The sequence below is a fragment of the Nocardia sp. NPDC047654 genome (assembly GCF_043205035.1).
Lineage (GTDB): Bacteria > Actinomycetota > Actinomycetes > Mycobacteriales > Mycobacteriaceae > Nocardia.
This window is the reverse complement of sequence record NZ_JBIDDF010000003.1, coordinates 1-56636: the sequence shown is the minus strand read 5'-3', so window position 1 is coordinate 56636 and position 56636 is coordinate 1. Positions and strand designations below refer to the sequence as shown.

Annotated in this window: 52 protein-coding genes and 4 tRNA genes (1 of these 56 running past the window's edge); 24 read left to right on the top strand and 32 right to left on the bottom strand. The window is 69.4% G+C overall.

From position 1 onward, the window contains the following. On the bottom strand, positions 1-813 hold the 5' portion of the coding sequence (locus ACGF7Y_RS13840; RefSeq protein WP_393233290.1) for an MFS transporter. It extends 468 nt beyond the left edge of the window; the window shows 813 of its 1281 coding nt (coding positions 1-813); it begins with the start codon at positions 811-813; the stop codon falls past the left edge of the window. 68 nt (positions 814-881) lie between these two features. After that, positions 882-1574 (bottom strand): pyridoxamine 5'-phosphate oxidase, encoded by a 693-nt coding sequence (gene pdxH, locus ACGF7Y_RS13835; RefSeq protein ID WP_393233287.1) that lies wholly within the window; start codon positions 1572-1574, stop codon positions 882-884. A 121-nt stretch (positions 1575-1695) separates the two neighbouring features. On the opposite strand from pdxH, the gene ACGF7Y_RS13830 reads away from it, so the two are divergent. Both ACGF7Y_RS13830 and ACGF7Y_RS13825 read left to right on the top strand, forming a co-directional pair. After that, entirely contained in the window at positions 1696-2844 is a 1149-nt protein-coding gene (locus ACGF7Y_RS13830) for a citrate synthase 2 (RefSeq protein WP_040870221.1), read from the top strand. 106 nt (positions 2845-2950) lie between these two features. Then, positions 2951-3250: a hypothetical protein gene (locus ACGF7Y_RS13825; protein ID WP_393233284.1), complete on the top strand. Its 300-nt coding sequence runs from the start codon at positions 2951-2953 to the stop codon at positions 3248-3250. Between the two features lie 25 nt (positions 3251-3275). On the opposite strand, the gene ACGF7Y_RS13820 is transcribed toward ACGF7Y_RS13825, so the two are convergent. After that, positions 3276-3914, bottom strand: coding sequence for a hypothetical protein (locus ACGF7Y_RS13820; RefSeq protein WP_393233281.1), 639 nt, complete (start codon positions 3912-3914; stop codon positions 3276-3278). 64 nt (positions 3915-3978) lie between these two features. Between ACGF7Y_RS13820 and serC the strand changes: the two genes are divergently transcribed. The 3 genes from serC to ACGF7Y_RS13805 all read left to right on the top strand — a co-directional run bounded on the left by serC (position 3979) and on the right by ACGF7Y_RS13805 (position 7380). Beyond that, positions 3979-5103: a phosphoserine transaminase gene (serC, locus tag ACGF7Y_RS13815; protein WP_357038769.1), complete on the top strand. Its 1125-nt coding sequence runs from the start codon at positions 3979-3981 to the stop codon at positions 5101-5103. 210 nt (positions 5104-5313) lie between these two features. Continuing rightward, positions 5314-6354: a septation protein SepH gene (gene sepH / locus ACGF7Y_RS13810; protein WP_393233279.1), complete on the top strand. Its 1041-nt coding sequence runs from the start codon at positions 5314-5316 to the stop codon at positions 6352-6354. Between the two features lie 282 nt (positions 6355-6636). Then, positions 6637-7380: a DUF6928 family protein gene (locus tag ACGF7Y_RS13805; RefSeq protein WP_393233277.1), complete on the top strand. Its 744-nt coding sequence runs from the start codon at positions 6637-6639 to the stop codon at positions 7378-7380. Here ACGF7Y_RS13805 and ACGF7Y_RS13800 read toward each other — a convergent pair. Together ACGF7Y_RS13800 and ACGF7Y_RS13795 are read right to left on the bottom strand one after the other, a co-directional pair. Next, complete coding sequence (locus tag ACGF7Y_RS13800) at positions 7377-7667, bottom strand: DUF2537 domain-containing protein (protein WP_393233274.1); 291 nt, start codon at positions 7665-7667, stop codon at positions 7377-7379. The genes ACGF7Y_RS13805 and ACGF7Y_RS13800 overlap by 4 nt on opposite strands. Beyond that, positions 7664-8467, bottom strand: coding sequence for a TrmH family RNA methyltransferase (locus ACGF7Y_RS13795; protein ID WP_393233271.1), 804 nt, complete (start codon positions 8465-8467; stop codon positions 7664-7666). Before ACGF7Y_RS13795 ends, ACGF7Y_RS13800 begins: the two co-directional genes overlap by 4 nt. A gap of 112 nt (positions 8468-8579) precedes the next feature. Here ACGF7Y_RS13795 and ACGF7Y_RS13790 point away from each other — a divergent pair, with 112 nt between their 5' ends. From ACGF7Y_RS13790 to ACGF7Y_RS13780, 3 genes are all read left to right on the top strand, one after another. Continuing rightward, a complete protein-coding gene (locus ACGF7Y_RS13790) occupies positions 8580-9782 on the top strand; it encodes a GNAT family N-acetyltransferase (protein WP_393233268.1) in 1203 nt (400 codons plus the stop codon). A gap of 43 nt (positions 9783-9825) precedes the next feature. Then, positions 9826-10227: a YccF domain-containing protein gene (locus ACGF7Y_RS13785; protein WP_393233266.1), complete on the top strand. Its 402-nt coding sequence runs from the start codon at positions 9826-9828 to the stop codon at positions 10225-10227. Between the two features lie 165 nt (positions 10228-10392). Continuing rightward, entirely contained in the window at positions 10393-10632 is a 240-nt protein-coding gene (locus tag ACGF7Y_RS13780) for a hypothetical protein (protein ID WP_157106951.1), read from the top strand. Positions 10633-10673: 41 nt separating this feature from the next. On the opposite strand, the gene ACGF7Y_RS13775 is transcribed toward ACGF7Y_RS13780, so the two are convergent. Continuing rightward, positions 10674-11111 (bottom strand): MarR family winged helix-turn-helix transcriptional regulator, encoded by a 438-nt coding sequence (locus ACGF7Y_RS13775; RefSeq protein ID WP_062968509.1) that lies wholly within the window; start codon positions 11109-11111, stop codon positions 10674-10676. Positions 11112-11226: 115 nt separating this feature from the next. Between ACGF7Y_RS13775 and ACGF7Y_RS13770 the strand changes: the two genes are divergently transcribed. After that, positions 11227-11466 carry a DUF2530 domain-containing protein gene (locus tag ACGF7Y_RS13770; protein WP_159843316.1) on the top strand — a complete coding sequence of 80 codons (240 nt, stop codon included), beginning with the start codon at positions 11227-11229 and terminating at the stop codon, positions 11464-11466. 9 nt (positions 11467-11475) lie between these two features. On the opposite strand, the gene ACGF7Y_RS13765 is transcribed toward ACGF7Y_RS13770, so the two are convergent. Beyond that, positions 11476-13536, bottom strand: a complete 2061-nt coding sequence (locus ACGF7Y_RS13765; RefSeq protein ID WP_393233263.1) for a neutral/alkaline ceramidase — start codon at positions 13534-13536, stop codon at positions 11476-11478. A gap of 127 nt (positions 13537-13663) precedes the next feature. On the opposite strand from ACGF7Y_RS13765, the gene ACGF7Y_RS13760 reads away from it, so the two are divergent. After that, complete coding sequence (locus ACGF7Y_RS13760) at positions 13664-14281, top strand: TetR/AcrR family transcriptional regulator (RefSeq protein WP_210749991.1); 618 nt, start codon at positions 13664-13666, stop codon at positions 14279-14281. 8 nt (positions 14282-14289) lie between these two features. Here the strand turns inward: ACGF7Y_RS13760 and ACGF7Y_RS13755 are convergent, their stop codons facing one another. Together ACGF7Y_RS13755 and ACGF7Y_RS13750 are read right to left on the bottom strand one after the other, a co-directional pair. Continuing rightward, complete coding sequence (locus ACGF7Y_RS13755; protein ID WP_393233259.1) at positions 14290-17418, bottom strand: sacsin N-terminal ATP-binding-like domain-containing protein; 3129 nt, start codon at positions 17416-17418, stop codon at positions 14290-14292. A gap of 44 nt (positions 17419-17462) precedes the next feature. Then, positions 17463-19223: a DUF3027 domain-containing protein gene (locus ACGF7Y_RS13750; protein ID WP_393233257.1), complete on the bottom strand. Its 1761-nt coding sequence runs from the start codon at positions 19221-19223 to the stop codon at positions 17463-17465. Positions 19224-19240: 17 nt separating this feature from the next. Between ACGF7Y_RS13750 and ACGF7Y_RS13745 the strand changes: the two genes are divergently transcribed. From ACGF7Y_RS13745 to ACGF7Y_RS13735, 3 genes are all read left to right on the top strand, one after another. After that, a complete protein-coding gene (locus ACGF7Y_RS13745; protein WP_393233254.1) occupies positions 19241-20014 on the top strand; it encodes a glutaminyl-peptide cyclotransferase in 774 nt (257 codons plus the stop codon). A 93-nt stretch (positions 20015-20107) separates the two neighbouring features. Beyond that, a complete protein-coding gene (locus tag ACGF7Y_RS13740; protein ID WP_393233252.1) occupies positions 20108-22021 on the top strand; it encodes an MFS transporter in 1914 nt (637 codons plus the stop codon). Beyond that, positions 22018-22599, top strand: coding sequence for a DUF2771 domain-containing protein (locus ACGF7Y_RS13735; RefSeq protein ID WP_062968519.1), 582 nt, complete (start codon positions 22018-22020; stop codon positions 22597-22599). The genes ACGF7Y_RS13740 and ACGF7Y_RS13735 overlap by 4 nt, the downstream gene beginning before the upstream one ends. Positions 22600-22722: 123 nt before the next feature. On the opposite strand, the gene ACGF7Y_RS13730 is transcribed toward ACGF7Y_RS13735, so the two are convergent. Further along, positions 22723-23076, bottom strand: a complete 354-nt coding sequence (locus ACGF7Y_RS13730) for a hypothetical protein (RefSeq protein WP_393233250.1) — start codon at positions 23074-23076, stop codon at positions 22723-22725. Positions 23077-23215: 139 nt separating this feature from the next. Between ACGF7Y_RS13730 and ACGF7Y_RS13725 the strand changes: the two genes are divergently transcribed. Continuing rightward, complete coding sequence (locus ACGF7Y_RS13725) at positions 23216-23356, top strand: hypothetical protein (protein WP_393233247.1); 141 nt, start codon at positions 23216-23218, stop codon at positions 23354-23356. A 66-nt stretch (positions 23357-23422) separates the two neighbouring features. Here ACGF7Y_RS13725 and ACGF7Y_RS13720 read toward each other — a convergent pair whose 3' ends face one another. After that, positions 23423-23842 (bottom strand): cold-shock protein, encoded by a 420-nt coding sequence (locus ACGF7Y_RS13720; RefSeq protein ID WP_040864801.1) that lies wholly within the window; start codon positions 23840-23842, stop codon positions 23423-23425. Positions 23843-24026: 184 nt separating this feature from the next. Between ACGF7Y_RS13720 and ACGF7Y_RS13715 the strand changes: the two genes are divergently transcribed. Continuing rightward, complete coding sequence (locus tag ACGF7Y_RS13715; RefSeq protein ID WP_393233245.1) at positions 24027-24269, top strand: hypothetical protein; 243 nt, start codon at positions 24027-24029, stop codon at positions 24267-24269. A 410-nt stretch (positions 24270-24679) separates the two neighbouring features. Beyond that, entirely contained in the window at positions 24680-25309 is a 630-nt protein-coding gene (locus ACGF7Y_RS13710) for a resuscitation-promoting factor Rpf1 domain-containing protein (RefSeq protein WP_357038727.1), read from the top strand. Positions 25310-25392: 83 nt separating this feature from the next. On the opposite strand, the gene ACGF7Y_RS13705 is transcribed toward ACGF7Y_RS13710, so the two are convergent. Then, on the bottom strand, positions 25393-25581 hold the full coding sequence (locus ACGF7Y_RS13705; RefSeq protein WP_039795086.1) for a hypothetical protein: 189 nt from the start codon (positions 25579-25581) through the stop codon (positions 25393-25395). Positions 25582-25676: 95 nt separating this feature from the next. Between ACGF7Y_RS13705 and ACGF7Y_RS13700 the strand changes: the two genes are divergently transcribed. Further along, the gene (locus ACGF7Y_RS13700; protein WP_393233242.1) at positions 25677-27971 is read left to right on the top strand and encodes a helicase-associated domain-containing protein; all 2295 of its coding nucleotides are present in this window, start codon (positions 25677-25679) and stop codon (positions 27969-27971) included. Here ACGF7Y_RS13700 and ACGF7Y_RS13695 read toward each other — a convergent pair whose 3' ends face one another. Then, complete coding sequence (locus tag ACGF7Y_RS13695) at positions 27972-28502, bottom strand: hypothetical protein (protein ID WP_393233240.1); 531 nt, start codon at positions 28500-28502, stop codon at positions 27972-27974. It lies immediately after the preceding gene. A gap of 294 nt (positions 28503-28796) precedes the next feature. Here ACGF7Y_RS13695 and ACGF7Y_RS13690 point away from each other — a divergent pair, with 294 nt between their 5' ends. Beyond that, positions 28797-29624, top strand: coding sequence for a hypothetical protein (locus tag ACGF7Y_RS13690; protein ID WP_393233238.1), 828 nt, complete (start codon positions 28797-28799; stop codon positions 29622-29624). A gap of 4 nt (positions 29625-29628) precedes the next feature. Here the strand turns inward: ACGF7Y_RS13690 and ACGF7Y_RS13685 are convergent, their stop codons facing one another. The 5 genes from ACGF7Y_RS13685 to ACGF7Y_RS13665 all read right to left on the bottom strand — a co-directional run bounded on the left by ACGF7Y_RS13685 (position 29629) and on the right by ACGF7Y_RS13665 (position 36393). Beyond that, complete coding sequence (locus tag ACGF7Y_RS13685) at positions 29629-31038, bottom strand: M1 family metallopeptidase (RefSeq protein ID WP_393233235.1); 1410 nt, start codon at positions 31036-31038, stop codon at positions 29629-29631. Positions 31039-31111: 73 nt separating this feature from the next. Continuing rightward, a complete protein-coding gene (locus tag ACGF7Y_RS13680) occupies positions 31112-31750 on the bottom strand; it encodes a LysE family translocator (protein WP_393233233.1) in 639 nt (212 codons plus the stop codon). 52 nt (positions 31751-31802) lie between these two features. Beyond that, positions 31803-32471: a DUF3239 domain-containing protein gene (locus tag ACGF7Y_RS13675; RefSeq protein WP_393233231.1), complete on the bottom strand. Its 669-nt coding sequence runs from the start codon at positions 32469-32471 to the stop codon at positions 31803-31805. 41 nt (positions 32472-32512) lie between these two features. Further along, positions 32513-34171 (bottom strand): DNA repair helicase XPB, encoded by a 1659-nt coding sequence (locus ACGF7Y_RS13670; protein ID WP_393233228.1) that lies wholly within the window; start codon positions 34169-34171, stop codon positions 32513-32515. 155 nt (positions 34172-34326) lie between these two features. Next, positions 34327-36393 (bottom strand): acyltransferase family protein, encoded by a 2067-nt coding sequence (locus ACGF7Y_RS13665; protein WP_393233971.1) that lies wholly within the window; start codon positions 36391-36393, stop codon positions 34327-34329. 759 nt (positions 36394-37152) lie between these two features. On the opposite strand from ACGF7Y_RS13665, the gene ACGF7Y_RS13660 reads away from it, so the two are divergent. Next, positions 37153-37797, top strand: a complete 645-nt coding sequence (locus ACGF7Y_RS13660) for a LysE family translocator (protein ID WP_393233226.1) — start codon at positions 37153-37155, stop codon at positions 37795-37797. Between the two features lie 193 nt (positions 37798-37990). Here ACGF7Y_RS13660 and ACGF7Y_RS13655 read toward each other — a convergent pair whose 3' ends face one another. From ACGF7Y_RS13655 to ACGF7Y_RS13645, 3 genes are all read right to left on the bottom strand, one after another. After that, positions 37991-38551, bottom strand: a complete 561-nt coding sequence (locus ACGF7Y_RS13655; protein WP_393233223.1) for a dihydrofolate reductase family protein — start codon at positions 38549-38551, stop codon at positions 37991-37993. 51 nt (positions 38552-38602) lie between these two features. Further along, positions 38603-39769, bottom strand: a complete 1167-nt coding sequence (locus ACGF7Y_RS13650) for a pyridoxal phosphate-dependent aminotransferase (protein WP_393233220.1) — start codon at positions 39767-39769, stop codon at positions 38603-38605. Between the two features lie 71 nt (positions 39770-39840). Further along, positions 39841-40752 carry a sigma-70 family RNA polymerase sigma factor gene (locus ACGF7Y_RS13645; RefSeq protein ID WP_393233218.1) on the bottom strand — a complete coding sequence of 304 codons (912 nt, stop codon included), beginning with the start codon at positions 40750-40752 and terminating at the stop codon, positions 39841-39843. Positions 40753-40852: 100 nt separating this feature from the next. Here ACGF7Y_RS13645 and ACGF7Y_RS13640 point away from each other — a divergent pair, with 100 nt between their 5' ends. Beyond that, on the top strand, positions 40853-41464 hold the full coding sequence (locus ACGF7Y_RS13640) for a GNAT family N-acetyltransferase (RefSeq protein WP_393233215.1): 612 nt from the start codon (positions 40853-40855) through the stop codon (positions 41462-41464). A gap of 73 nt (positions 41465-41537) precedes the next feature. Here ACGF7Y_RS13640 and ACGF7Y_RS13635 read toward each other — a convergent pair whose 3' ends face one another. The 3 genes from ACGF7Y_RS13635 to ACGF7Y_RS13625 form a co-directional block, all read right to left on the bottom strand. Continuing rightward, positions 41538-42629, bottom strand: coding sequence for a 3-deoxy-7-phosphoheptulonate synthase (locus ACGF7Y_RS13635; protein WP_393233212.1), 1092 nt, complete (start codon positions 42627-42629; stop codon positions 41538-41540). 316 nt (positions 42630-42945) lie between these two features. Beyond that, positions 42946-43416 carry a carboxymuconolactone decarboxylase family protein gene (locus tag ACGF7Y_RS13630; protein ID WP_393233210.1) on the bottom strand — a complete coding sequence of 157 codons (471 nt, stop codon included), beginning with the start codon at positions 43414-43416 and terminating at the stop codon, positions 42946-42948. 113 nt (positions 43417-43529) lie between these two features. After that, a complete protein-coding gene (locus tag ACGF7Y_RS13625) occupies positions 43530-44408 on the bottom strand; it encodes an oxidoreductase (RefSeq protein ID WP_393233207.1) in 879 nt (292 codons plus the stop codon). 135 nt (positions 44409-44543) lie between these two features. Between ACGF7Y_RS13625 and ACGF7Y_RS13620 the strand changes: the two genes are divergently transcribed. Next, the gene (locus ACGF7Y_RS13620; RefSeq protein ID WP_393233204.1) at positions 44544-46160 is read left to right on the top strand and encodes a (2,3-dihydroxybenzoyl)adenylate synthase; all 1617 of its coding nucleotides are present in this window, start codon (positions 44544-44546) and stop codon (positions 46158-46160) included. A gap of 57 nt (positions 46161-46217) precedes the next feature. Here ACGF7Y_RS13620 and nbtS read toward each other — a convergent pair whose 3' ends face one another. Next, positions 46218-47528 carry a nocobactin biosynthesis salicylate synthase NbtS gene (gene nbtS / locus ACGF7Y_RS13615; RefSeq protein WP_393233201.1) on the bottom strand — a complete coding sequence of 437 codons (1311 nt, stop codon included), beginning with the start codon at positions 47526-47528 and terminating at the stop codon, positions 46218-46220. A gap of 282 nt (positions 47529-47810) precedes the next feature. On the opposite strand from nbtS, the gene ACGF7Y_RS13610 reads away from it, so the two are divergent. Both ACGF7Y_RS13610 and ACGF7Y_RS13605 read left to right on the top strand, forming a co-directional pair. Continuing rightward, positions 47811-50279, top strand: a complete 2469-nt coding sequence (locus tag ACGF7Y_RS13610; protein ID WP_393233198.1) for a glycerol-3-phosphate 1-O-acyltransferase — start codon at positions 47811-47813, stop codon at positions 50277-50279. A gap of 39 nt (positions 50280-50318) precedes the next feature. Next, positions 50319-51731, top strand: coding sequence for an HAD-IB family hydrolase (locus ACGF7Y_RS13605; RefSeq protein ID WP_393233196.1), 1413 nt, complete (start codon positions 50319-50321; stop codon positions 51729-51731). 235 nt (positions 51732-51966) lie between these two features. Here the strand turns inward: ACGF7Y_RS13605 and ACGF7Y_RS13600 are convergent, their stop codons facing one another. From ACGF7Y_RS13600 to ACGF7Y_RS13570, 7 genes are all read right to left on the bottom strand, one after another. Next, positions 51967-52686, bottom strand: coding sequence for a polyprenol monophosphomannose synthase (locus ACGF7Y_RS13600; RefSeq protein ID WP_357038667.1), 720 nt, complete (start codon positions 52684-52686; stop codon positions 51967-51969). A 213-nt stretch (positions 52687-52899) separates the two neighbouring features. Further along, positions 52900-53082: a hypothetical protein gene (locus ACGF7Y_RS13595; protein WP_040864775.1), complete on the bottom strand. Its 183-nt coding sequence runs from the start codon at positions 53080-53082 to the stop codon at positions 52900-52902. A gap of 74 nt (positions 53083-53156) precedes the next feature. Further along, positions 53157-53837 carry a GAP family protein gene (locus tag ACGF7Y_RS13590; protein ID WP_393233192.1) on the bottom strand — a complete coding sequence of 227 codons (681 nt, stop codon included), beginning with the start codon at positions 53835-53837 and terminating at the stop codon, positions 53157-53159. A gap of 679 nt (positions 53838-54516) precedes the next feature. Next, a tRNA-Phe gene (locus ACGF7Y_RS13585) sits at positions 54517-54590 on the bottom strand. A gap of 58 nt (positions 54591-54648) precedes the next feature. Then, positions 54649-54722: transfer RNA gene (locus ACGF7Y_RS13580), tRNA-Asp, on the bottom strand. Between the two features lie 29 nt (positions 54723-54751). Next, a tRNA-Glu gene (locus tag ACGF7Y_RS13575) sits at positions 54752-54824 on the bottom strand. A gap of 94 nt (positions 54825-54918) precedes the next feature. Further along, a complete protein-coding gene (locus ACGF7Y_RS13570; protein ID WP_040864773.1) occupies positions 54919-55584 on the bottom strand; it encodes a TetR/AcrR family transcriptional regulator in 666 nt (221 codons plus the stop codon). A gap of 854 nt (positions 55585-56438) precedes the next feature. Between ACGF7Y_RS13570 and ACGF7Y_RS13565 the strand changes: the two genes are divergently transcribed. Beyond that, positions 56439-56511, top strand: a tRNA-Lys gene (locus tag ACGF7Y_RS13565). Positions 56512-56636: the final 125 nt, after the last annotated feature.

Sequence of the window (56636 nt, the reverse complement as noted above, 5' to 3'; positions counted from 1 at the left end):
CGCACCCGCCGACATCGAGGCGAACAGCAGGCCGAGCGCGACACCCCCGGTCGCCGGGTCGCCGAAGGTCTCGTGCGCGATCTGCGGGAACAGCGCACGCGGCATGCCGAACACCATGGCGATCACGTCCACCGCGAACGACGCGAGCAGCACCCGCTGCGTGGCGAGGTAGCCGAAACCGTCGAGCACCGTGCGGAATCCGGCGCGGCGCGCCGTTCCGGTGGGCGGCAGCGCGGGCAGCCGCCACACCGCCCACAGGGTGGCCAGCAGCGCGACGGCGTCGATCAGGTAGAGCGTGGCGAGGCCGACCGCTGGGATGAGCGCACCGGCCAGCACCGGCCCGGCGATGGCGCCGAACTGCATCACCGTCATGTTCAGCGAGTTCGCGGCGGCCAGTTGGCCTTCCGGCAGCAGACGGGGAATGGTGGCGCTGCGGGTGGGCTGGTTCACCGCGAAGAACGCCTGTTGCAGGGCGAACAGGCCGAGCACGAGCCACACGTTCTGCACCCCGGCCGCCGCTTGCAGCCAGAAGGCCAGCGCCGTCAGCCCGGTGCCCGAATTCGTGATCAGCAGGAGTCTGCGCCGGTCCAGGACGTCGGCGAGGGCGCCGCCCCACAGGCCGAACACGATCAGCGGCACCAAGCCGAACAGCCCGGCCAGTCCGACGTAGCCGGAACTGCCGGTGATCTGGAAGATCTGCTGCGGCACCGCGACCACCGACAGCTGCGCGCCGATCATGGTGACGATGCCCGAACTCCACAGGCGTCGGTAGTCCGGATTTCGCAGCGGAGTGATGTCGGCGAGCAGTTTCACCGCCGCAGCGTATGCAGTCGCCGCGACCGGTTCGACGCGAGAATTGTCACGGGCGCGCTGGGAATACGTCAGGGTTGCAAGCGCTCGACCGTGGTCGTCCCTTCCTCGATCCGCACCCGGATGCGGTTGTGCAGCCTGCCGCGCCGTCCTTGCCAGAACTCGACCTCGTCGGGACGCACCAGGAAGCCGCCCCAGTGCGGCGGTACGGGGATCTCGTCGACATCGGCGAACCGCGCGGTCGCCTCGGCCAGCGTGCGATCCAGTTCGGCCCGCGAGCCGATCGGCTGGGACTGGCGCGACGCCCAGGCGCCCAGTTGCGAGTCCCGCGGCCTGGAACGCCAGTACGCCGCCGTCGTGTCGGCGGGGACCCGCTCGACCGCGCCGCGCAGGTGCACCTGCCTGCCCAGCGCGGGCCAGACGAAGGTGACCGCGGCGTACGGCACGGCGGTCAGCTGAGCGCCCTTGGCGGAGTCGTAATTGGTGTAGAAGATCACACCCTCCGGCGAGAGCCCTTTACACAGCACGGTCCGCGCGACCGGCCGGGGTGTGCCGTCGGCCACCGACACCGTGGCCAGCACCATGGCGTTGGGTTCGGCGATGCCCACCGCGGTGGCCTGTTCGATCCAATGCCGCAGCAGCGGCTCCCAGCCACCGGCGAGCCAGGTCTCGTCCAGGTCGACGTCGTCGTTGCCGCCGTGCGGAAGGCCGCCGTAGTCGACCCGCATGGCCGCCAGATCCGATGAAGTGTCCAGGTCACGCATGGGCCAGACGTTACTCCCCGGTAGCAGCGAGCTAAGGTTTTGATGATCGGCATGTACTCGTCAAATCCGACATCTTCCCATCGGCGAGAACGTGTGAACCAAGTGCAAGGAGAGTCGCGACATGACTACCAGCCCCGCGGTTTCCGGTGGGCAGGCCACCGTCCCCAGTGATTTCGTCAGCGGCCTCGAGGGCGTGGTGGCGTTCACCACCGACATCGCCGAACCCGACAAGGACGGCGGCGCGCTGCGCTACCGCGGCGTCGACATCGAGGACCTGGTCGAAGGCCGGGTGACCTTCGGTGACGTGTGGGCGCTGCTGGTCGACGGATCGTTCGGGCGCGGCCTGCCGCCCGCCGAACCCTTCCCGCTCCCGGTGCACACCGGCGACGTGCGCGTCGACGTGCAGGCCGGGCTGGCCATGCTCGCGCCGATCTGGGGCTACCAGCCCCTGCTCGACATCGACGACGAGACCGCCCGCGAGAACCTCGCCCGGGCCTCGGTCATGGCGCTGTCCTACGTCGCGCAGTCCGCGCGCGGCATCTACCAGCCCGCGGTCCCGCAGAAGAAGATCGATGAGTGCACCACGGTCACCGAGCGCTTCATGACCCGCTGGAAGGGTGACCCCGACCCGCGCCACACCGAGGCCATCGACGCCTACTGGGTCTCCGCCGCCGAGCACGGCATGAACGCCTCCACCTTCACCTCCCGGGTGATCGCCTCGACCGGCGCCGACGTCGCGGCCGCGCTGTCCGGCGCGATCGGCGCCATGTCCGGTCCGCTGCACGGCGGCGCGCCCGCGCGCGTGCTGCCGATGATCGAGGAGGTGGAGCGGACCGGCGACGCGCGAGCCCTGGTCAAGGGCATCCTGGACCGCAAGGAGAAGCTGATGGGCTTCGGTCACCGGGTCTACCGGGCCGAGGACCCGCGCGCCCGCGTCCTGCGCGCCACCGCGAAGCGGCTGGCCGCGCCGCGCTACGAGGTCGCCGCCGCGCTCGAGCAGGCCGCCCTGGCGGAGCTGCGCGAGCGTCGTCCGGACCGCGCCATCGAGACCAACGTGGAGTTCTGGGCCGCGGTGATCCTCGACTTCGCCGAGGTGCCCGCGCACATGATGCCCGCCATGTTCACCTGCGGCCGCACCGCGGGCTGGTGCGCGCACATCCTGGAGCAGAAGCAGCTGGGCAAGCTGGTGCGCCCGGCTGCCATCTACACCGGCCCCGGCCCCCGCAAGCCCGAAGAGGTCGCGGGCTGGGCGACGATCGCGCACACGTAGCCGAAGACCACGAACGCACGGCCGCGAGCCGGGCGTGACCGCGGAAGCCGTTGGGCCGCTGTCACGTCCGGCTCACGTGCATCCGGGGAGCTAGCGGACCAGAGAAATGCAGGACAAAGGAATATCGACGCGGGGGATGCTCGGCGCCGCGCGGGCACCGCGCATTACAACGATGTCGCGGTTATCCATCTTCAACGAATTGGGCCAAACCCCAGTCGGTTTCGGTATCAACGCCGATTTCGGGGCGACCGCGTCGGCCACCGAAGTGCAATCGGCGATGAATGCCGCCGCCCCGGGCGCTATTGCACCGGCCCATATGCACCGGCCGCATTCGGGAACCGCGGCGGGCATGGTCGCGGCGCTGCCGAAGATCCGCGCGGTGGGTTTCATCTTCGTGCGTCTGTAGCCGGTCGGCCGAATTCGCCCGCCGTTCACTCCTCGAGCGACGCGGTCCAGTCGACGGCGACCGTCTCGCCGTGGTCGACCTCGAAGAAGGCGACCTCCAGATGCTGGCCGAGGTCGACGAGACGGATGGCGTGCAACGGTACCGGCTGGACCAGCCGCACCCGCCACGGTTTGGCCTCGTCCCAGGCGCGCAGTTCGAGGTCCAGACGCAGCACCGGGTCGTCGCGACCGGAGTAGTCGGCCGCGACCGGCGCGGCGGCGAGCACGGTGGCGTCGGCGCGGCGGCCGTCGGCGAGGATCTTCGCGATGCTCGCCCGGCCGGATTCCTCCGGGTCGGGCACGTACAGCACGAGGCGATCACGGTCGCGGGGGTCGACCCGGCAGCACACGACGTCGCCCGCCCGCATCCATTCCAGATCAGCGTCGGCCATCCGTTGCCGCACCCTGCTCTCGTAGGGGAACTCCCCCGCCAGCTGCACCCGCACCCAGAACACGTGCCCTGGTTCGGTGCGCCGCGGACGCACGCCGAGGATCGTCGCGGTCCCCGACTCCCCCCGGATCAGCAACTCCCGCCGCATCGCGTCCGAGACCGTCGCACCGCGCAGCCGGAAATTCCGTGCCCGCTCGCGCAGTCGCCACCCCGAGTTAGCTGACGCCATGCTCATGGGCGCTTACGTTAGCCGGAGTGTGGGCGTCGCCACAGCGATACCACCGACTACCCTGTTCGCCATGACCTCTGCGTTTCCGACCATTCCCGACGATCTCAAGCCCGCCGACGGACGGTTCGGTTGCGGCCCCTCCAAGGTGCGTCCGGAGCAGCTGCAGTCGCTGGTGAACGTCGGCGCCTCGGTGTTCGGAACCTCGCATCGGCAGAAACCGGTCAAGGACGTGGTGGCGCGCGTGCGCTCGGGCTTGCGCGAGCTGTTCGGCCTGCCGGACGGCTACGAGGTCGTGCTCGGCAACGGCGGCACCACCGCGTTCTGGGACGCCGCGGCGTTCGGTCTGGTCCGGGAGCGTTCCCTGCATCTGACCAACGGTGAGTTCAGCTCGAAGTTCGCCGCGGTGACCAAGGGCAACCCGTTCATCGGCGATCCGATCGTGGTCTCGTCCGAGCCCGGCAGTGCGCCGGAGCCGGTGTCGGACCCGTCGGCGGACCTGATCGGCTGGGCGCACAACGAGACCTCGACCGGTGTCTCCATCCCGGTCCGGCGTCCGGCGGGCTCGGACCACGCGCTCATCGCCATCGACGCCACCTCCGGCGCGGGCGGCCTCCCGGTGACCATCACCGACGCCGATGTCTACTACTTCGCCCCGCAGAAGTGCTTCGCCTCCGACGGTGGCCTGTGGGTCGCGTTGATGAGCCCGGCCGCGCTGGCCAGGGTGGAGGAGATCAAGGCGTCGGGCCGCTGGACGCCCGATTTCCTGTCGCTGCCGATCGCGATCGACAACAGCACCAAGGACCAGACCTACAACACCCCCGCGCTGGGCACCCTGCTGCTGTTCGCCGATCAGATCGAATGGCTCAACGGCAACGGCGGCCTGGACTGGGCGGTCAAGCGCACGCTGGACTCGTCGTCGCGGCTGTACTCCTGGGCCGAGTCGAGCGAGTACGCCACTCCGTACGTCACGGACCCGGCGCACCGCTCGCAGGTGGTGGGCACCATCGATTTCGCCGATTCGGTCGACGCGGCCGCGGTGGCGAAGATTCTGCGCGCCAACGGCATCGTGGACACCGAGCCGTACCGCAAACTGGGCCGGAACCAGCTGCGCATCGGCATGTTCCCGGCGATCGATCCGGACGACGTCAGCCAGCTGACCCGCGCCATCGACTGGGTCGTGCAGAATCTCGGCTGAGCGCCGCGTATTTGGGTCCTACGGCCGCAACACGCCCGGGATCGACACGCCGCAGAATTAGGCACAGCGGAGCAAACAGAGCAGATTAGCGGGGCGCGGACGTCTCTCCGGAGATTTCCGTGCCGCGTGTCCTGCCCCATGAATCTCAGATGTGCACTACTGTTTCGGAAAGTGGGCGGTGTCGCGAGTCGACGCGATAAGGAGGTAACGGTGCGTGAACTTCGAGTGATCGGGGTGACGCCCGACTCCACGCACATCGTGTGTATCGACACCGAGTCCGGTCAGAAGTTCCGGCTGCCCGCCGACGACAAACTGCGAGCCGCCGCGCGCGGAGACCTTGCCCGATTCGGCCAGATTGAGATCGAAATGGAAGCAACTATGCGTCCCCGCGATATCCAGGCCCGTATTCGCGCAGGGGCCTCCGTAGAACAGGTCACCGAAGAATCCGGAATGCCGGCCAGTCGCGTCGAGCGATTCGCCTATCCGGTCCTGCTGGAGCGAGCCCGCGCCGCCGAACTCGCCCAGAAGGCGCACCCGGTCCGCCCCGACGGTCCCGCCGTGGACACCCTCATCGATGTGGTCACCGCCGCGTTCACCGCGCGCGGACACAACATCGAGGGCGCCGAGTGGGACGCCTGGAAGGACGAGAAGGGCTACTGGGTCGCCCAGTTGCAGTGGCAGAACGGGCGTTCCGAGATCGCCGCGCACTGGCGTTACCAGCCGGACGCGCACGGCGGCTCGGTCTCACCGCTCGACGATCCGGCTTCCGATCTGATCGATCCGGATTTCGGCCGCGCGCTGCGCGGGCTGGCGACGATCGTGCCTCCCGAACCCGAATCGGCCCCACCGCAGCCGGAGCCGGTGGTCGAACCGCGTCCCGCCCCCGCCCCGGCCGCGCCGCCCACGCGGACGGCGAGCAGGCAGAGTCAGCCCACGCTGGACGAATACTACGAACAGCGGGCCGTCGCGGCCGGCGGCAGCGCCGCCGCGATCCCGGCGGCCACCAGCGCCGCGCCCGCCGCGGCCGGTACCGCGACCCCCGCGGCCGCCGGTAACGCGGTGCCCGCCAACGGCGCCGCGACCGCCGCGACCGCCACGGCGGAGCCCACCGCGCCCGCGCCCGCCGACACCGAGGAGCCCGCGAAGCCCGCGGCCAAGGCTCCGGCGAAGCCGAGTCGCGCCAAGCGCGGCAAGGCTCCGATGCCGTCCTGGGAGGACGTGCTGCTCGGGGTGCGCAGCTCGGGTCACTGAGCCCTCCCCCCGCCACGCCCGGTCTTGCGGGTAGTACCGATCCCGGACGCTCGAGTGCCGGATATTTCCGTGAAGCGCCCGTGCGCTCGCGAAAACTGTGATCACGAACCGATGTTCGCGGTGCGAAGCCACACCGCGACCGGTGCGGGGCGAGTAAATTTTCGGTGTGGTCGACGACGTGCGTCGGCGCCGGACAGGTCACCGCAGCGGTGCGCCGTCGGCGCTCCGGGCGTTGCTCGAAGTTCGCGGAGTTGATTCGTGCGACTATCGGGAGGTGCCGGAATGCTATCCAAGGCCTGGTCGCTCTGGTACGTCGACGCACCCGATCCCCGTACGGTACTGCGCGCGAACCACAATCCGGATCCCTCGGCCGCACTGGCACTGGCGAAGCAACTGCACGAGGACCGCGATGTGCAGCCGGTCATGGTCGGCACACTCGCGGGTTGCGCGGGCCCGGCCGCCGATGAGGTGTGCATCGGCTGCTTTCCCGGCGTGACGGTGCTGTGCTCGGCCCAGTCCGCGCGCATCCACCCGACCGAGATCCCGGAGTTGCTGGTGCGGCCGCTTGCCTCGGAGCACACCTACTTGGTGTCGTTCGACGTCGAGCACGGCTGGGGCGCGTTCGCCCACTGGGAGCGCGGCGAATTCCGCAGGTCGTTCAGCTCGACCCGGGTGCGCATCCTGGAGGACGAGGGTCTTCCGCTGGTGTGGGAGCGGCCGTACTGGGCAGGCGAGCATCCGGTGCGCAGGCGCGCGGGCGAACCGCCCGACCCCCATTCGCTGCCGTTCGATCCGCCGGACTTCGCCGACGCGGCCAACGACGAATGGCTCGGGTTCCACTACCGCGAGCCGGCCGCGCCCGGCGTGCTCGCGCCGGGCGACATCCCCGTCTGCAAGTTCGCGCTACACCCCAAGGGCACGATGCCCGATTCGCCGGTGCACAGCGCGGCCGATGGCGGGGCGCACGACCCCGCGCGCAGGCGCGGCCTGTTCGGCTGGCTGCGCGGACACGACCCCGTCGGCTAGCCGCCGAGCAGCAGCACGATCCATCCGAGCAGCACACCCGCCGCACCGCCGCCGATCACCCACCGCGTCACCGGAGCGAAACGCCAGCGCCAAGCGGTGGGCGCGGCGCCGCCGACCGCGACCAGATTCACCGCCAGCGCGAGCAACGGGTGCACTTCGGCCAGCGCGGCCCCGAACGAATACACCGCGACCGCGGCCAGCAGCGCCACCATCACCGCCACGGTCAGCCCCGCACCCCAGGGCGTCGGGTCCTGGTAGGACGGATACGGACGATACGGTCCGGTCACGCCGTCCTCACCCGCTCGTAGAACGCCATCGCGGCCGCCGTCGCGACATTGAGCGAATCGGTGCCGGGCGTCATGGGAACGCGCGCGCGGACATCGGTGGCACGCATGGCCTCCTCGGTCAGTCCCGGCCCTTCGGCCCCGAGCAACAACGCCACCCGCTCTCCCGTCATCGCCGCCGCCAGATTCGCCGCCGCCGGATCGGGAGTGAGGGCGATGATCTGGAATCCCTTGCGCCGCAGTATATCCAGCCCGGCGGGCCACTCCGGCACAGACGCGAACGGCACCCGCAGCACATGCCCCATCGATACCCGCACGGCGCGGCGGTACAACGGGTCGGCACAGCGGTCGCCGAACAGGATCGCGTCGGCTCCCAGTCCGGCCGCGTTGCGGAACATGGCGCCGAGATTCTCGTGGTCGTTGACGCCCTCGAGCACCGCGACGGTGCGCGCCTTCTCGAGCACCTCGTCCATGCCGAGCTCGGTGGGGCGGCGGGCGACGGCCAGCACGCCGCGGTTGAGGTGGAACCCGACCACCTCGGCCATCACCTCGGCCGTCGCGCGGTAGTACGGCGCGTCGACGGCCGCCAGATCGTCGGCGAGTTCGGCTCGCCTGCGCTCCACGCCGAGCAGCGCGGTGGGCGCGAAGCGCGAATCGAGCATCCGCTGGACCACTACGACGCCCTCGGCGATCACCAGCCCCTTGCGCCCGGGCAGATCGGGCCTGCGGTCGACCGACTTGAGATCACGGAAGTCGTCGACCCTAGGGTCCGCGGGGTCATCGATATCGATCACTTCGGCCACCGCTCCATCCTGCCGGGCGGTCGCGGCACCGGCCGAATCGGTGTTCGCCCGGCGGTCGCGAGCCACGGATAATCCGGTGCGTGCGGGTGCGCGAACGTGCGATCGTCGAGGCATGACCTCCTCGGGAATCACGGTTCGGCCGGCCACCGCGGACGACGCGCCCGCGATCACGACGCTGGTCGAGACCTCGTTCGGCACCCGCTCCGACCCGGCCGAGACGCGGGGGACACCGCTGCTGTTCCCGTTGGAGAACTCGATCGTGGCGGTCGAGGGAGGGGAGGTCGTCGGGCACACGCAGTCCACCACCATGACGGTGACGGTGCCCGGCGAGCGGACCGTGCGGGTGTGCGGCATCGCGGGCGTCGGCGTGGCGCCGACGCACCGGCGGCGCGGCATCCTGCGCGCCATGTACACCGAGCAGCACCGGCGCGTCGAGGCGGCAGGCCTGCCACTGACCATGTTCACGGCGAGCGAGGGCGGCATCTACGGCCGGTTCGGCTACGGCACCGCGACGCGGGAGAACGCGGTCGGCATCGACCGCCGGTTCGCGGCGTTCCTTCCGTCGACGCCCGATCCCGGCGGTGTCACGCTGCGGCCGCCGGCCGACCTGCGCGCGGCCGCGGAAGCGATCTACGACCGCTGGCGCAGACTGGTGCCCGGCGCACAGATACGCCCGGCGGCGGCCTGGGACATCGTGTTCGACGATCCCGAGCGTTACCGCGAGGGCGGCAGCACGCTGTTCGGACTCCTGCATGCCGACGGCTACGCGCTCTACCGGTACCACGCGGACGGCAGGGCGCGGACGGTGGAAGTCGTCGAACTGCGGACGGTCACCGCCGAAGCGCACGCGGCTCTGTGGCGGGCCCTGCTCGGCCTCGATCTGGTGCGGCGGGTGGATGCCGTGCTCACCGACCACGACCCGCTGCCCTATCTGCTGACCGATCCACGGCTGGTGCGCACCACCGCCCGCTACGACGGACTGTGGCTTCGCCTGATGGACGTCCCGGCGGCGTTGACGGCGCGCGGCTACGCGGACGATCTGGATGTGACGCTCGCGGTGTCCGACCCGTTCCGGAACGCGGGCGGCACGTTCGCGCTGCGCGTGCGGAACGGACAGGCGGAATGCGAACCGACCGATCGCGCGGCCGATCTCGAACTCGGCATCGACGTGCTCGGCAGCATGTATCTGGGCGCGTATCCCGCGCGGGTGTTCGCGGCGGCGAACCGGTTGCGGGCCAAGGATTCCGCCCACATCCGCGCACTCGACGACGCCTTCCGCGCGGAACGCGACGCGATGCTCGGCTGGTTCTTCTGACGACGCGCACCGCACCGGCGCCACGGGCTGGCATGCTGGTCTCATGAAGCCGATTCAGCTGGTTCTCAACGTCCTGTGGCTGGTCTTCGCCGGGTTCTGGCTGGCGCTGGGCTACATCGTGGCGGGTATCATCTGCTTCATCCTGATCATCACGATTCCCTTCGGCATCGCGTCGTTCCGGATCGCCGCCTACGTGCTGTGGCCGTTCGGGCGGACCACCGTGGAGAAGCCGGGTGCGGGCGCGGGCTCACTGATCGGCAACATCATCTGGTTCATCGTCGCGGGCTGGTGGCTGGCGCTGGGCCACCTGCTCACCAGCATCCCGTTGTTCGTCTCGATCATCGGTATCCCGTTCGGCTGGGCCAACCTGAAATTCATCCCGATTTCGCTGTTCCCGCTGGGCCGGGAGATCGTGGACAGCGACCGTCCGTTCGGGGAACGGTAGCCGCGCTCATCACCCTGTTGCCCTGCGACAGTTATGTGATCTGCATCACAGAGTGTTAACGAAATCACATCTCCGTGCGAATGTTAGCTAGAAGGTAACTGATCTTTTCCAGTGCCCATCGCGCCCCGAGCGGGTGCCGAGCCGACCGCACAGGAGGGCTCCACCATGACCGACCGCACCGCCCGCAGGCCCGACTCGGAGACCGCGCCGCTCGCGCCGATCGCGGTGACCCTGGGCCTGCTGCTGCTCATCGGCGCGGGCGCCCGGCTCACCCATCTGCCCCGATGGGCCGCCGACTACGGCGTCCTGGTCTATCCGGCCTTCGTCCTCTGCCTGACCATCGCGGGCAGCCTGCTGTGGTGGGGCGGCGGGATCATTCTCCGGCTCGTCCGCACGAACCGTTGATCCGGGCCGCCATCGGCGGCGAGTCGATGAATTCCGTTGCGCTACTCGGACTCCGCGACGATCTGCTTCATGATCGCCACCGCCCGGGTCAGCACGACGAGCTGCTCCTCGGTGAGCGTCGACAGCTGCTCGGTCATCCACGCCTCGCGTGCGCTGGCTTCATCGGCGATGAGCGCGCGGCCCGCCTGGGACAGCGAGACGATGATCTGACGGCCATCGGTGGGATGCGGGTTGCGTTCCACCAGATCGAGGTCGGTGAGCGAGGCGATCACGCGGGTCATCGAGGGGGGCTGCACGCGTTCCTTCGCGGCGAGCGCGCCCGGCGTCATCGCTCCCTCGCGCGCGAGGGTGGCGAGCGCGGAGAGTTGCGTCAGCGAGATCTGCGAGTCGGCACGTCGGCCTCGCAGGTGTCGCGTCAGTCGAACGACCGCCAGCGAGAGCTCACCAGCAAGGGCTCTGACATCCGATGGCGTTGTCACAGTGGCAAACGATACGGGACCGCGTGCGGCCGGTCGCGGCTTCCGGCCACTGGCGGACCACTCGTCGCCGCGCGGGCGGCGGAGTTCCTCCAGCCGGGCCGATTAGGCTGAGCTCGTGACGCAGAAAGTCCCGCAACTCCCACCGCGCCTCACCGATCCGCGCCCCGTGCTCGCGGTCGGCAGCGCGTTGTGGCTGATCGCCACCGTGGTGGTGTGGGCGGGCGGCGACCGGTGGGCCTCGGCCCGGCCGGTCTGCCTGATGGGACTGGTGGTCGGACTGATCGCGCTCGTCATCTATCTGGTCCAGCGGCGCGGCGCCCGGCGGGGCGACAAAGGCGCGCAGACCGGTTTGTAGCCGATCCGGTCACGGTCGGCCGATCTCGAATTCGTCGGTCGTGCCGGTAATCGGATAGAGCGCGCCACCGGGATCGAGACGGGTCGCGTAGTGCTGGAAGCGATGACGTCCGGGCTCGGCATCGAGGGGGATGTCCCAGGTGAATCGGGCTATCGACTCGGCGAGACCGCGCTTGCTCCAGTGGTATCTCACCGCCCACTCGCCCTCGTTGGCCACTCGTACCCATTCGCCGGACGCATTCCTGCGCTGCACTTCCAGGAACGTCCCGTTGCGGCGGTTGTCGTGCTTCGGGTGCGCAGAGACGAATTCGGCCACCACTCGGTCGCCGGGGCCGTAGGACGGATGCGGTTGCACCAGTACATCGCCGAAACCGCGCCCCGGCACGGCGGCGTCCGGACCGGCGCCCGGCTGGAAGTTCGGTTGCAGATGGGACACATCGCGCGGCGCCGGGCCGCGCGGCACCGGCGTGCGGGCGGCGAATGCCGTGGCCAGCCGGGTGAACTCCTGCTGATAGGCGCACAGGGTGTAGCGGCCGAACAGCGTGGAGGCGCCCTCGTACTGCTGGGAGTCGTATTCCTCGGGCGTCGTGACGTATTCGTGGTAGGCGTTCGCGTATCCCTGCATCAGCACCTGCTCCAGCGGGACGTTCAGCACCGCGGCGACGGCGCGGCGAATACGCAACCCCGACGTGATGGTGAATTCGCCTCCCGCGGCGGCCAAATAGAGTTCACCGATGCGAACGAGCTGGATCGGCAGCACATTCGGCACCCAGGCCACCGGAGGCAGCAGGCCGAGCGGCACCGCGATCGCTTTCGGCGCCTGCGCGTCCGCCAGCCAGGCCGGCGCGGGTCGAGCGGGGTCGCCGAGCGCCTCGAGAAACGGATTGCGCACACCCTCCGGAATCGGGCCACCGGGCAGGCCCGGACCGTCCTCGACGCTGCCCGCGATCAGCGAGACACCCGCCGCGGCCGGTGCGGTGCGCCGCGGCAAGCCGTCCGGTGTGAAACGGCCGTCCACCGCGATGTCCGCCAGATCGATGTAGCAGAGCATCCCGTCGACCGGGCCGGAGATCTGCCGCGCTCGCGCCGCCGCGTCTTTCGATGCCGCGTACTGCCGCTCGCCCAGGATGCGGGTGTTCTCGAATTCGTCCTCGGTCGGCCCGGAGCCTTGGCGCAGATTCAGGTTCGGGGACATGTCACCGGCGTTGGTCTGCGCGAAGGCTGCGACGAACGCGGGCTCGCCGTCCAGGTAGCGCACACCGTGCTCGATGTGCTCGGCGGAGAAGGAGGCGTAGCCCTTGTTGTCCGAGCTGATCAGCCGGTTCGCGTTGGTCATCGACGTGTTGTGGGTGGCGAACCAGGTGATGGCGCCCGCCATCCGCCCGCCCTTGCGCAGGACGAGAGTGGTCACGGCGGGGTCGATGGCGTCCGGGAAATGTTGTTTGTCCGCAGGCGGATTGAGTTCCCAAGCCACCCGCGAGCGGTTCACGCTCGCGTTGCGCAGTTCGGCACGGCCGAGCGCGAGCGAGCCGGGGCCGAGATCGGCGTGCGCGGCGGCGATCGCCTCGACGATCCCGTTCACCTCTGCGTCGTACACCTGCTGCTGGAAACCGAGGATGGACAGGTTGTAGGCGTAGTCGTTGCTGGAGCCGCCACACGTCGCGTGCGAATGCGTCGAGGTGAGCAGGACGTTCTGCTCGGTGTACAGATCGCCGAAGCGCCGGGCCAATTCGGCGAGCACGCCGCGGTGCACGGACTGGAAGATCATCCCGTTCTCGGCGACCACGAAGACGATTCGCCGCCCCGCGCTGCCGATGACGAACGCCCGTGCCCGGGGGCGCAGGTGGATGCCCGCGGTCTGCTGTTCGAGCTGGGAGTAGCCCATCATCCCGCATTCGGCGGCCGGGCCGGTGATGTCGGAGAGTCCGACGCCGATCTCGTAACCGCCGGATTCCGGCGCTGCGGCCGCCGGAACGGCGAGCGCGTCGGTCATCCCGGGCACCGTCGCGGCCGCGAGCGTGGCCGAACCGATCGCGGTCCGGGCCAGAACAGTTCTACGCGACACCGGCATACCCGTCTCCCTTCTGTCCCGATGCAGCGAACCACACAAACTGGTCACTCGTCCAGTCAAAATTTTTCCGGCCCGTGAATTGACTGCGCGGGCGCTGGGCGCTTAACTCCCTTGGGTGTCCTCCCGATTGAGCGTCGAAGAACGACGGGCCCACCTTATCGAGGCCGCGATCGGCCTTGCCGAGAAAAAGGGCGTTGCGGGCGTGACCACCCGTGATGTCGCTCAGGCGGCCGGTGTCTCGCTCGGTGTGGTGCATTACTGTTTCGAAAACAAGGACGCGCTGATGACCGAGCTGGTCAAAGCGTTGTCGATGGAATTACGCGATTCTGTCGACGCAAACGAAACGGTATGGCAGGACGTCGGAAGTGGAAAAGAAGCCCTTCAAAAATTGATCCGCGCGGGACTGGAACTCATGTGGCTCAACATTGAAGCCACTCCGGAACGGCAGCTGCTCACTTACGAAACAACCACTTACGCGTTGCGTGAAGGCGAGCAAACCCCGGCGAAACTCGCGATCGCGCGCGAGCAGTACAACTTCAACGACTCCACGGTCGCCGACATCCTCGAGCACGCGCGCGACGCGACCGGCACGCGCTGGTCGGTCCCGGTGCAGACGCTGAGCCGGTTCACGCTCAACGTCATCGACGGCGTGGTACTGCGCTGGCTGGTGGACAACGACAGCGAGAGCGTGCGCGCACAGCTCGATCTGCTGAGCGAGATGCTCACCGAGAACGCGGCCCAGTAGCCGTCCGCTCAGCCGCGCAGACGCGGCGCGCGGACGTGCACGGCCGAGCCGGTCTGCCACCAGGGCACCGCGACCGTGGCCTCGATCGCGCCGCTCAGCCGCACCGTCAATTCATGGTGCACGACCAGCTCACCGGCTTGCGGGGGCAAAGCGAACAGCTGCCGCAGCACGACGCCCAGCGGCTCCGCCGCCCAACTCGTGCGGCGGCCGGTATCGGCCACCTCGGCGGTAACGGCCTCGGACACCAGCGGCAGGTCGAGCAGAGCCGCCAGGGCCGAGGCGGTTTCGGTGTCCCCCGCCACCAATCGATCCGGCGGTACCGCCAAACCGAACCACGCGCGATCGAGGACGAACGCGTCCGCCGGATCCACCACGGCGCCGGTGAGCGCGCGCACCCGATCGGGTGGTCGCAGGTCGGTGAGATCGAGCAAGCCCGCGGCGACGGCAGCCGCAAGACGGGCGTGGGTGCGCGAAACCACCTCCGGCGATGGCGTTCTCGATGGGTCCGCGAGCGCCTCCAACAGAGCGGCGGCCAGCTCGTCGGTGATCGTCCCCGGGTCGGCGAGGATCGCGCGGCAAGCGTCCGGATCGACGCCTGCGACGGCGAATGCCGGTAACAGCCCGTCGAACTCGGTGTCGGCGGGATGACGGAACAGTCCCAGCGGGGTGCTGTCGATCCGCGCGTACCTGCGCAGCCACCACGCGGTGTAGCCGTCGGCGTCGGTCAGCAGGCGACGGGTGCGGGGCGCGGCGGCCAACTGCCGCAACGCTTCCGGCCAGGCGGCGTCGTCGACCAGGTCGAGGTCGCGGACGGCGACGAGCTCCGGCGGATCGTCCGGCAGCGTGGACCACCAGTGTTCCTCGTCGTCCAGATCGTGGTCCGGACCGGTGGGATCGGCCTCGGTGATCACACCGAAATCCCAGCCGACGCCGAGGGCGCGCAACGCGTCCGCGCCGTAGCGCTCGACCAGTTCCGGGTCCACCGTGCCGAACGGCGCGTCGGGCACGAGCAGATCGCGCAGCGGCGCGCCGGGCAGCAGCAGTTCGTCGGCCGGTCGCGATTCACCCTCGGTGTCGGGCAGTTCGAGCAGCCCCAGCCAGGACGGCAGGGCCTCCGGAGCCGCGTGGGCGGCCAGACGCAGGATGGCATCGGCGGTGTCGGGGTCGTCCGGGTGATCCTCCAACTCGGCCCGCAAGCCCGGGTCGGTCAGGAGATCCTCGGCGGTGGCCGACCGTGCGCCCAGCCGAGCCAGCAGGGGATGCGCGGCCTCTGGATGCGCCAGCCTGGCCCAGTGCACCGGGATCGCGACCTCGAGCTGATCGTCCAGCACCACGGTGCGCGGTCCGGTGACGAGCCTGCCGTCGGCCAGCGGCACCGCCAGCGCGCCCAGTTCCTCCGCCGCGAGAGGATCCACCACGAACGGTTCCAGTGCGGCATAGAACTGCCGCCACCAACTCGGCGGCCGCTCCAGGCCCCCGGACAATTCCGCGATCCGCGCCAACCCGAGCCGGTGCACGTCCAGCGCACCCATGGCCTCGGCGTGCGGCCGCCCGGACAGGTCCGGGATCACCAGCGGACCGGCCACCTCATCGAGCAGGGCGGCCAATTCCGGAGTCAGACCGGTGAAGACGTAGGCGCGAGTGGGGATGGCCACGTCCTGTGGGTGCGGCACTACGGCGGCAGACGGCGACCCGGCGATGTCGGACGGAATCGGTTCGCCTGCTACCGATGTGCCGCTGGGTCCGGCGGTCCGGTTTTCGGCCGTCCAGGTGCTCGGCAGATCCGACGACTCCATCGCCGCACGCGGACCATCGCCGGGCGCATCAGCCGCTCCGGCGGTCCGGATATCTCCCGGCTCGGTGCCGAGCAGGTCTGACGAGTCGATCGCCGCGTGCGGCCCCGCACCATCGAGCATGCCCCGTGCTTCCGGGGCGGCCGCCGCAGGCGATTGTTCGTGCGGCAGTGCGTCGTCCGCTTCACGCGAGGCGAGGGTGTCCGATCCGGCGTAGCCCGCGGTGAAGGGCTCGAGGTCGGCGGCGAGCGGCTCGGAGTCGACGAGGCCTTCGGGCGTACGCCGATGGCTGACGACGACGGGCAGCCAAGGCCGCGTTTGCAATTCGCGCAGGAGCGCTTCGCGCAGCAGACCGTCGGCCTCGCTGCGGGCGAAACCAGGTGTCGGGACGAGCACGAGCCGGTCGCGTGGTGGCAGGGCGCGAGCGAAATCGGCGTAGCCACGGGCCAAATCGGCGAGCCGGGCGCCGGGGAGCAACCTGCGGCGATCCGGCTGCATCGGAATGTCGGCGACGAGCAGCGCGGGCAGCGACAGCTCCTCGTCGGACCTGGTCGGCGCCCGCAGCACATCGGGGGCGGCCGCCACCGGCCTGCCGTCGCGCACCGGCAACAGCCAGCGACCGCGTGGGGTGCGGTACTGCCACCAGGTTCGCTGCTCGCTGCCCGGGCCGTCGACGTAGACCTCGTGCATGCCGTCGCCCATGTCCTCGGCACTGCTGACGAATTCGTCCGCGCCGACGTGGATGCGGTGCAGGGCGGGCAGTTCCAGGAGCAGATCGACCGCTTCGGCGCGCATCGCGGCCAGCAGCGCGTCGGCGTCGACGTCCGCGCGCAGCCGCAGCACCACCTCGGTGTCGAGACCCGCCGCCGGTCGCGCCTCGGTCGGCCAGGCCAACCGCAGCACCGGAGGATCGAATTCACCCGCGTCGACGACGGGTGTCCGGATCTCGTTGTCTTTCAAAGCTTCCCGGGTCTCGGTGCGGGAGAACCGCAGCGATCCGGAGGAAGACCGGAGCTCGATGTCCTCGCTCACCGCGAGCACCGCGGTGAAGCCGACGCCGAATCGGCCGACCGAACCGTCGCCGGATTTCCCCGACGCGCGCAGAGCGGTGAGCGCGTGCACACCGGAGAGGTCCAGCGGCGCACCGGTATTGCCGATGTGGAGGTCACGACCGTCGAGCCGGACGACGACGGCGCCGGCCACGCCCGCCTTGCGCGCGGCGTCGGCGGCGTTCTGCGCCAACTCGGTCAGCAACCGGTCGCGGTAGCCCGCGCGCACCAAGTCGCTCTCGGTGGCCGCGTCCTCCCGCAACCGCGTCGGCGAATCACGCCACGCGGCGAGCACGGCCGCGCGCAGCGCCGAAGTGCCGAACGGATCGGCGGCCTCGCTCAGTTGCGCGGCGATGACTGGATCTCCGGCCGTGCCTCGGCCTCCGGCGCGTCATCGGTGCTCGCGCCGCTGTCGTGCTCGACGACCGGCGCGTCCGCAGCGCTGGACTCCGGGCGGCTGGGCGCGTCGGCGGAAACGCTGTCCGAGCCACTTTCATCGGCAGCAGCAGCGCTGTCCGCTTCATCGCCGGTGCCGAGAGCCGGGCTGGTGTCGAGGTCGCCCCTCGCCGCGTTCGGCTCGTTCTCAGCGGCGCCCACCGGACCCGCATCAGCGGCCGGCGTGGTGCCGTGAGCGGTCGGCGGCTCGGCGATATCGTCCGCGCCGGGCGTCGCACGCACCGGGGACCGAACGCTCGAAGCGGTTGGATCGATGTCGCCGACCGCGGCGGCGCCGGCTTCGGCCCCGGTCGCATCGTCGGCCGTGGTCGCCGTCGTGTCGGTGGGCTGGGCGTGGGGCGCACTCGGGGCCACGGTAGCGCTTCCCTCCGCTACGGCGGTGTTCTTGTCACTCTCGACAGCCGCAGGTCCTTCCGCGACGCCGTGCTCGGCAACGGCGGGGACCTCGGTGGCGTCCTGCGCGAGGGCAGCGTCCTGGGCGACTACGGCATTCTCGGCAACCCCAGGCGTCTCGCTGACCGCAGCGCCCTCAGAGCCCTCCGCGACCGCAACGCCCTCCGCGACCGCAACGTCTTCGGCGTCCTCCGCGACCGCAGCGGCTCCCGTGACCTCGATTACCGCGGAATCCCCGGCGACAGGAGTGGTCTCGATGTCCGCAGCGCCCTGGGAGACTCCCACGTTCTCGACGTTCGCGGCGTTCCCCGCGCCGCCCTCGGCGATTTCCGTCTCCCCGGCATCCGCAGTATCCCGGGCGGGTGCGGCGTCCTCGGCTGTTCCCGAGTCCATACGGCCCTCGGTGATCTCCGGCGCCTTCTCTGCCTGCTCGGCAACCGCACCGCGCCGCTTGCCGCGCGTAGATGCCGCCTTGGCCGAACCCTGCTCAGCGCGAGAACGTTCCGTCCCGAGCGAGATCAACTCGATGGCCGCGTCGTCGTACGCCTCGTAGAGCGGGGACCCGCCGCCGGTGGGGATCTCGGTATCCGAGTGCGCGCCGCAGCCGTAGGCCACGTGGACGACCTGCCCGTCCGCGCCCATGACGTTGCCGCAGACACCGAACGCGGCGCGCAGCGCCCCGGCCAGTGGCAGGTAGAAGCCGCAGCTCCCGCAGGTGGCGGGCGCGGCCTTGGCCATCTCCGTGTCGGGACCGTGCTCGGCGTACCAGCGTTCGGCGGCCTCTTCGCGTCCTTCCCTGCTCAGCACCTTGGTGCGGCCGAGACCGATTTCGTAGGCCACTTCGTCGACCACCGGATCGCCGGTCGCGACATACCCCGGCACCAGGCGCGGGTCGCCCGCGGGCGGGGCGAGCAGGTCGCCCGGCGCGAGGTCCCCGGGGCGAACTCGCTGCTCCCAGGGCACGAACTCGGGCGCGACCAGGGCTTCGGGCCCTGGCAGCAGCGCCGACTCGCTGACCGTCGCGTGGCCCGCGCCGGGCGGGGCGGCCACCACCACCGCCCACTGCCACCCGCGATAGCCGGGCAGCGTGGCCGCGAAACGGTGGGTCGCCGCGCTCTCGTCCTCGGCGATCACGCCGAGATGCGCGCCCACACCCGAGGGCTCCAACTCCAGGAGCGCACGGCGGGCCAAGTCGACGGCATCGGCAAGAATCGGCCGCACGCCGGACTCCGAAACAGAAACTGCGCTCACGGCCTACATTTTGCCGTATGAAGCGCAATCGGCGTGCGTTGGCCATCGGTGTGCTGGTCGGTCTGCTGGTCGCGGGTGGATGCGGCCCCGCCGACGAGTCGACACCCACGATGAACATCGAGGTGCTCGGCACCCGGCCGCACGATCCGAAGGCATTCACCCAAGGCCTGGAGATCGACGGCGACATCCTCTACGAGGGCACCGGCCTGACGGGCGCGTCGAGCGTGCGCGCGTCCCGGTTGGCGACCGGCGCGGAACTGGCCAGGACCGAGTTGCCCGCCCCCTACTTCGGCGAGGGCATCACCCTCGCGGGCACGACACTCTGGCAGCTCACCTGGCATGACGGGGTGGCCATCGCCCGGGACCCCGCCACGCTCGCCGAGCGCGGCCGGGTGAGCTACGACGGCGAGGGCTGGGGTCTGTGCTCCGGGGCCGGACGGTTGATCATGAGCGACGGCACCGACCGGCTCACCTTCCGTGATCCGGAAACCTTCGCACCGACCGGCTCGATCGAACTGACCAGCCACAACGGCGCGCGCCTCAACGAACTCGAGTGCGCGGCGGACGGGTCGGTCTATGCCAACGACTGGCCCACAGACACGATTCTGCGCATCGACCCGGACTCCGGCGGGGTGCTCGGGACCGCCGACGCTGCCGGTCTCCTTCCCGCGGCCGAGCGGGCCGAAGCCGACGCCCTCAACGGCATCGCCCAACTGCCCGGCACCGACCGGTTCCTGATCACGGGCAAGAACTGGCCGACCATGTTCGAGGTCCGCTTCGCACCCGCCTGAGCGCGTCGGCGCGTCCGCGACGATGGTCACTTTCCGCCGCCGCCTCGGAGCGCGCGTGAACGCCCAGCACGGAAGTACGCCAGAATTGGAGTCGTGACTACTCCCCGCGAACCTTCCGGTCCCGACCGTGATCGGTGGGAAGGCGAGGAGTCCCCCCTGTTCGATCGGCATCCCGGTTTCGACCGGTATCCCCCGCCCGACCCGCCGCGACGGCGCGGGCCGCTGCCGCCGCTGCGGCCCGGACGGGCCTCCGAGCGGCACGACCAGCCGAATCCGCGCCGTGAGGCGCCCCGCCCCGCGCAACCGCCGCGCACCAAACCCCTCCCGCTCGGAAGTGCCCCCGAGCAACCGACGGCCGCCGAGCGCGCGCCCCGCCGCGTCTTCCCGCACCGGCCCGAGCCGCATCGTCACACCGAACCACCGGGCCCTGCCGAACCCGACTACCCCGCGACCGCAGGCCAGGATCCGGTCGAGCCACCCGAAAGCCCGGCTCCCCCCGGGAAGCGACGAACGCCGCGCAAACTCACGGTCACCCGGGTGGCCGCCATGCGCGGCAGGGAACTCACCGAGAAGGGCATCGCGACCTTCCAGCGCGCGGCCAAGGCCGACGGCGCGGACAAGTCGGGTCTGACGGCGCTCACCTACGCGACCATGGCGAACTTCGCCCTGGACGCCGCCATCGCCGTGGCGCTGGCCAACACCTTGTTCTTCGCCAGCGCCACGGCGGAGAGCAAGACGAAGGTCGCGCTGTACCTGCTGATCACGATCGCGCCGTTCGCGGTGATCGCCCCGCTGATCGGCCCGATGCTCGATCGGCTGCAACGCGGTCGCCGCCTGGCGCTGGCAACCTCGTTCGCGGTGCGCACGGTGGTCGCGGTGGTGCTGATCTTCCAGTTCGACAGCTGGGCGCTGTATCCGCTCGCGCTGTGCATGATGATCGGCAGCAAATCGTTCTCGGTGCTCAAGAGCGCGGTGACGCCCCGGGTCCTGCCGCCGGACATCGATCTGGTCCGCACCAACTCCCGTCTCACGGTGTTCGGGCTGGTCGGCGGCACCTTGGGCGCCGGAGCGCTGGCCGGGCTGACCGCGGCGATCGCGGGCTCGAACGGCGCTCTGGTCTTCGCCGCGCTGATCGCCTGCGCGGGAACGTATCTGAGCCTGCGCATCCCGTCCTGGGTCGAAGTCACCGAGGGCGAGGTGCCCGCGACCTTGAGCTACCACGGCGCCGACGCGCACACCGAGGTGCTCTCCTCCGGCAACGAGTCGCCGGTTCCGCCACGCAAACGCAGGCAGCCACTCGGCCGCTCCGTGGTGACCGGGCTCTGGGGCAACGGCGCCATCCGCGTGCTGACCGGGTTCCTCACCTTCTACGTCGCGTTCGTCGCCAAGGCGACCGAGCACCGGCCGGTGCAACAGGCCCTCATGCTCGGCACGGTCGGCGCGGCCGCGGCCATCGGCAATTTCACGGGCAATGCCACGGGCGCCCGGCTCAAACTCGGCAGACCCGCACTGATCGTGCTCGGCTGCACGGCGGCGTGCGCGCTGGTGGCGCTGTTCGCGACGTTCACGAACAATCTGCTCGGCGCGACGGCCGCCGCCCTGGTGGCGTCCGCGACGAGCGCGCTGGCGAAGGTGTCGCTGGACGCCTCCATCCAGGACGATCTGCCGCCGGAGTCGATCGCCTCGGGTTTCGGGCGGTCGGAGACCGTGCTGCAGCTGAGCTGGGTCATCGGCGGCGCGGCCGGGGTGCTGCTGCCGACGGATTACTGGAAGGGCTTCGCGGTGGTCACCGCGATACTCGTGCTGGGCTTGGTGCAGACTTTCCTCAGCTTCCGCGGCCACTCGCTGCTGCCCGGCCTCGGCGGCAACCGTCCCCAGCACGCGGAGCAAGAGGTGCCGTCCCGGCCGCACGGATACCCGGCGAGCGCACCTCGCGCGCAGGGTCCCGCTCCGCGCGGCGGTGACACGACACGCTTTCAACGAGGGCAAGGAGACCCGATCTGGTGAGCAAGCTCAACGCACGCACGATCGCCGCGCTGGTCGCGGCCGCCCTGCTCGTGCTCACCGTCGCCTTCGCGGGCGTTCTGGCGGTGCTGGTCCGCAACGCCGACGAACCCGACGTCACCCTCACCGCATACGCGCATGGCAAGACGGTCACCGTGCGGCCGTTCAGCTACTGCGCGGTGACCATGCGGGACTGCCGCATCCTGCCCGAGGACAACGTGCCCGGCACGGTGTTCACGACGCTGAACTGCGCCCCCGATACGCCGGACTGCCACCGCGGCCGCACCGCCGAGCTGGAAGTGCCCGCCGGTTACCCGTTGCAGCTGTCGCTCCCGAAGAAGGTCGCCGACGCGCCCTGGCTCGCCCAGCTGGTCTATCTCCTGCCCAACGGCGAGAAGGTGGACCAGGTGATCAGCCGCAACGACTACCCCGATCGCGCACTGGCCCTGACCATCGATTCCAAGCCGGAACCCGATCTGCGCCTCATCGGCGTCGAGTTCCAGCTGCCGATCCTCGCCCGCGACGAAACCGGCCGGGAGTTCTACGTGCCACACGCCACCTGGTCGATCAGCACCGCGTAGCGGCGATGCCAGGCGCCGATTTCGACGATCGGCCACCACCATTGCTATACCGATGGCGGGTTCGCCCGTGGCGTAGCGCGGTCACCGACGCATGCCCCGTTCAGGTGGGCTGCCGCAATACCCTTATGTCGGACGCTTCCCCGTGAGCGCGGTGCGCACCAAGCGCGCGACGGCATCGATGCGCTCGGAGGAACCGCTGCCGCCGACTCGCACCACGGTGCTGATCACCGCGGTGAAGATGGCCTCCAGCGCGATCGCGGTGTCGCGCGGGTCGAGATCCGCGGCGATGTCCCCGCACTGCCGACCGACGCGCAGCGATGCCTCCAGTACTCGCCGGATGCGTTGCGGCACAACGCCGTCGACCAGCCGGTCGAGCAACCCGGGTTCCTGGCCCGTGAGGACTCGGTACACCAGCGGGTAGGAGTCGAGCCTCGTCACGAACCGGCTGACGACCTGCTGCCGGTACACCGCGTCCATCGGCACCAACCGGTTCAGCGCGTCGTCACCCAGCCGGGCGGCGTCGCGGTCGAACGCGGCGACGAAGAGAGCCTTCTGTACGCGCTACGGCTTCGCCCGGTACTCGACCCCGCAAGGGATCGCCGGACCACGCGGCGAATTGGACTACGAACTCTACGTCCGCCAGGAAGATCCGCTCGAGTCGCGCAACCTCGCCCACCATGGCGGCGCGGCCCAATCGGCCGAGCAGATGGACGATCTCGTCGAAACCCTCGTCGCCCGGGAACTGCGCGTTAGGTGATCCGCCGCTGCGCGTCCGCGTCCGCCCGGCTCGCGTCGAGCCGGGCACCGACCACAGCGGCGCGGACTACCGGTCCAGTTCGCGCGCCACCGCGCGGACGACCTCCGAGATGCGTTGTGCCGTCTTGCGATCCGGGTACTTGCCCTTGCGCAGGTCCGGCTGCACCTTCGCCTCGAGCAAGGTGATCATGTCCTCGACCATGCCGTGCAACTCGTCCGGCGTGTGATTGCGCGCGGCAGGCTCCTTGCGCGCGTTGCGTTCCTGGCCCTGCCGGACCGACGGCGGCGCCTCGAGCAGCTTGAGGCTCAGTGCCTGGGGGCCGCGACGGCCCGCGGCCATGCCGAACTCGACGCGCTGACCGGGCTTGAGGCCCTCGACACCCTGGGGCAGCGCGGACGAGCGGACGTAGACGTCCTCACCCTCGTCCTGGGAAAGGAAGCCGAAGCCCTTTTCGACGTCGTACCACTTCACCCTGCCGGTCGGCACTGCGCTCACCCGTTCGTCATCGAAACTCGGACCCCTACGGCCCGAGCACATTTGTCTACCGGGCCGATCGCGCGACCGGCCCTCCTGTGCGAAAAGAACGCGCCCAGCACGATTGCAGGACGCGATTGTCATCGAGTCTACCCCGGTGCGAATAACGCAAGCACATCAGTTTTACCGTCGAACCGTGACGAACCCCTCCACTCCGACCCCGCCCGGCGGCGCCCCTCGGCGGCGCGGCGACTGGTTGCTGCGACTCGCGCTCACCCTGTTCGCGCTGGGATTGCTGGCGATCGTCGTCATCTTCGCGATCCCGTTGCTGACCGACGGCGAGCCCGGGCTGTGGCTCTACTTCGGGGCGATGCTCGCGCCGCTGGGGTTCGTGCTCGCGGTCGCGTTCGCGCTGCGCTCGGGGCGCAGGTCCCGGTAGAACCGGAGAACACGCCTCCGATCCAGCGTAAACCGGTTACCCGACGGGATCGTTACCCATTCGCACGTGTGATCCTCGTCACATTACGAGTAGGTCACGGGTGGGTGGCGACGCGCGCCGCATGCGGCCGCAGCCGCTCCTAGCTGCGCGAAGGCGCCTTACCCATCCGATACCGCGTCGAGACCCGTTGGTACACGCCGGTTACCAAATAGTGATTTTTCCCGCGGTTCGTCGTACGGTCTTATCCAGCCGGGACACCCCGGCGACCACCGGCCCGCCGCACCGAGCCTCGCCCCGCGGGTACCGGAACCCCCGACGGAAACGTAGGGGCGAGGGCGGAACGGACGACCTCTCAGTCCGAACCAGAACCGAAGACGTCGCAGGTGCGTCGAGAGGAAGACGAACCCGATATGAGTGGACGCCATCGCAAGCCAAGCTCGACCGGCCGCACGGTAGCCAAGGTTGCCGTCACCGGCGCCATCATCGGCACCGCCGGTGTGGCTCTCGCAGGCAACGCCAGCGCGGCACCCGACTCCGACTGGGATCGACTCGCTCAGTGCGAGGCCGGCGGCAACTGGGGCATCAACACGGGCAACGGTTTCCAGGGCGGGCTGCAGTTCTCGCCCAGCACCTGGCGCGCCCACGGTGGCCAGGAGTACGCCGCCTCGGCCAACCAGGCCAGCCGCGAGCAGCAGATCGCGGTCGCCGAGAAGGTGCTCGCCTCGCAGGGCTGGGGCGCTTGGCCCTCCTGCTCGTCCAAGCTGGGCTTGAGCAGCGCGCCCTCCCAGCGCTCCGCGCCCGCCCCCGCCGAAACCCCGCGCTGGAACCCCGCGCCGCAGGCCGCACAGGCCGCGCCGGCGGACAGCTCGCAGCAGATCTTCTCGGCCGTCGACCGGGCCCTCGAGGTGGTGCAGAGCCAGGGCGTCCAGGTGCCCAAGGAAGCTCTCGACTTCTTCAACGCAGCCAAGTCCAGCGGAGCCACCCTCGACCCCGCGATCGTGAACTTCTACGAGGCGAACAAGGGCCTGCTGCCCTCCTGATCGCCACACATCGTCAAGAAGGGCCCCGCATCACCAAGGATGCGGGGCCCTTCTTCGTAGCCGAGAACGTTCCGGTCGCGCGCTCAGCGGTTGATCACCGTGTTCGGGTGCATGTAGGGCAACTGCTCAGCGGGGACCGGGAACTCGGTGTCCTCGCCGTAGGGCGAGAGGCCACCGGAGCGGGCCGAAGAGAGCTCGGTGACCGCGTGGTCACCGTCGGCGACCTTCGGCCAGCCGTTGTCGACATAGGATTTCTTCGATTTGTTCACCACGGACCCATTTTGGCACGACCGCTCCGCGCGGATGCGCCGCGGCCCACACCGCCTGACCTCGGCGGGCGATCGCCCAGCATCGTAGGCTGGATCGGATGACCGCGACCGACTCCCTTGCCGGATGGCTCGGTGCCCGCAGTGATGCCCAGCTCGTGACGCTGCTGCAGCTTCGGCCCGACCTGGCCGTGCCGCTGCCCTCCTCCATGGCCGTGCTCGCCGCCCGCACCGAACAGCGCGCGTCGGTGCTGCGCGCCACGGAGGACTTGAACACCCTCGAATTCGCCCTCGTGGAAACCCTTGCCGTACACGGCACCACGCATCCCGACAGCGGTCCGCTCCAGCGCGCCGAACTGCATGTGCAATTGCGCGAACGGGTATCGGCCGCCGCCATCGACGAAGCGCTGGAGCGGCTGACCGCTCGCGCGCTGGTCTGGCTCGACGCCGAGCAGGGGCTTCATCTGATCCCGGCGGCCGCCGAGGCGTTGCCGTGGCCGATCGGCACCGCGACCGAGATCCCCGACGCCCTCACCGAACCCGAGGTGGTCGCGGCCCTTCCCGAACTCGCACCCGCCGAGCGGGCGCTGCTGGACAAATTGGCCGCGACGGGGCCGCGCGGCCGCACCAGGGACGCCGCACCGGGCACTCCGGCCGACCGGCCGATCCAGCGGCTGCTGGCGCGCAGGCTGCTGCACTGGATCGATGACGAGACCGTCGAACTTCCGGTCACCGTCGGCCAGGTGCTGCGCCGGGAACCGGTCACCCACCCGCACGCGCTGACATCGCCGCACCCGGAGCCCGCCAAACACACGCCCGCCGACGTGAACGCGGTCGCGGCGGGCGAGGTCGGCGAGTTGCTCCGGCACTGCGCCGCCGTGCTCGACGTGCTCGGCCGAGTTCCCGCTCCTGCCTTGCGCGCGGGCGGCCTGGGCGTGCGGGAGCTGCGGCGCATCGCCAAGCAGGCCGGTGTCGACGAGCCGAGGGCGGGTTTGCTGGTCGAACTGCTGGCGGCCGCGAAACTGATCGAGAAGGGTTTGCCGGACCCTGCACCCGACTTCGATACGACCGACGACTTCTGGGCGCCGACGCCGCTGGTGGACGCCTGGCTGGAATCGCCGCCCGCCCGGCGCTGGGCCGCGCTGGGACTGACCTGGCTCGATCTGGATCGCATGCCGTGGATGATCGGCATGCGCGACGCCAACGACAAGCCGCTCGCGGCGCTGTCGCTGGAGCTGCGCACCCCGAACGCACCGCGCGATCGGCGCGCGATCCTCGCCCTGCTCGCGGAATACCCGTCCGGCACGGCACTGACCCCCGCGGACATCGGCCGGATGCTGGCCTGGCAGCAGCCACGCAGGCGCAGGAACTTCCGGCCGGAGGTGGTCGAGCAGACCCTGGCCGAGGCGGCGGCGCTGGGCTTCGTCGGTCGCGGCGCGCTCGGCTCGGCGGCGCGAGCGCTGCTGCACGCGGCGCCGACCAGCGTGGCCGACGCCGAGGCGGAGATGGAGGCGGCGCTGCCGGAGCCGGTGGATCACGTGCTGGTGCAGGCGGATCTGACGGTGATCGCGCCCGGACCGCTGACCACCGATTTACACCACCGCGTCGCCCTGGTCGCCGACGTCGAATCCGCGGGCGCGGCGACGGTGTACCGGATCGGCGAGTCCTCGGTGCGGCGCGCCCTGGACGCCGGGTTGACTGCGGCCGAACTGCACGCCTTGTTCGCCAAGCATTCCCGCACACCGATCCCGCAGGCACTGACCTATCTGATCGATGACGTGGCCCGGCGGCACGGTCAGTTGCGCGCGGGCATGGCGCAGTCGTTCATCCGCAGCGACGATCCGGCGCTGCTGGCCCAGGTGCTGTCCGCGCCGGTGGCGCGCACGCTGGCACTGCGATCCATCGCGCCGACCGTCGCCATCGCCCAGGCGCCGCTGGGCGAACTGCTCGAGCAGCTGCGCGCGGCCGGTTTCGCACCCGCGGGGGAGGACTCGGCCGGTGCGATCGTGGATCTGCGCCCGCGGGGCGCCCGGATCTCGGTGCGGCCCGCCGCGCGGCAGCCGTATCGGCCGACACCGCCCAGCACCGAACAGCTCGAATCGCTCGTCACCGAGCTGCGCGCGGGCGAACGCGCCGCCAGCGCCCGCTCGAGTCACGCGGTGCGCCCGGACGGCACGCGGACCAACACGGCCGCCACCCTCGCCCTGCTCCAGCTCGCGGCACGGGTGCGGCGGTCGGTGAACATCGGCTACGTCGACGCCCAGGGGGTCGCCACGCAGCGGGTGGTGGAACCGTTGAAGGTGGGCAACGGGCAGCTGGACGCGCTGGACCCGGTCACCGGCGCGGTCCGGCACTTCACCCTGCACCGGATCGCGTCGGTCGCCCTGCTCGAATGATCAGTGCTGGGGCTTGCCCGTGCAGAAGGTGACCTTGGGGTCCGTCTCGATGAGCCGGAAGCTGTCGGCGTCCTCGCCGCAGAGCAGTTCGTCGGCCTTGCCGTCGATCCGCTTCAGCACCTTGAAGGTGGCGTCCGAAGACGCGCAGTCGACGTGCTTGTAGCCGGTCGTGCTGCTCTCGTTGTAGCAGCTGCCTTCCTTGAAGTTCGGCGCCAGGCACAAGAACGCGGTGGTGCCGCCGCCCAGGGTCTCCTCGTAGGAGGTGTAGTCGGCGGCGCAGTCGGTCTTCTTGTCGTAGGACTGCGCCACCTTGTAGACGGCCTTGTCCGACGAGCAGTCGACCGGCTCGGTCTTGGAATCGACCGCGGAGCCCTCGATGACGTTGATGCAGTCACCGACCTCGGCCTTGGCGGTGTCCGACTTGCTCGCGTCACCGATCAACGAACAGCCGGTCACCGCGACCACCACGGCGGCCACCGCGACGAGGGCGAGCACGACCCGTGCCAGCAGCCTCGCTCCTGGAAACTTCACCTGAAAACCTCTCTCACCGAACACGTTCACGGGCTCGTGAACGCGGTGAGAATACCCGCACGACCAGGACGGCCGCATCAGCTCACCGGGGGACCTCGAGCAGCGGGCTAGATGCTGTGCGTGCCGTAGAGCCCCATGAGCGCGTATCCGAGGATGCTGGGAAGCAGACGGCCGAGCAGCAGGAACGCAGAGTAATTCACTAGCAACGCCTTTCGCGTATTCGATGCAACTGGACCCTTGTCCGGTATGCGGAGTGTGTCGTCGCCCGAGACCGGGTCGTTACGCTTGGGCAGTATGACGCTCGACGACGTCGCGCGCGACCTGTACGGGCTGCCGCCCGCGCAGTTCGTCGCCGCGCGCACCGACCGGGCGGCCGCGGCGAAGCAGGAGGGCGACAAGCGGCTCGCGGCCGCCATCGGCAAGCTGCGCAAACCCACCCTGACCGCGTGGACGGCGAACCTGCTGTCCCGGGCGGCGCCGGACGACGTGGCGGCCTTGCTGCGCCTCGGCGCTGCCCTGGCCGCCGCGCAGCGCAACCTTTCGGCCGACGAGTTGCGTGACCTGACCGCGCAGCGACAGCAACTGGTCAACGCGCTCGCCGAGAAGGCGGGCGCGCTCGCCGCCGGACAAGGGCATCCGGTCGGCGAGGGTGTCGTCCGGGAGGTCGGCCAGACGTTGACCGCGGCGCTCGCCGAGCCGGAGGTGGCCGAGCGGCTGCGCGCGGGAACGCTCGCCACGGCCGCGAGCTACGAAGGCTTCGGGCCGAGCGGACCCGATCTGGTCTCGGTCCCCGAGCCGGCCGCACGACCCGGGCGAGCGGCAGCGCGGCGGAAACAGGACGACAGCGCACGCCGTGAACTGGCGGACGCCCAGGACGCGCTCGAAACCGCCCGCGCCACGGAGGAATCGGTGCGCTCCGCTCTCGAGGACGCGACTGGTGAACTGTCCTCGGTCGAAGAACGCATCGCCGCGTTGCGCGACGAGCTCGAGCACGCCGAACAGCAGCGGCAGTTCCGCAAGTCGGCCGAGCGGTCGGCCAAGGACGAACTCCACGCCGCACGACGGCAGCTGGAGCGGGCCGAACGCAGGGTCGCGAAGGCCCGGCAGCGCGCTGAGGACTGACGGATCAGCTGAGCAGAGCGCCCGGGAACAAGTATTCCTGCGGCGGCGGCGCGGTGGTGTTCAGCCACGCGTGGAAGAAACCGGTCAGATCCATGGGCGATCGGGACTGCATGAAGGCGCGGAACTCCGGTATCGAGGCGTTGCCGTAGGCGTGCGCGGCGAGGAAGTCCCGGACGGCGGTGAAGAACACCTCGTCGCCGATCTGCCTGCGCAGCGCGTGCAGGAACAGCGGGCCGCGGTAGTAGACGGAGGTGAACTCCCGCCCGGCGCCGGGGTTCTCCAGCGGGATGTTCCAGAACCTCTCGTTGTCCTGATATTTCCGGATGGTCTCGCGGTAGTCGTCGTCGACGTTCTTGCCCTCCACCCGCTCCGGCCACAGGTAGTCGGCGGTATAGCTGGCGAAGCACTCGTTCAGGCAGATGTCCGACCACTGACGCACCGATACCCAATCGCCCCACCACTGGTGTGCGATCTCGTGCACGACGGTCTGCAGATCGGTCCTCGGCGCGTAGAGCGGGCGGGTCTGGGTCTCCAGCGAGAAGGTGATGTCGGCGTCGAAGTAGATGCCGCCCGCCGCCTCGAACGGGTAGCGCCCGTAGAGCTTTTCGGAGAAGTCGAGGATCTCCGGCAGGCGCAGCTCGAGTTCACGATGGCGATCCTGCGTATTCGGCGCGAACGCGCTGACCAGCGGAGTGCCGTCGGCCCTGCGCTGCTCGAGGTAGTCGAACTTGTCGATCGCGACGGTGGTCAGGTAGCCGAGCACCGGCTGGGCGTTGACCCAGCGCACCGTCCGCTTGTCGCCGCGCACCGCGTTCTCGGTCCGCACGCCGTTGGAGACCACCTCCCACTCCGCGGGGACGGTGGCGGTCAGGGTGAAGGTGGCCTTGTCCAACGGGGTGTCGTTGAGCGGATACCAACTGGTCGCCGAATGCGGCTCCCCGGCGACGAACGCGCCGCCGCTGCGCGCGAAGGTCCACCCTTCGCCCTCGGTGTTCGCCGCGGGGCCCGCGTAGTCGACGGTGACGGTGAACGGCAGGCCGGGCAGCAGCGGGAGCAGCGGCGTCACGGTCAACTCGTGCTCGCCGTTGCGCTCGAAACCGGCGGGCTGCCCGTTCACCGACACCATGCGCACCTGCGGCCCCGCGAAATCGAGGTTGAACACGCGCAGGGCCTGGGTGGCGAGCGCGGTGATGGTGGTGGTGGCGGTCAGTGCACGGCTAGGCGGGTCGTAGTCGATGCCGACGTCGTAGTGGTGGACGTCGTAGCCGCCGTTGCCGTCGAGCGGATAGTACGGATCGCCCAGGCCCGGCGCGCCGACCAGCGGGTCCGGGGGCGGGTCCGCGTGCGCGGGCACCCAAGGCGCCGCGACGAATACGCACGCGACCGCGGCGCACATCCGGCCGGACAACTTCATACCAACGACCAACCCCTCTCCACCCCGCCTCTTGCCGGTACCGGCGCACCGACTTCGCTGGATGGTAACGGCTTCAGTCGCCACTTCCGGTCAGCGCCACCGACGCGCCGACACCGAAGATCATCACCCCGCCCGCGCCGCCGACCGCCTCCAGCCTGCGCGGCGACCTGGCGAACCAGGACCTCGCCGAGGCGGCCAGCAGCGCCCAGGCACTGTCGGATACCAGTGCGATAGCCAGGAAGACGGTGCCGAGCAGCAGGAACTGCCACGACAGCGAGCCCGCCGCCGGATCGGCGAAGTGCGGCAGGACCGCGGAGAAGAAGACGATCGCTTTGGGGTTCGTCAGCCCGACTATCGCGCTCTGGCGCAGCACGCGCGCATGGGGCGCCGCTTCGATCGGGGCGCCCAGCGCCGCGCGCAACGCCGAGCGCTGCCGAATCGCCTGGATTCCCAGATACATCAGATACAGCGCGCCCGCGAACTTGACCACGGTGAGCGCCAGCGCCGACGCCGAGAGCAAGGTGCCCAGCCCGACAGCGACCAGGACCAAGGCGACGTAGACGCCCGCGGCGTGCCCGAGCACGGAGAGCAACGCCGCGCGCCGCCCGAGCGTGAGCGCGCGACCGATGGTGAACAGCACGCCGGGCCCTGGCACGACGATGATGACGAAAGCGGCGGCGACGAATGCCAGCAGATCGGACGCTGGAACCATCTTTCGAGTGTAGGCGCCTACGCAGCGGCGACAGGGTGCGTTCCCAGCCGGATCAGGAACCGAGTTCGCCGGGCAACTGGTCCGGGTCGAGCAGCAAGCGCTTGGCGGCGGCGCGACGCACCTTCTCGGCGAGCCCGAGATTGTCGGTGAGCAGCCGCCACTCGGCCTCGCTGATCGCGGCACGGGCGCGAGCGATGACGGCGTCGTCGGTGGTGCCCCAGGCGATCGGCATGGCGCTCACCGACTGCCAGCGCTCGCCCACCTGCCGTGGCGCCCGGTCGGTACGCACCGCGACCGATGGCACTCGCTCCCCCGCCTTGGCCTCGTGCCCTGGAAGGGTGCGGACCTTGCGAGTCACCAAGGCGTAGCGCGGGGCCTCCGACTCGGGTGTGGACACGTCGACCAAGGCGAGCAGCACCATGCCGGTGGGACGCGCGTCGGAGACGACCGCGGGGATCAGTTCGCCGTCCGCGTAGAGCTTGTCGATGCTGGAATGCCACGGCGTCCACAGGGCGACCCACAGCGCCGTCACCGCGCCGAGCGCGAAGGCGACCGCGAGCAGATACGCCCAGGGATGGTTCAGCCAGATCAGGAACGCCGTACCGGCCGCCGCGACCACCGCCGCGGCGATCGCCAGGATACGCAGGCGGCGGAAGTCGGCGAAGACTTCGTTCACCGCGTGAGCGTGGCTGCGGTCCACCGCGAATTCGAAGCGTCGCACGCACTCATTCCTAGCACAGTTTACGGAGGAATCGCCTCCGCTTATCCGATGGCGGGGCCGAGCAAGTCGTCGGCATCCGTGATGCGGTAGGCATACCCCTGTTCGGCGAGAAAACGCTGCCGATGGGCGGCGTATTCGGCGTCGAGAGTGTCACGCGCCACGACCGAATAGAAATGCGCCTGGCCTCCGTCGTGTTTCGGGCGCAGCAGCCGGCCGAGACGCTGCGCCTCCTCCTGTCGCGAACCGAAGGTACCCGAAACCTGCACGGCCACGGACGCTTCCGGCAGATCGATGGAGAAGTTCGCCACCTTGCTCACCACGAGCACCGGGATCTCGCCGCGCCGGAACGCGTCGAAGAGCTCCTCGCGCTCCTTGGTCTTCGTCGAACCCTGGATCACCGGGGCGTCGAGTGCGGCGCCGAGTTCGTCCAACTGGTCCAGATAGGCGCCGATCACCAGGCTCGGCGCGTCCTGATGCTGAGCCAGGATGGATTCGACCACAGCGATCTTGGTGTGCGCGGTGGAGCACAGCTTGTAACGCTCCTCCGGCTCGGCTGTCGCGTAGGACATCCGCTCGGCATCGGTGAGCGTGACCCTGACCTCGATGCACTCGGCGGGCGCGATCCACCCTTGGGCCTCGATGTCCTTCCACGGCGCGTCGTAACGCTTCGGGCCGATCAGCGAGAACACGTCACCCTCCCGGCCGTCCTCGCGCACCAGCGTCGCGGTCAGGCCGAGCCTGCGACGGGACTGGAGATCGGCGGTCATCCGGAAGACCGGCGCGGGCAGCAGGTGCACCTCGTCGTAGATGACCAAGCCCCAGTCGCGGCTGTCGAACAGTTCCAGGTGCTTGTACTCGCCTTTGGTGCGGCGGGTGATCACCTGGTAGGTGGCGATGGTGACCGGGCGGATCTCCTTGCGTTCACCGGAGTACTCGCCGATCTCCTCCTCGGTGAGCGAAGTGCGCGCGAGCAACTCACGCCGCCACTGCCTGCCCGCCACCGTGTTGGTGACCAGGATCAGCGTGGTCGCCTTCGCCTTGGCCATGGCCGCGGCGCCGACCATCGTCTTGCCCGCGCCACAGGGCAGCACCACCACCCCGGAGCCGCCCGCCCAGAACGAGTCGGCGGCCATCTGCTGGTAGTCGCGCAGATGCCAGCCGTCGGTGGCGTAGTCGAGTTCGATCTCGTGCGCCTCGCCGTCGACGTAGCCCGCGAGGTCCTCCGCGGGCCAGCCGATCTTCAGCAGCATCTGCTTGATGTGGCCGCGCTCGGACGGGTGCACCACCACCGTGTCGTCATCGATGCGCGCGCCGAGCATCGGCGCGATCTTCTTGTGCCGGAGTACCTCCTCCAGCACCGCGCGATCCAGGCTGATCAGCGTCAACCCGTGCGCGGGATGCTTGACCAGCTGCAACCTGCCGTAGCGGCCCATGGTGTCCACCACGTCCACCAGCAGCGGCTGCGGCACCGCGTACCGGGAGAAGCTGACCAGCGCGTCCACCACCTGCTCGGCGTCGTGCCCGGCCGCCCGCGCGTTCCACAGCGCCAGCGGCGTCACGCGGTAGGTGTGCACGTGCTCCGGCGCCCGTTCCAACTCGGCGAACGGCGCGATCGCCTGCCGCGCCGCATCGGCCAACTCGTGGTCGACCTCCAGCAGCAGCGTTTTGTCACTCTGCACGATCAGCGGACCGTCGTTCACAGTCCCTCCTCAGCTAGATTCCCCGCCATTCTCCCCGACCCCTCCGACAACCCCGCAGGTTACCGGCCCTTCCCGCGAGGCGCGGATGCGGCAGTGACCGGATGCAACGCGGGAACGGCGCGATGTCTTCCCGCGAACCGCACCCCGAGGCCGGCTCAGCCGCCGGCGAGCGCGCGTTCGGCGAGCGCGCCGATCACCGGCGCGAGCGCCATGGCGTAACCGCTGGTGAGGTGGTTGTCGTCCCGGTAGACGAGGTTGTTGCCGACGATGACGGGACAGCGGGCCGCGGTGCAGAACAGCGAGGTCAGGTCGGCGTATCGGCCGCCGCCCGCCGTGACCGCCCTGTGCTCGGCCGCGATGCCCGCATCGTCGACCGCGATCGGACGGGCGGGGGCGCATGCCGAAGCGTCATCGATGTGCTCGGCCACGCACGCGGGGACGGTGGCGTGTGGGTCGGGAACTCCGCCGAGGACGAGGACGGTCGATCCGGCGGCTCGCAGCTCGACGACCAGGCGGTTGAGGCTGTCGATCCACGCCTGGTCGTAGGACACGAAGCCGAAGTCGCCACCGTATCGCCGGGACATGCCCACCACGATCAGCCGGGGCCGCTCGTCGCGCAGCCGGGTCATGATCTGCGCGCGCCACTGCTCGCATTCGGAGTACGCGCGGCCCAGATAGGGGCTGGTGATGGGCAGGTCGAGCACCGGACAGGTGACCTTGGCCATGGTCTCCAGCCGCCAGTGGCGTGACACGGCGATCTGCTCGAACGCCGGTTGCCACATCGCCGCGTGGGAATCGCCGACCAGGGCCACCGTGGTGGCCGCGTCCGTAGCGCCGGACGCGCACTCGCCCTGGCCCACGTCGTGCCAGGACCGGAAACAACCGTTGTCGAACACCTCCGCTCGGTCGCCGCGCGCACTCGCCAGGGAGGGGGTGAGGTTCGACGGAACTGCACGAACCTCGGCCGAGGCGGCGACCGCCGATCGGGTCTGCGCCGTCAACTGCTCGACCGCCTCGGTGTGGGGGTCGGTGGCGGTGGCCGGCACGGCCGGTGTGGTCAGCGTGAGACTTCGCGCCGCCATGCCATGGCCGACCGGGGCGGGCACGATCATGAGCAGCGCCAGCGCTACACAGACGGCCGTCGCGGTGCTCACGCCGCCGCACGCGAGACCGAGCCTGCCCGAACGTGTCAACCGGTCGGCGAAGCGCACCGGATCCTCGATCAGCCGCTGGGTGAGTATGGCGAGTCCACCGGCCACGGCGACCGCGCCCAGCGCGCCGACCAGCCCGAGCGGGCGGCCGAGCACCTGCGGCGCGAGCACCAGCACCGGCCAGTGCCAGAGGTACCAGGAATAGGACACTTTGCCGATCGCCCGCAGTTCCGGCACGGCCAGGACTCGGCCGACACCGAATCGCGTTACAGCGCAGCCGGATGCGATCACCAGGACCGCACCCAGCACGGGCAGCAGCGCAGCGGTCCCGGGATATGGCGCCTTCTCGGTCAGCCGAGCGCAAGCCGCCGCGATCAACCCCAGTCCGGCCCATCCCGCGGCCACGGCCGCCCATGGCGGCAACCGGGACCACACGACCACCGACAGCGCCACCATGCCACCGGCAGCCAGTTCCCAGGCCCGCGCGGGCAGCGCGAAGAACGCCCACGGTGGCAGCGTCCTGGTCCAGCTCAGCGAGACCGCGAAGGAGAGCGCGGCGACCATCGCCAGGACGATCAGGTACGGCAGCGGTGCGGCCGGGCCGTTTCGCCGCCGCCGGACGAGCCAGGCCGTCGCGATCACGAGCGCGGGCCACAGCAAATAGAACTGCTCCTCCACACCGAGTGACCAGAAATGCTGGAACGGCGAGGGCGGCGTGTCAGCGGCCAGGTAATCGGTGCCGTGCGCGGCCAAACGATAGTTCCCGGCATACAGCGCGCTCGCGATCCCGTCGCCGAGAGCTTCGCGAGCCTGCATCGGCGGCAACAGCACGGCCGCTGCGATAGCCGTGGCGACGAGCACGATGCCCGCGGCGGGCAGCAGCCTGCGCGCACGCGCGCCGTAGAACCGAACCAATTCGACCGTGCCCGTCTCGGCCGCTTCCCGGCAGAGCATTCCGGTGATGAGAAATCCGGAAATGACGAAAAATACGTCCACACCGACGAATCCACCGCCGATCCCCGGCACACCCGCATGAAACAGGACGACGGCCAGCACCGCAACCGCCCGCATTCCCTCGATGTCGCCCCGGAATCCCGCTCTCGGCAACGCGCCGTCGAACCGGTCCACCCGCCGATTTCCCAACCCGCTGACCGTGGCCGCCATGTGCAGCATTGTCATCGGTTTCGTGAACCGAGTCCCGCCGACGCGCCGCCGACACATACCCTGACCAGGATGTTCGATCGACTACAGCGAGACAGGACCGCCGAACTCCGCCACAGCCGACGAGCCGACAACCCCTGCCGCAGGTCCATACCCGCGCCCTCGCGGCAAGAAGTTCCCCGATCCGATCACACCGCGCGAATATCGCCGCAACGACATCGGAGCACGGGATGATGATCCCGTTTACCAAAACTCACCGGGCCGCCATAACCTGTTATATACGACTGGTCGAGCCGATCGAAAAAAGGGAAATCCATTACGTGGGGCAGCATTTCATATCGGCTCGGAACACGGGACACCAACCGGCATCCCAGCGGAACCGATACCGGGACGATGGGCAACGAGCCGGTGCAATCGATCCGCTCGGATACGGGCAGGGAGTACTTTCACCGCTTCCGCAGTGGCGATGTGTTGCGTCCGGATACGCGCCTCGAGCCGGCGGTGCCGCCGCAGTCGCAGTCGCAGTCGCAGTCGCCGTCGCAGTCGCCGTCGCCGTCGCCGTCGCCGGGAAGCATCGGGTATTTCCAGCCGGCTCCTTGAGACAACTCCCGTCCAGCGGGTGTGAAGTGGACCGCGACAGGGGGCGGTGGGGCGGGTGAGGATCGGGGCATGATCGAGATGGCGGCGGTGGTGGGGGTTGCGGTGGCGGCGTTGGGGATGGTGCTCACGCCCGGGCCGAACATGATGTATCTGGTGTCGCGGACGGTTTCGCAGGGGCGGCGGGCCGGGTTGGTGTCGTTGACGGGGGTGGCGGCGGGGTTCGGCGTGTATCTGGCGGCGGCGACCGCGGGGATCACGGCGGTGTTCGCGGTGGTCCCGGGCCTGTATCTGGCGATGAAGCTGGCGGGGGCCGCGTATCTGGGGTGGCTGGCGTGGCAGGCGGTGCGGCCGGGAGGCGTGTCGGTGTTCGCGCCGACGGCGCTGGCGGTGGACCGCACCCGACGGCTGTTCACGATGGGGCTGGTCACCAATCTGCTGAATCCGAAGATCGCGATCATGTACATGGCGTTGATTCCGCAGTTCGTCACGCCGGAGCGCGGTCGGGTGTGGTTGCAGAGCCTGGGCCTGGGGGCGGTGCAGATCGCGGTGGCGCTCACCGTGAACGGCCTGATCGTGCTCGGCGCGGGCGGTCTCGCGACGTTCCTCACCGGGCGCCCCAGGTGGCTGCGCATCCAGCGTTACGTCACCGGCACCATGCTCGGCACGATCGCCGCTCTGCTCGCCACCGACCGCACCCGCCCGATCCCGGCCTGAGCCCGGCCTCCAGGGACCGGGGACCCCGAGGACCGGAGATCCGGGGTCGGGGCGTGGGGCCGGGGCCGGAGACCGGGGTCGGGACCGGGGCCGGGGACCGGGGACCGGGGAGCCAGGGACCGGGGCGAGGTACCCGGCGGCGGGGAAGCGGCACATCCTCGACTCAACGCCGATCGGCGAGAGCCTCTTCGACTCAGCGCTGATCGGCCGCATTCGTCAAGCGGTAGTGCAGTTCGGCGAATTGCCCGGCCTGCTCGACGCCGGTGAGCCGCATCCGGGAGGACAGCAGGCGCCGCGGCAGCAGCGGTGCGCCCGCGCCCAACGTCACCGGCGCCACGCTCACCATGATCTCGTCGAGCAGTCCGGCGTCGGCGAATTGCCCGGCCAGGTCACCGCCACCGACGATCCAGATATTGCGATCACCGGCCGCCTCGGTCATCTCCCGGTGGACCGCATCGATCGCCCCCGAGACGAACCGGAGATTCGCGCCGGGTAGGGCCGGGAGATCGCGGTGGGTGAAGACCCAGCACGGAAGGTCGCCGTAGTACTCACGCCAGCTCTCCGGCGGCTCGTTGGCCACCATCCACTCGTAGGTGGTCGCGCCCATGCACATCGCGCCGACCTGCGCGAGGAAGCCCGCGATGCCCGCCTGCGCCTCGTCGGCTCCGTCCACCTCGAAAAGCCAGCTGAGCGAGTTGTCCGGATCGGCGAGGTACCCGTCGAGGGTGGTTGCCGTGTAGTACTGAGTTGCCATGGCACGAACGATGCCAGCGAAACCTGACAGTCCACGGCAGGGTTCGGTGAATCATCCGCGACGCAATCGCCGCACCCCCTCGTCCAGGGTCTCGTCGCGCTTGCAGAAGGTGAAGCGCACCAGGTGATTCCAGGCGGCGGTGTCGTCGGCGAACACGCTGACCGGTACCGCCGCCACCCCTTGACGCTTCGGCAGTTCACGGCAGAACGCCACCCCATCCGCGATGCCCAGCGGTGTGATATCGGCGACGACGAAGTAGCCGCCCGCGCTCGTGAACACCCGCATCCCCATGTCGGCGAGTGCGGCGGACAAGCGAAGACGCTTCTCGGACAACGCCTCCCGCAGCTCCCGCACCCAGCCCAGCTCGTGGTCGATCGCATGCGCGACCGCGGGCTGGAACGGCCCGCCCGCTACGAAGGTCAGGAACTGTTTGGCCGCGAGCACCCCGACGATCAGCTCGGCGGGCCCGCATGCCCACCCGGTCTTCCACCCGGTGACGCTGAAGGTCTTCGCCGCGCTGGACACCACGATCGTCCGTTCGGCCATGCCCGGCAGAGTCGCGAGGCTGATGTGCTCGGCGCCGTCGTAGGTCAGGTGCTCGTAGACCTCGTCGGTCAACACCAGAATGTCGTGTTCACAGGCGATTTCGGCGATCGCCTGCAAGTCCGGGCGCCCGAGCACGGTGCCGGTCGGATTATGCGGCGAGTTGACGATCAGCATCCGGGTCGCGGGGGTGATCGCGGCACGCAGGCTGTCCAGATCGAGCACGAACCGGTCCCCGTCGGCCACCAAGCGCGCCGTGCGCCGCCGGGCGCCGGCCAGCGCCACGGCCGCCGCGTACGAGTCGTAGTACGGCTCGATCAGCACGACCTCTTCGCCCGGCTCGACCAAGCCGAGCACCGCGGCGCTGATCGCCTCCGTCGCGCCCACGGTCACCAGCACTTGCGAATCGGGGTCGTAGTCGGTGCCGTAGCGCCGGGCCCGGTCGTCGGCCACGGCGCGGCGCAGCACCGGCATGCCGCGCCCGGGCGGGTACTGGTTGAGCCCGTCGGCGATGGCACGGCGCGCCACTTCCAGCATTCTCGCGGGCCCGTCGCTGTCGGGGAAGCCCTGACCCAGGTTGACCGCGTCGTGCCGGACGGCGAGCTCGGTCATCTCGGCGAAGATGGTCGACGCGAAGGGGCGCAGGCGGGCAACGGTCTGGTGTCGCGAGGGCATAACCGGAGACTAGCCTCCTACCTCGACGCCATCGCGAACGCCGGAGCCCGCCGGGGGTCTCCGCGCCGGGCTCAACCCAGCCGAACGCCGCCCAGCTTGGCCGGATTCGCCAGATCGTAGGTTCCCCAGACCACTCCGTCCCGCACCGTGAAGCCGACCACCCGCGTGGGGTAACCGGCCCGGCCATCGGACGCCGGACGAGCCGCGACCCGCAGCCCCAACTGCCCGTTCACCGACACGAATTCATAGACCGGCGACGCGTCCTCCAGCCCGTACTTGCGCACCAGACCCAGGTAGAAACGGGCGATGCGATCCGCGCCGTGCAGGACGTTGATCGCGGTGGCGGTGGTGCCGTTGGCATCGCCGATCATCACCGCGTCCGGATGCAGCGCCGCCGCGACGGCGGTGACGTCACCGGAGCTCAGCGCGAGGAGAAAGCGCTGCACGGCGGCCTCGTGCTCGGCATCGGGCACCGGCTGCGGCGTCTGCGTCACCGCCTTGCGGGCACGGACCGCCAGTTGCCGCGCGGCGTCGGCGGAGATGCCGAGGATGTCGGCGATCTCGTCGAACGGCACCGACAACCCGTCGTGCAGCACGAAGGCCACGCGCTGCGGCGGCGTCAGGGTGTCGAGCACGATCAGCGCGGCGAACCGGCACTCCTGCTTGCGCACCACTGTTTCCAGCGGGTCGGGCGCGCTCGACGGCGTACGAGCGGTGACCACCGGTTCCGGCAGCCACTGGCCCACGTAGCTCTCTCGCCGCGCCGCCGCGCTACGCAGACGGTCCAGGCAGATACGGCTCACCACGGTGGTCAGCCACGCCCGCAGGTCATCGATCTCGGACTGGTGCGCGCCCGCCAAGCGCAACCAGCTCTCCTGGACCGCGTCCTCGGCATCGCCGACGCTGCCCGTCAGCCGATAGGCGACCGAGAGCAGATGCGCCCGATGTGACTCGAACAGGTCGGAAAGCAGCGCGGCAACCATCGAGGAAGAAGTCTACGGTCCGGTTCGAAACGTTCCCGCACGGCATCGGCGGCGAGGTAAACCGGATGATCCACCGAACGCTTCGTGACAGCATGACGCGATGGACCACCATGTGCTGTCGAACGGGACGATCTGGCTTTCGGCCCCGACGACGGACGATATCGACACGATCACCGAGTGCTGCCAAGATCCGGCCATCGCGGAGTGGGTGACCATCCCGGTGCCGTACGTCCGGGACAGCGCCGTCACCTTCATCGAGAAGATGGTCGTCCCCGGTTGGGCGGCGCGCAGCCCGATCTGGGCGGTGCGGCTGCGTGCCGACGGACCGGTGATCGGCACGATCGGTCTCGGCGCGGTCGACGAGAGCGCGGCAGAGATCGGTTTCTGGCTCGCTCCGGCACAGCGGTCGTGCGGCCTGATGACGCAGGCGGTGGAGCTGGTGTGCCAGTTCGGGTTCCGCGCCGACGGCTTGGCCCTGGAACGGATCGCCTGGCGCGCGTACGTGGGCAACTACGCTTCGGCCGCGGTCGCCCGGCGCGCCGGATTCCGGTACGAGGGAATGTGCCGACTGGGCAGCATCCAACGCGGACGACGCCGCGACCACTGGCTCGCTGCCCGGCTGCGCACCGACCCGCCCGGTGTGGCGGGCGACTGGCCCGCCGAGTTCACCCGTCGCGCGACGCCGCTCGCGCAGGCGCCCGGCCCCGCGTGAGCGACCGCCGCGCGCGACCTCCGCTGTCCACGCCGGTCATGCCGTGCGCGCGGCCCCGTCGGCTCGCGCCGAGTCAGCTCTCGCGGCGCTGCCGCACCGCCTCGGCCAGGCGGTCCAGCTGGCTGGCGGTGGTTTCCCAGTCGAGGCAGGCGTCGGTGATCGACTGCCCGTAGGCGAGCTCGTCGGCGTGGCCGAGGGTGAGGTCTTGGCGTCCCGCGACCAGGAAGCTCTCCAGCATCACGCCGACGACCGCGGTCTCGCCCGCCGCCAGCCGCCGCGCGATGTCGGTGACCACGTCGACCTGCTTGTTGTGGTCCTTGTTGCTGTTGCCGTGGCTGGCGTCCACCACGATCCGCTCCGGCAACGACGCCTTGTCCAGCCGCAGGCACGCCTCGGCGACCGAAGCCGCGTCGTAGTTCGGCCCGTTGCTGCCGCCGCGCAGGATCACGTGGCAGTCCGGGTTGCCGGTGGTGCGGATGAGCGCGGCACGACCGTCGAGGTCGGTGCCGGGGAAGACGTGGCTGGCCGCCGCGGCGCGCACACCGTCCACCGCCACCTGGACGTCGCCGTCGGTGCCGTTCTTGATCCCGACCGGCATCGACAACGCACTGCTGAGCTGGCGGTGCACCTGGCTGGCCGCGGTGCGCGCGCCGATCGCGCCGTAGGACACCAGATCCGCGATGTACTGCGGAGTGATCGGGTCCAGGAACTCGCAGGCCACCGGAAGGCCGAGGGCGGTGATGTCGACCAGCAGCTTGCGGCCGAAGCCGAGTCCGGTGTTGACGTCGAACGAGCCGTCCAGATGCGGGTCGTTGATCAGGCCCTTCCAGCCCAGGCTGGTGCGCGGCTTCTCGAAGTAGACCCGCATCACCACATGCAAGCGGTCGCCGAGTTCGGCGGCCTTCGCCGCGAGACGGCGCGCGTAGTCGAGCGCGGCGGCGGGGTCGTGCACCGAACACGGGCCGACGATCACCATCAAGCGATCATCCGCACCGTTCAGCACGTCGACGGTGGCCCTGCGTCCCGCACGGACGGTGTCGGCGAGGGCATCGGTGATCGGATGCACGCGACGCACCTCCGCCGGTGAACGCAGCGGGCTGACGTTCAGGGTGCGTTGATCATCCAGATCGGAATGCCGTGCGTCGACGTCGGCTGCGGTTGTCATGTCGTGGGTTCCTTTTCTCGGGGCCGACCCACGGACGAGAATCCCGTCGAGCCGGTCCATCGTCCGGCTCGGGGTGGAAGTTCGTCAGCGCATGTGGTTGCCGCAGACCAGCCCACCCGGGGCCGGCTTGCTAAACCAGAAATACACGCGCCGCACGTCGGGGACAGTACCATCCGACAACCGATCGGTGAACGAGGTTGTTAGATATGCCACGGTGCCGGTGGTCGACACGCCTTCCGTCCGCGGAGTCCACGAGCGCCGTTCGCGGTCCACACGGGGGCCGCGAACGGCGCGGGCGATACCGGACGACGTGGGTTCACCCCCACTGGCCCGGAACGTAACTCCCCGCCGGAGTGCGCGCGATGACGTTCATCCGGTTCCAGGCGTTGATCATCGCGATGGCGGCGATGAGGGCGGCGATCTGGTCGTCGTCGTAGTGCTTGCGCACCTCCTGCCACACCTCGTCGCTGACCGCCCGGCCGTCGCCGATCCGGGTGGCCTCCTCGGTGAGCGCCAGTGCGGCCCGCTCGGCCTCGGTGAAGACGGTGGCCTCGTGCCACACGGCGATCAGGTTGAGCCGCACCGAGGTCTCGCCCGCGTGCGCGGCGTCCTTGGTGTGCATGTCGGTGCAGTAGCCGCACCCGTTGATCTGGCTGGCCCGGATCTTCACCAATTCATAGGTCGCGGCATCCAGAGTGGAGTCGTTGATCACCTTGCCGGCCATGGTGAGTCGCTTGATGAAGCTGCCGCCGACCGAGTTGGAGAAGAGTTCGAAGCGCTGTTCCATGATGTCCGTCCTTTGCCGTTCCTTGCGGTTCATCAAGAGGACGACGCGGTGCGGCCGAGTGTGACAACGGACGATGAGACCCGGATCACAGCGCTCGGAAGGTCGAGGGGCGGCTATTCGGTGAAGGCGTAGGTAACTCCGGTCAGCTTCTCCGACAGCTGCCACAAATCGGCCGCGACCTTCTCGTCCTTGGACGCTTTCGACGAACCGGAAGGCCCCGGAAATCCACGCATTCCGCCGAATCCGACCGGGCCGTAGTAGCCGCCGGGCTCGACGTCGGTGGTCGCGGCGTACAACGTCGGCAGCGCGCCCATCGCGGCGCTCTGCGCGAATACCTGGTTGCCCACCGACATCACCCGGTCGAGGAACGACTCGGTGTGCGACTGCAACTCGGTGGACGCGTAGCCGGGATGCGCGGCGACCGAGACCTTCGACGAGCCCGCCGCGGTCAATCTGCGCTGCAACTCGCGAGCGAACATCAGGTTGGCCAGCTTGGCCTGCCCGTAGGCGGCCCACCGCTGATACTTGCGCCGCTCCCAGTTGAGATCGTCCAGATCGATCTTGCCGACCTGATGCGCGCCGCTGGAGACGGTGACGATCCGGTCCGAGATCTTGCCCAGCAGTAGCCCGGTGAGCGCGAAGTGACCGAGATGATTTGTACCGACCTGTTTTTCGAATCCGTCGGCGGTGCGACCTTCTGGCACGGCCATCACGCCCGCGTTGTTGATCAGGACATCGGCCCCGTCGACGCCCTCGGCGAACGCCCGGACCGACGCGAGATCGGCCAGATCCAACTCGCGCACCCGCGCCCGGTCACCCAGCTCGGCGGCCACGCGCTCCCCTTTGGTCACATTCCGGCAGGCGAGCACCACCTCGCCGCCCGCCGCGGCCAGCGCGCGCACCGTCTCGGCTCCCAGGCCACTGTTGGCCCCTGTCACGATGAACTTCCGACCGCTCTGGTCGGGGATGTTCGAGGTGTCCCACCTGGTCATGCCGGAAAGTCTAGTGCGCGGCAGCACCGGGCGGCAGAGTCGAACACGCCCGGGCCGGTCGGAGCGTCGCCAATTTCAAGTAGGGTTGCCTAACCTACATCAGGGAACCCTGGCTTGATTCTTGTGAGGCAGACCGTGACTTCCATACCGACCGAGTCCGCGCATCGCGACGGCTATGTACCTTTCCCGGCGGACAAGGCCGAGGAGTACCGGGCCGCGGGCTACTGGGCCGGACGCCCGCTCGGGGACCTCTTGCGGGCGACCGCGCACCGGCATCCACAGCGTCCCGCGCTGCTCGCCGCGCAGGGCTCACGCAACTACGCCGACATCGACGCCGCCGCGGACCGGATGGCCCACGGACTGCTCGCGCTCGGCATCGCCTCCGGCGACCGCGTGGTGGTCCAGCTGCCGAACGTGCCCGAGTTCCTGACCGTGCTGTTCGGCCTGCTGCGCGCCGGGATCATTCCCGTGTTGAGCCTGCCCGCGCATCGACGGGCCGAAATCGAGCACCTGGCGCGAATTTCCGACGCGGTCGGCTACATCGTCGCCGACCGGGCGGGCGATTTCGATTACCGGGACCTGGCGTCGACCGTGCGAGACGCGGTGCCGTCGCTGCGCCACGTTCTGGTACTCGGCGATCCCGGCCCGTTCACCGACCTCGCCTCGGTACCGCGTGACGGCGGCGAACTGCCCGAGATCGATCCGGGGGACATCGCCTTGATGCTGGTCTCCGGCGGCACCACCGGCCTGCCGAAGCTGATCGCGCGCACGCACGACGACTATCTCTACAACGCCACCGCCAGCGCCGAGCTGTGCGAACTCAGCGAGCGGGACGTGTACCTCGCGACGCTCCCCGCCGCACACAACTTCCCCCTGGCCTGCCCCGGGATCCTCGGCACCGTCGGGGTCGGTGGCGCGGTCGCCTTCGTCAGCGACCCGAGCCCGGAGAACGCGTTCGCCGCGATCGAGCGGCACCGGGTCACGATCACCGCCGTCGTGCCGCCGCTGGCCCAGCTCTGGTGCGCGGCCACCGAATGGGAAGAGGCCGATCTGACTTCGCTGCGGCTGCTCCAAGTGGGCGGCGCGCGACTGGCCGAGGTCAACGCCAAGGAAGTGACCCCGGCGCTGGGCGCGACCTTGCAGCAAGTGTTCGGCATGGCCGAGGGCCTGCTCAACTACACCCGGCTCGACGATCCCGCCGAACTGCTGCACACCAGCCAGGGCCGTCCGCTCTCCCCCGCCGACGAGATCCGCGTGGTGGACGGCGACGGCAACGACGTGGCGCCCGGCGCCGAGGGCGAACTGCTGACCAGGGGTCCGTACACGATCCGCGGCTACTACCGCGCACCCGAGCACAACGCGCGCGCGTTCACCCCGGACGGTTTCTATCGCAGCGGAGACCTGGTCCGCCGCCTGTCCAGCGGGCATCTCGTGGTGTCCGGCCGGATCAAGGACGTGATCAACCGCGGCGGCGAGAACGTCTCCTGCGACGAACTCGAGGAGCACCTGCTCGCCCATCCCGCCGTCCGGCACGCGGCCGCCGTGGGGCTACCGGACGCGGCGCTGGGCGAAAAAGTCTGCGCCGTCTTGGTCGTCGACGGCGAGATGCCCACGCTGGCCGAGATCAAGACCTTCCTGACCGCGCGCGGGCTGGCCACCTACAAGCTGCCGGACGTGCTGCGCCGCAGCGACGCATTGCCGATCACCGCGGTGGGCAAGATCGACAAGAAGGCCCTGCGCGCCGCGCTGTAGCACTGCTGGAAGACCGACGGGCAGCGCATCATCGGTGCGCTGCCCGTGCGGCTTCCCCTATGCCTTGACGACGTAGGGCGCGATGCTGCCCAGCTTCTCGCAGGTCTCCTCGAATTCGCGCTCCGGCCGCGACTGGCCGACGATGCCCGCGCCCGCGCGCAGCCAAGCTCCCTCGGCGTTCTGGTACACCGCGCGCAACACGAGGGTCGCCTCCATCGCGCCGGTCGGCGAAACGGTGACCACCGCACCGGAATACAGCCCGCGCGGGTCGTGATCGAGCCGGAACACCGAGTCGACGCCCGCACGCTTGGGAATCCCCGAGGCGGTCACCGACGGGAACAGCACCTCCAGCGCGTCCCAGCTGGACCGGTCGGCCGCCAGCCGTCCACGCACCGTGGACGCCAGATGCTGCACACTGCCCCGCTCGCGCACGGCCATGAAATCCGATACCGCGGGCGTGCCGGGGTCCGCGACGGCCGCGATCTCCGCGAACGAGGTCTGCACCGAGATCGCGTGCTCGACGATCTCTTTCGGGTCGGTCACCAGGTCGGCCCTGGCGGCGAGGTCGGCCGCGGAACCACGCCCGAAGGCCCGGGTACCCGCCAGCGGTTCGGTGGTCACCACCCGGTCGTCGTCCACCGACGCGACCAGTTCGGGGCTGAAGCCCGCCGCCTCCAAACCGCCGAGCCGCAGCAGGAACGAGCGCGCGGGCGTGTTGTGCGCGCGCCCGAGGCGATAGGTGGCCGGAACGTCCACGGTGAACGGCAGATCGACCTTCCTGGACAGGATGACCTTCTGATACCGCCCGGCCTGGATCTCGCCGACCGCCTCGGCCACCCGGTCGCGGTAGCCGGTCGGATCGATGCGGATGTCGGCAGGCTGCGCCCGCGGCAGTTCGGTGTTCTGCGACTGCGCGATCAGGTCGTGGATGTCGCCGGTCTCCGTCGGCGTCGCACCCGATATCCGCACGCCGGATTCGCCCACCCGCACCTCGATTCGGGGCACCATCAGGTGCGCGATCGCGGTGCGCGGGTCCAAGTGCTCGGTGGCGTCGAGCGCCCACGCGCAGAACTCGAATCCGATCCAGCCGTAGGCGTTGCGCTCGTCGAGGGGAAGCGCGCCGAGCGCGCGATCGATCACACCCGCCGGATTGCCTTCCCACCGGCTGGCCGTGGTCTGGCCCTCCCAGGTGACGCGCAGCTCCCGCACGTCCAGTTCGACACTGCCGATCGGATCGGCGGCGAACACCCACTCCCCCGGACGCTCGTACATCACGTACTCGCCGAACCGATCCGCCCCCGCCAGCCGGGACATCGCTGCCGCCGGATCGGTCACATACTCAACCCGCAGGCGTTCCGTGGTCGACAACGATCCTCCAAAGGTAACCCTGGCCTAACTTGTGCAGGTAAGGTTAGCATTACCTCCTTCACGGTGCGGGTGTGCTCGCGGCCACAGCCGGGCCCCGAGCGATCACCGCGGGACGGAGGTCCCCGTACGGCAAGTACTTTCGCCGCACGCGCCCCGCATCCCGTGCGACGATCACGCCATCCCGTGCCCGCCGAACCGAACTCGACGCGCCGACTGCCTGCGGGGAATACATCCGCCGGGATTGAATAGTGGAGAGCGTCACCTGCGGAGGGAAGAACATCGATGATCGATCACCGCGGCGATTCACCCGCGACAACCCGGCCCGAGACCGCACCGCGATCGGTGGTGGCCCTGATCGACGCCGCCTCGGGGGTGGAACGCGAACTCGTCGGCAAGTGGCTCGCCGACGGCGGGATCAGCGCGGAATTGGGCACCGACGCACCGGTCACACAGCTGGACCTGGACGCGGGCGCCATCGCCGCCCGGCTGGTTGGCAGGCGTGACGATCCGCTGGTGGTGCCGATCCGCGTGCTGTGGCTGCCCCCGGAACGCGACGGCGTACGCCGAGTCACGTTCGCCGATCTCGCCCTGCTGACCAACCCGCGCAAACCCAATCGGCTGGCGCAGCGCAGGCTGCTGGCCAAGTCGCCGGACCGGCACGTCGTATTGACCGGCGCGCCCGCCCGGCTCAGCGAACTGCGCGCGAACAACCCCGAGGCTTCGACGCTGTTCGACAAGGGCACCGCCGAGCCGTTCGCCCGCGCCGTCGTGCGCGCGGCGGTGGTGGCGCTCGAACGCGCCGAACGCACCATCATCGGCGACCGGTACAAGGTGCCCAAGCTGGTCGCGGAGGAGATTCTCGACTCCCCCGACTTCCTGCGCAGGCTGGAGCTGATCGCCGACCAGATCGGGGCGAGCCCGCACGAGGTGTACCGCCGCGCGGAGAAGGGGCTCAACGAACTGGTCGCCGCCCAGAGCAGGCTGGTCTCCGACCTGTTCACCCAGGCCATGCGGCCGGTGCACGCCTCGACCTGGAAGGTGGACCCCGACGAGTCCGGCCTCACCGGGTTGCGCGATCTCAACCGCCGCTATCCGCTGGTGTTCCTGCCCTCGCACCGCTCGTACGTCGACGCGTTCGTGCTGGGAGACGTGCTGGCCCGCAACGACTTCCCACCGAACCACGTGATCGGCGGCGCGAATCTGGGCTTCTGGCCGATGGGCCCGATCGCCCGGCGCACCGGGACGGTGTTCATCCGGCGCAGCTTCGGCGACGACGAGGTCTACAAGGCCGTCGTGGAGGAGTACTTCGCCTACCTGCTGGCCAAGCGCTTCAACCTGGAGTGGTACTTCGAAGGCGGCCGCACCCGCACCGGCAAGCTGCGGCCACCGCGCTACGGCCTGCTGAACTACCTTGCCGCGGCAGTTCGTTCGAACCGCATCGACGACGTCATGCTGGTGCCCGTCTCGATCACCTACGAGCGGCTCAACGAACTCGGCGCCATCGCCACCGAGCAGGAAGGCGGCAAGAAGAAACCCGAGGGGCTGACCTGGCTGGCGCGCTACATCCGCAGTCAACAACACTCCGCCGGGCACGTCTACGTCCGCTTCGGCGAGCCGCTGTCGGCTCGCGATCGGCTTTCCGCGTACGGCGATCCGCTCACGACCCCGCCGCTGACCATCCCGCTGCACCACACCGAGCCGATTCCGCCGCCGCGCCCCGAAGCGGGCGTCGTCGACAGCGATCCGCCGGAAGTCGCCGAGCTGGAACGGAAGGCCGTGCAACGGCTGGCTTTCGAAGTCGCGGTCGGCATCAACGCGGTCACGCCGATCACGGTCAACGCGCTGGTCACCTTGGCGCTGCTGGGAGTGGACGGGCGCGCCCTCACCCTCGGCGAGGTGCGCACGGTGCTCAACCCGGTGCTCGGCTACATCGACAAGCGCGAACTGCCGCGCGGCGAACTCGACGCGCTGCGCGACGAACAGGGCCTGGCCGTGGTGCTGGAACAGCTTTCGATGGCCAAGGTGGTGACGGTGTATCGCGGCGGGATCGAGCCGGTGTACTCGATCGAGCCGGGTGCGCATCTCGAAGCCGCCTTCTACCGCAACAGCGCCGTGCACTGGTTCGTCAACCGCGCCATCCTCGAGCTGTCCATCCTGACCGCGGTCGACAACGACGAGGCCGACGCCCTCGACACCGGCTGGGACGAGGCGTTCCGCCTGCGCGATCTGCTGAAGTTCGAGTTCTTCTTCCCCGAGCGCGGCGAGTTCGCCGATCAAATGGTCGCGGAGATGCTCCTGGTGGATCCGGACTGGTTCAGCCACACCCGGCGCGACACCTTCGGCTCGGACATCCTGGCGAAGCTCACCGCATCCGGCTTCACCATGGCCCACCGCGTGCTGCGCTCCTTCGTCGACGCGCAGCTGGTGGTAGCCGAACGGCTCGCCGCCCGGGACGCGTGCGACGAGATCGACCGCAAGGAGTTCATCACCGAATGCGTCGCGGTCGGCAAGCAGATGAAGCTGCAGCAACGACTGCACAGCCCGGAGTCGGTCTCCACCGAGTTGTTCACCAGCGCCCTGAAGCTCGCCGACAACTACGGCCTGCTGGAGGCGGCGGCCGACGACGACCCGGAACAGAGCCGCGCGGAATTGCTGCGGCGCAGAATCGAATTCGCCGAACGTCTGCGCGATATCGGGATCCGCATCGCGCAGGCCGCCGCGCTCGACCCGTCCAACCGGGAGGCGCGGTGAGCGATCGACGCCAAAGCACGGTGGTATCCGGGAGGTTCGATGACCGACGCGCGCGCTGATCTCGACACCGCGCTCGCCGCCATACGTTCCGGACCGCAGGGCCGCGCGATCGCCGCGGTCTTCGATTTCGGTGGCACTGTCATCGACGGTCCCGGACCGCGGCACCGGCGGCGCCGCAAGCCCGCCGACGTGCTGCTCGGCGGCATCCGCAAGCACATGACCGACGGCGAATACAGCCGGTTCCTCCGGGAGCTGTCCGAGGCGCTGGCCGGGCGTTCCGAAGAGGAACTCGACGAACTGGGCAGGCGTCTGTTCCAGCACACCGTCTACGAGTACCTCTACCCCGAGGCATGGCAGCTGATCCGGACGCACCGAGCGGCCGGGCACACCATCGTCCTGGTCAGCTCGCTGACCCGATTCCAAGTCGCCCCCGCCGCAGCGCAACTGGGCATCGAGCACGTGCTCTACACGCCCATGGCCACCGACGACGGCGTGCTCACCGGGCATCCCGATGGAAAGGCGCTCTGGGGCAACCGCAAGGCCGAGGCGGTCGCCGAGTTCGCCGCCACGCACGAGGTGGATCCGAGCCGCAGCTACGCCTATGCCGGCGCGGTCGCCGACCTGCCCCTGCTGTCGCTGGTGGGGCGTCCCGTGGCGGTGAACCCCGACGACGCGCTGAACGCCATCGCCGACCGGCAGCGCTGGAGCGGGCTGGTCTTCCGGCCGCGTCCCAGGCCGCGTGCGAGCGACTACGCGCGTACCGCCGCGGGGTTCGCCGGGCTGCTCGGCGGCGCGCTGTTCGGCGTCGCGGCGAAAGCGCCCACGAAGGACCGGCAACAGATGGCCGACGCGTTGATGGCGCACGCGGCGCGCAACACGCTGCGCATCGCGGGAGTGCGGGTGCGGGTCACCGGCGCCGAGAACGCGAAATCGCCGCGGCCCGCGGTCTTCCTGTTCAACCATCAGAGCCAGTTCGACATCATCATCGTCCCCGAAGTGCTCGGCGGCGGCGTGACGGCGATCGGCAAGAAGGAGCTGACCAAGAATCCGGTCTTCGGACCGCTCATGCGCTTCGTCGGCGTGACGTTCATCGATCGCACGAACAGCGAGCAGGCCAGGGCCGCGTTGCGACCGGTGGTGGAGACTCTGCGCGGCGGCTTGTCGGTCGCGGTGGCTCCGGAAGGAACTCGTTCCTACACCCCAGAGGTCGGGCCGTTCAAGAAAGGCGCGTTCCACATCGCGATGCAGGCGGGGGTGCCGGTGATCCCGGTCGTCATCCGGAACGCGGGTGAGATCTGCCGACGCAACGCGATGGTCGCCCGCCCCGGCACGGTCGACGTGGCGATTCTCGATCCGATCGACGTCAGCGCGTGGGATCCGGGCGATCTGGACGACAAAGTGGCAGAGGTACGCCGATTGTTCGTCGAGACGCTCCTGAATTGGCCCCGCTGATCAGCTGAGAGCACGCCGCGCAGCTTTTTCCCTGCTCGGCCGCTGTACTGCCGTGGGTGGTCGGCGGCGGCGCGACCGTCGCCGCGCACTCGGACATCGTCGGTTCCCGTCGCCCTGTCGGCGATTCACCTGGTGCTCGTGACGAGTCGGAGGCGACGGGCAACCGGCTCGTCGGACGCTGACCGCAACCACGGCGGGCCCGCTCCCTCAGGAAGCGGGGCCCGTCGGCATGTGCTCAGACCGCGCGGCCGAACAGCAGCTTCCACGGCATGAGCGCCGACTCGAGCTGCACTTTGAGGCTCATCTTGGACGCGCCGAGTGTCCGTTCCTCGAACCGGATCGGCACCTCGGCGATCGCGACACCCTTCTTGATGGTGCGGTAGTTCATCTCGACCTGGAAGGAGTATCCGTTGCTGCGGATCGAGCCCACGTCGATGGCGCGCAGGGTGTCGGCTTTCCACGCCTTGAAGCCCGCGGTGGCGTCCTTGACGCCCAGCCGCAGGATCAGGTTCACGTAGAAGTTGGCCCAGGCCGACAGCGCCTTGCGGTACCACTTCCATTCCGAGGCGGTCGAGCCGCCCGGGACGTAGCGGGAACCGAGCACCACGCCCGCGTCGGTGGTGGTCAGCTTCTCCAGCATGGCCGGGATCACTTCGGCGGGATGCGACAGGTCGGCGTCCATCTGGATCACCACGTCCGCGCCTTCGTCCAGCGCGCGCGTGATGCCCGCCACGTACGCACGCCCCAGCCCGTCCTTCTCGGTCCGGTGCAGCACACCCACCACGTTCGGCAGTTCGGCGGCCAGCTTGTCGGCCACCTCACCGGTGCCGTCCGGCGAGCTGTCGTCCACCACGAGTACGTGCAGGTCGGGCACCGGCAGCGCGGTCAGCCGCTCCACCGCAACCGGCAAATTCTCCCGCTCGTTGTAGGTCGGCACAACAACGGTAACCCTCAAGGGTCGCCCTCCCTGCTGATCCTGGTTTCCGCTCGCAGCCCACGCCAGGACCTCCGAGCATTCGTCGAGTTCTGGAGAACCGTACTCGATACACCTGATCGCGAACTGAGCGGCCGCACCCGGTGCCACACCGCCCGAGCCTCCGACCTGCGGCTCAAGATCAACTTCACCGTCCGGGGGAAGTCTTTCCGCGAGCCATTCCCCCGCGCCGCCTCAGTCGCCGTCCCGCCAGGCCCGGTCCCGGGCATCTTCCCGCGTGTTGCGCGCCTGCGCGATCTCGAGCGCACGTTCCGCCGTCGCCTGGTCCGGGTACGGCCCCATCCGATCGCGGAACCAGCACTGCCGACCTTGCTCGGCTCGTTTGTGCTTCAAGCAGTAATACCAGCGCTCAGCCATACCTCCAGCATCCCACCGAACACCACGCCTCAACCGCGTTTACGCCATCCGTTGCCGGACTCGGCGACCGCTTTTCACCACCAGAGGCTTCGGTAATGGACGAGCGCGTCACACAGGAGGACCACACCGAAGATCGCGAACAGTATGCGCACCGAAATCGGGCCGTATGCGGTGATAATGCGAACAACTTTTCGATACATCCGCCGCGCGCCGGTCGTCCGCCGCAGCGCGAGGCCGAGTATCACCAGCGGCGGCAGCAATGCGAGCGCGCAATACGCGACGACGATCAGTGGCCACAACGTGGGCAGCGGATGCCGCGCGGAGATCATCGCGAGTCCGGCGAGATAAGGCACCGCTGTCGGGGCCTGCGCGATACCGATCGCCACACCGAGGCCGGCGAGTATCCACGGTCGGCGGCGCAATGCCGGCGCCCGCCGCGGGGCGGCCGTTCCCGTCATTCGAATGCTCGCGAGAACGATCAACAACACCCCGGCGGCGAGTTCACCCCAGTACCGAATTGCCGGCGTGATCTCGAAGTCGATCAGATCGGTCAGAAAGCCGATCCCCAGGATGGTGCAGATCCCGAAGGCGGTGGTGACGGCGAAGACGCCCGCCAGCAAGCTCAGACCGCCCACCAGCGGCGAGCGACGGCTCAACCTGCTGTCGTAGACCACAGCCGTGGTGACGCCGATCAGCAACAGGTCGAGCGAGTCGAGGAAGGCGAACCCCGCGAGGGCGAGGAGAAGGGTCGACATGGCCGCGCCAGCCTACCCGCGGCGGCCGGGTGACCACCCGATCCCGAACCCGGATGCGGCACCGTGTGATTCACCACACCCCGCCTCCCGATCGCATACTCGGAGCCGCGCCGACCCGATGATCGAGCCCGCCCCACCGTGTCGACGGACGGATGCCGTCGAGCGAAATCAAGTCAGCGTCTCCCTCACCAAGCGGGCATCAACGCGCCCCACTGCCGACGCCCGGAGACCCACCAGAACGACCCCACCGATAAGCGGGGATTCGAATCCGAGCGAAATCGCCCACCTGCGGACCACCTCGACCGCTCCTACGGCCGATCGGTGGCCTGCGGCACCTACCTGAACCACATCCTCCTCCCACCGTGGAGGACCAACCAGAACGAGACGGGCCAAAAGGCGGGCTCGATCGGGACGCAACTGCCCTGCTCGAACCGGTTGACGGGCGTGCACGCCTCCGCTGCCATCCGGATGGTGTCCATCAACCCCGGGGAAAGCCGAATACACAGGCGTCCTAGGCGATGAAAACCAAACCGAACGACAACCACCGAACGCAACCACAACCAATGGGGGTCCGGGGGCGAAGCCCGCCGGGCGGGGCGTGGGGGTTGCACCCTCACAAGAAATGACGAAACGAGCCCCGTTCACGCATTCCGTGAACAGGGCTCGTCTACGAGTGGAGTGGCCAGGGCCGGGATCGAACCGGCGACCTTCCGCTTTTCAGGCGGACGCTCGTACCAACTGAGCTACCTGGCCGCAGGCACCCGAAGTGAATGCCATACGCGAAACGCCGGATATCTCCGGCGCTTACTTGCGACCCTGACGGGACTCGAACCCGCGACCTCCGCCGTGACAGGGCGGCGCGCTAACCAACTGCGCCACAGGGCCATGCTCTGCTACCAACGATCCGAAGATCGTACCCCCTACGGGATTCGAACCCGCGCTACCGCCTTGAAAGGGCGGCGTCCTAGGCCGCTAGACGAAGGGGGCTCGCCCCGGATTTCTCCGGACCGGCTTTCAACGGCTGTCCGTTGGGAGCTGGGATAGCTTATGACAGACCGGACTCGATTCCCAAACCGGCTGGTCAGAGGCTCAAACCGAGCTCCTCCAAGCGGGCCTGGGTGCGCCAGCCGTCGCTGCGGAACTTCTCCAGCCATTCCGGGGTGGCCATCGCCTCCATCACGACCTCGAGCGCCTCCTCGAACCGTGCCCGCAGATCGACCTGCCCGCCGAGCAGGTCCACCATGTACCGCTGGCCGGCGAGCGCGGCGGCGAGCGTGCGGGTGAACCGGTCGGGGTCGGCGTCGGCGCGCAGCTGCCCGTGGTCGATGGCACGGACGGTGAGCACCCTGGTGGTGCGGCCCAGGATGCGGCCGCCACCGGCCTGCACGTCACGGTAGAAGTCCGGCTCGATGATCAGCCGGTACTCGGCCTGCACGATGATGTCGTGCTCGAGCCGCAGCGCGATCTCGTCGACCACCCCGTGCAGGATGTCCAGCGGGCTGAGATCCGTTCGGGCCAGCCAGCGCTCGGCGGAGGCACGGTAGCGTTCCACCGCGGTCTCCAGCACCGCGCGTGCCAGATCTTCTTTCGAATCGAAATGGAAGTACATGGCGCCCTTGGTGGCACGCGACCCTTCCAATATGCGGTTGAGCGATGCAGCGGCATAGCCGCTCTTCCCGAACTCAACGGCGGCGGACCTGATAATCGCCGCCCGTGTCCGGCGCGCCCGCTCTTGCTGCCGTGCCATGCTCGAAACGCCTCCGAAGCCTACTCGCCGCCAATCAGCCACTCCCGAAGGAACGGACCCTCGGCGCGAATTCATGAGTTTTATCAATACGTCGAACCCGGTTTTCGACCGATTTCAAACCTTCGGTACGAAAACTCGCGGAAAACCTGTAACACACCAGCTGGTATAGTTTGCCTGCCCGGGTGCGCCGCAGGGGGTGCGCATCCGGGCATTTCTTCGTCCTGAACGTGCCTCCTCCTGCGGCATCGAGTTCCGTCGAGCCGTGGCCGGCCGGACCGGCCGCGGCGCCTTCGGACACGGAAACGACAATCCGAATTCCGCGGCGCCGATCGAGTCGACGATTCTTTCGGAATTCACCAAGGCGTCACCGTACCCGGAATCCCGATCCGACACGCGGCAAACCGAGGAGTCAGGTGGCCATCCGATTCCGCTTTCTGTTACGGCAAATATTCGGCAACCCAACCGGCCCCTCCGGAGGGTGCGCGAATTCGCCAGCGGCCCAGGATTGTTCATGCGAGCCGACCGGCAAGCCGGACAACCGGCCGCCGCCCACGTTTCGCCCGCCAACCCGCCCCACGAGCCTCGCCCGGCCAGAGCCGTTCACCCCCTGCAAATCCAAAGACATTGCCAGCCAACACGATTGAATGATATCCAGATCCAGCTAAGATGAACAAAGCTGGGTGCCAAGTGTTTACCGCCCGCATCGCCCTCCGCGCACGCCGTGTTACCCACCGCCACGCCGCCCCGCGACGCACCCGCCCCGCCACACCGACCCAACCCATCCATCCCGCCCGCCGACACGAACTCCCCCGATTGGGGCATCCGCCCCCGATCCCACTACACTGTTCCTCCGCGCCCCTATAGCTCAGTTGGTAGAGCTACGGACTTTTAATCCGCAGGTCGTAGGTTCGAGCCCTACTGGGGGCACAGCGGTCGGGGGGGGGGGGGGGCCCCCCGCCCCCCCCCCGGGGGGGGGGGGGGCGGGGGGGGGCCCCCCCCCTAAAGAACCCCACGCACCACCCCCGCCCGGACCCCACCCCACAAGCACACCC

Bases quoted from the DNA above. Each gene is read 5' to 3' on its own strand.
- pdxH (WP_393233287.1), bottom strand. From the start codon at position 1,574: ATGCGTGACCTGGACACTTCATCGGATCTGGCGGCCATGCGGGTCGAC.
- ACGF7Y_RS13830 (WP_040870221.1), top strand. From the start codon at position 1,696: ATGACTACCAGCCCCGCGGTTTCCGGTGGGCAGGCCACCGTCCCCAGT.
- ACGF7Y_RS13825 (WP_393233284.1), top strand. From the start codon at position 2,951: ATGCAGGACAAAGGAATATCGACGCGGGGGATGCTCGGCGCCGCGCGG.
- ACGF7Y_RS13820 (WP_393233281.1), bottom strand. From the start codon at position 3,914: ATGAGCATGGCGTCAGCTAACTCGGGGTGGCGACTGCGCGAGCGGGCA.
- serC (WP_357038769.1), top strand. From the start codon at position 3,979: ATGACCTCTGCGTTTCCGACCATTCCCGACGATCTCAAGCCCGCCGAC.
- ACGF7Y_RS13805 (WP_393233277.1), top strand. From the start codon at position 6,637: ATGCTATCCAAGGCCTGGTCGCTCTGGTACGTCGACGCACCCGATCCC.
- ACGF7Y_RS13790 (WP_393233268.1), top strand. From the start codon at position 8,580: ATGACCTCCTCGGGAATCACGGTTCGGCCGGCCACCGCGGACGACGCG.
- ACGF7Y_RS13785 (WP_393233266.1), top strand. From the start codon at position 9,826: ATGAAGCCGATTCAGCTGGTTCTCAACGTCCTGTGGCTGGTCTTCGCC.
- ACGF7Y_RS13780 (WP_157106951.1), top strand. From the start codon at position 10,393: ATGACCGACCGCACCGCCCGCAGGCCCGACTCGGAGACCGCGCCGCTC.
- ACGF7Y_RS13765 (WP_393233263.1), bottom strand. From the start codon at position 13,536: ATGCCGGTGTCGCGTAGAACTGTTCTGGCCCGGACCGCGATCGGTTCG.
- ACGF7Y_RS13745 (WP_393233254.1), top strand. From the start codon at position 19,241: ATGAAGCGCAATCGGCGTGCGTTGGCCATCGGTGTGCTGGTCGGTCTG.
- ACGF7Y_RS13730 (WP_393233250.1), bottom strand. From the start codon at position 23,076: ATGGACGCGGTGTACCGGCAGCAGGTCGTCAGCCGGTTCGTGACGAGG.
- ACGF7Y_RS13710 (WP_357038727.1), top strand. From the start codon at position 24,680: ATGAGTGGACGCCATCGCAAGCCAAGCTCGACCGGCCGCACGGTAGCC.
- ACGF7Y_RS13700 (WP_393233242.1), top strand. From the start codon at position 25,677: ATGACCGCGACCGACTCCCTTGCCGGATGGCTCGGTGCCCGCAGTGAT.
- ACGF7Y_RS13690 (WP_393233238.1), top strand. From the start codon at position 28,797: ATGACGCTCGACGACGTCGCGCGCGACCTGTACGGGCTGCCGCCCGCG.
- ACGF7Y_RS13685 (WP_393233235.1), bottom strand. From the start codon at position 31,038: ATGAAGTTGTCCGGCCGGATGTGCGCCGCGGTCGCGTGCGTATTCGTC.
- ACGF7Y_RS13680 (WP_393233233.1), bottom strand. From the start codon at position 31,750: ATGGTTCCAGCGTCCGATCTGCTGGCATTCGTCGCCGCCGCTTTCGTC.
- ACGF7Y_RS13665 (WP_393233971.1), bottom strand. From the start codon at position 36,393: ATGCGGGCGGTTGCGGTGCTGGCCGTCGTCCTGTTTCATGCGGGTGTG.
- ACGF7Y_RS13660 (WP_393233226.1), top strand. From the start codon at position 37,153: ATGATCGAGATGGCGGCGGTGGTGGGGGTTGCGGTGGCGGCGTTGGGG.
- ACGF7Y_RS13655 (WP_393233223.1), bottom strand. From the start codon at position 38,551: ATGGCAACTCAGTACTACACGGCAACCACCCTCGACGGGTACCTCGCC.
- ACGF7Y_RS13650 (WP_393233220.1), bottom strand. From the start codon at position 39,769: ATGCCCTCGCGACACCAGACCGTTGCCCGCCTGCGCCCCTTCGCGTCG.
- ACGF7Y_RS13645 (WP_393233218.1), bottom strand. From the start codon at position 40,752: ATGGTTGCCGCGCTGCTTTCCGACCTGTTCGAGTCACATCGGGCGCAT.
- ACGF7Y_RS13640 (WP_393233215.1), top strand. From the start codon at position 40,853: ATGGACCACCATGTGCTGTCGAACGGGACGATCTGGCTTTCGGCCCCG.
- ACGF7Y_RS13635 (WP_393233212.1), bottom strand. From the start codon at position 42,629: ATGACAACCGCAGCCGACGTCGACGCACGGCATTCCGATCTGGATGAT.
- ACGF7Y_RS13630 (WP_393233210.1), bottom strand. From the start codon at position 43,416: ATGGAACAGCGCTTCGAACTCTTCTCCAACTCGGTCGGCGGCAGCTTC.
- ACGF7Y_RS13625 (WP_393233207.1), bottom strand. From the start codon at position 44,408: ATGACCAGGTGGGACACCTCGAACATCCCCGACCAGAGCGGTCGGAAG.
- ACGF7Y_RS13610 (WP_393233198.1), top strand. From the start codon at position 47,811: ATGATCGATCACCGCGGCGATTCACCCGCGACAACCCGGCCCGAGACC.
- ACGF7Y_RS13605 (WP_393233196.1), top strand. From the start codon at position 50,319: ATGACCGACGCGCGCGCTGATCTCGACACCGCGCTCGCCGCCATACGT.
- ACGF7Y_RS13595 (WP_040864775.1), bottom strand. From the start codon at position 53,082: ATGGCTGAGCGCTGGTATTACTGCTTGAAGCACAAACGAGCCGAGCAA.
- ACGF7Y_RS13590 (WP_393233192.1), bottom strand. From the start codon at position 53,837: ATGTCGACCCTTCTCCTCGCCCTCGCGGGGTTCGCCTTCCTCGACTCG.
- ACGF7Y_RS13570 (WP_040864773.1), bottom strand. From the start codon at position 55,584: ATGGCACGGCAGCAAGAGCGGGCGCGCCGGACACGGGCGGCGATTATC.